Genomic DNA, 55712 nt, shown 5'->3' on the forward strand with positions numbered 1-55712 from the left:
CCAACCCCAACCACCCCAGGGCGCAACACATTTCCGCGCTGCCGCATCGCCCCACCTCGTCGCGACCGAGCCGATCCGTGATCCACGGCCGCCAGAAGATTTACTTCGTCCCGCCGGTGTTTCCGCTGGGCATCGATTCTTCGCCAACCCACCCCATCACGGCAACACCTCAGGCCCCCTGACCTTACGTGGAAGGCGGGTCCGTCGGGGCACTTTCCCGCCACAGGACGGCCAACAGTTCTTCGGAAAGCGACAATCCGGCCAATGCGCCCCGAACCGCGGCCCGATTGCGCATCAACAGGCGCCCGCCGTGCGGCGGAACGAGCAGGCGCGCGCCCGGCGCACCCGAACTACCGGCCGACTCTCCCCCGTCCAGCAACCCGGCGACGGCGGGCTGGAGGTCCAGCGGGGCGACGGCCGCGGGGGCACCCGGGACGCCGTGGCGCAGGACGGTGGTGAGTGCCCGGCTGAACGAGCCCTCGCCGCCCGGCAGTACGGCGTCCCGGCCGCGTCTGCCCGGGGTGAAGCGGCCGATCCGGCCCCACAACGGAACCCGGGAGTAGCTGAGCAGTTCGCCCGCGCTGTCCTCGCCGCCGCGCTCCAGCGCCGTCCAGGTGTCGCGGTCGGCCACCGCGTCGACCAGCAGCAGCGCCTCCTCCTGATCGCCGTGCACCATCGCGCTGACCACCCAGTCCCAGGCCAGGCCGCGCCGGTAGGCGTTGTCGGGGGTGCTGCCTCCGGTGACCAGGGCGAGCCTGCGGCCGCGGGGGTCGGCGACCAGCTGGCCGACCAGGCAGACCACCAGCCAGCGGCCGCGGTGCTGGGCGGCGCCCCGGACGGCGGTGAGCATCGCGTTGGCGTCCGCGTCCGGTGCCGTACGGGTGACGCGACAGCCGGCCGCGCCGGTGTCGAAGCACATCCCGGGCAGCACCTCGGCCAGCAGCCGGGCGCCGTCCGGCGCGAGCGCCGACCCCCCGTACGCCCGGTCCGGCCCCCCGTCCGCCCCGATCACCACCAGATCGACCCCGCCGGCCATCCGTCCGCCCCCTCCTCCACCATTCCTCCACCCGCCGGGCAGGCTACCGCTCCGGGCGGCCGCCGACAGGGCTCACGGCCCGTCCGCCCAGGGACCATGGGCCCTATCGACGCGCGTACCGACCGGAGGACGATCGGACGCATGGAGCGTGAGGACCGTGTGGAGACCCTGAGCGAGGCCGAGTGCCTGCGGCTGCTCAGCACCGTGCCCGTCGGGCGCGTGGTGTACACCGAGCACGCACTGCCGGCCGTCCTGCCGGTCTCATTCGAGGTCCTGGACGGGCGGCTGGTGCTCGCCGTGCGCCGGGGAAGTGCCACCGCGCGCGGGCTTGACGGCACGGTGGTGGCCTTCCAGACCGATCTGCTGGACCCGGTCACCCGCACCGGGTGGAGCGTGCTGGTGCACGGGCGGGCGGACGCGGTAAGAGACCCCGACCAGGTGCGGCGGGTGCTGCGCTCCGGGCTGCGGCCGTGGGTGGGGGATCCGGAGCCGCTGTTCATCGCGCTGGTGCCGGAGCTGGTCAGCGGGCGGCGGCTGTTCCCGACCGGCCAGGGCTCGCCGGGACCGGGCCCGCTGGGGCACGCGGCGCTGCGGCCCTGACCCGCTGCCGCCCTGCCGCCCTGAGCTTCCCTTTTCCCCGTCCGCTCCTGACAGATAGCAAGGGGTAGGCATACGCTTCCGGCGTCCTGGCCCCTCGCCGGGCCCGTCCCCCTCCAGGAGCGCACCGTGACGACCTTCGCCTCCCTCGCCGAGCTGACCGCCGCCGTCGGCACCGAACTGGGCACCAGCGAGTGGCACACCATCGACCAGCGGCAGATCGACCTGTTCGCCGAGGCGACCGGGGACCACCAGTGGATCCACGTGGACCCGGAGCGGGCGAAGGAGAGCCGGTTCGGCTCGACCATCGCGCACGGCTATCTGACCCAGTCGATGATCCCGGTGCTGGCCAAGGAGTGCTACAGCGTCGAGGGCGTGCGGATGGCGCTGAACTACGGCTCGGACAAGGTGCGTTTCCCGGCCCCGGTGCCGGTGGGCACGGCGATCCGGGCCACCGCCGAACTGGTCTCGGCCACCGAGGTGCCGGGCGGGGTCCAGGCGGTGGTCCGGTTCACCGTCACGAGCGAGCAGAGCGCCAAGCCGCACTGCGTCGCGGAGGCGATCACCCGCTTCTACGCGTAGCGCCGACCGGTACGTGTAGCGCCGACTTCCACGCGAAGCGCGGATCCGGGTTCCGACCCGCGCCGGGTACGCCGATTGGACCGTGCCGGACTCTCCACCGAGTCCGGACGGCCCACGGCGAGTAGTCTCCGACGAGATGGTTGTCGTACCACAGGGGCCCATCTGCCCCAAGGGTGCGCGTCCGGGCATGCCCGGTAGCCGTGACCGTCCCTGGAGGAGCCGTGCCCCGCCCCGTCCCGTGGTTCTCCCGTCTCGCCGGTCTGGTCTCACAGCTCGCCCCGCCGTCCGCCGGACCGGCCGCCGACCGCGCAGTCCCCGGACTGGCCGGACTCCCCCGAGCGGCCTGGCACCGGGTCCGGGCCGACGCCTTCGGGGCCGACCCCCGGGGCGAGCGGCTGGCCCGGATCCGCCGCTCGCCCCAGTTCGTCGACGGCGCCTTCCGCAACCCGGTGCCGACCCGCCGCCTGGTGTACGAACGGAGCCCGCTGGAGATCACCCGTGCTCAGCTGGGCGGGGACAAGACCCGCCGATCGCCGGCCGCCGCCGTGCCGGTGCACCGACTGCTGCCGGTCGACCTGGCCGCGCCGCCGGAGTCCGGGCTGCGGCTCACCTGGCTCGGGCACGCCACCGTGCTCGCCGAGATCGGTGGCCGGCGCGTGCTGATCGACCCGGTCTGGGGCGAGCGCTGCTCCCCGTTCGCCTGGACCGGGCCCAAGCGGCTGCACCCGGTACCCCTGCCGCTGTCCGAACTCGGGCCGGTGGACGTGGTGGTGGTCTCGCACGACCACTACGACCACCTGGACATGGCCACCGTTCGGGCCCTGATCGGCGGCGACGCGGTGTTCGCCGTACCGCTCGGGGTCGGGGCGCACCTGGAGCACTGGGGGGTGCCGGTCGGACGGATCGTCGAACTGGACTGGTGGGAGTCCGCCGAGGTCGCCGGGCTGACCCTGACCGCCACGCCCGCCCGGCACTACTGCAGCCGCGGGCCGCGCACCAGCACGCTGTTCCTGTGGTCGTCCTGGGTGGTTGCGGGTGGCGGGCACCGGATCTTCCACAGCGGGGACACCGGGTACTTCCCCGGCTTCGCGGAGATCGGGCGTCGACTCGGACCGTTCGACGCGACGATGATGCAGGTCGGCGCGTACAGCGCGTTCTGGCCCGAGGTGCACATGACTCCCGAGGAGGGCGTCCGGGCACACCTGGACCTGGGCGGCGAGCTGCTGCTGCCGATCCACTGGTGCACCTTCAACCTGGCGGCCCACCCGTGGGAGGAGCCCGCCGAGCGCGTCGTCACCGCCGCCCAGGCGCTCGGCGCCCGCCTCGCGGTCCCCCGCCCCGGCAAGCCCTTCGAGCCCGTCGACCCGCCGGCGCTGCGGCTCTGGTGGCGCGCGGTGACGGCCATGCCGCGCGGCATCGAGCCGCTGGTCGCCGAGACGGCGGTGCGCGAACAGGTAACAGATTTCAGCGAACAGATTTCGAAATCCGTTCGCTGAACACTGTTCGCTGAAATCTGTTCGCTGAACGCTGTCATCTGAACGCTGTCGCCTGAAAGTCGTCAGCCGTGGGCCCCCACCCGGCCCCGCCGCCCGCTCACCCCGCGAGCACGTCCCGCAGCGCCCGGGCCTCCTTCACCACCCGACCCGACCCGCCCCGCTCCGCCATCGCCGTCACCTCGGCCATCGGCCCCCGCGCCCGGGTGCGCCGGGCGCACTCCGTGGCCAGGGCGAGCAAGTCGCCCAGCCCCCGTACGGACGAATCCGCCGCCCCCAGCAGACCCGGCAGCGCCGCCCCGAGCACCGACCACACCGTCCCGCCGACACCGGTCTCCGCCGCCAGGCCGAGCGCCGCCACCAGCCGGGTCGGCTTGACCGTGCCGCGCGCCATCAGCTCACCCAGCTCCCGCCCGAGCAACGCGCCGTCCAGGTCCCCGCGCGCGGCGAGCACCAGCAACGCGTCGACGGCACCGGTCCGGTCCTCGGCGTGCCGGGCGCCCAGGCCGTACGCCACCGCCAGGTGCAGCGCGAGCCCGGCCGGCCCGCCGGACTCGGCGAGCAGCAGTAGGTACCGCCCGGCCCCGCGCTCGTCCCGGTCCGCGCCCATGGCGAAGTGATCGAGCCAGCGCGCGGCCAGCTCCTCCCGGTGCCAGGGCAGCATCGCGATCCAGTGCGGGATCGGCCGCCAGGCCCAGTCGTACACCTTGCGGGCCCGGGACACGCTGGGCTCGGTGCCGTCCATCAGCTCCTGGAACTCGGGGGCGAGCCGCTCGCCGTCCGGCCCCTCCGGCCCGGCGCCGATGCCCGGCTGGGCAACGGCGATCCGCTGGACGTCCTCCCACCACCGGTCCATGTAGACGTGCCCGCGCTTCGAGCCCCGCCCGGGCGCGAACACCACCCGCTCGGACGGCTGCCCGGGCAGGCCGCCGGTGCGCAGCCAGTGGGCCAGCCACCGCCCGGCCCGCGAGGTCAGCCCCTCGGCGGCCCGCAGCACCTCAGGGGCCGCGTCGGGCCCGACCCGCAGCAGGGCCGCGCTCAGGTCGACCCGGCCCGGGGTGATGCCCGCCGCCTCGTACCCGGCGATGCGCTCGACCAGCACGGCCGCCGCGACCGCGCCGGTGGCGTCCGTCGGGGTGGCGAGCAGGTGCGGCGACCGGTTCGCCGTGATCTGCCAGGCGGCCTCCTCCAGTCGGGCGGCGAGCACGGCGCCGTGCACCGTGGTCTGCGCACCGCGCAGTGGCGAGCGGCCCTGCCCGCTGAGGTAGTCCCAGAGCCGGCGCGGCGGCGTTTCCCCCGCCACCGCCGCCACCACGTAGAGCACGTCGTGGGGCCTGCAGTCCCCCCAGTGGCCGGTGCCGCGCCATGGGTTCGTCCGGCGGACCGGCTCCAGCGCCTCCAGCAGTGCCGCCCGGTCCCGGTGGGCCTGTCGGACCAGTCCGTCCAGCGCCCGCTCGAAGACCACGACCCCGGACTCTGGGCCGCAGCGCCCGCCCGGCCGGGACGACCCAGCCCACGGTGCTGCGTCCGCCGCGCGGCAGCGAGCGCAGGAAGCGCACCGCCTCGGCGGCGGGCAGTTCGGCGCGCAGGTCGAATCCGGCGGCGACCACCTGGGTCTCGGCGAAGCCGCGCAGCCAGCGCTCCGGCAGCGGCACCTTCTTCTCCACCAGCGGGCCGTCGAAGCTGGTGACCTCCAGCGCGTCCGGCCCGACCGCGAGGTGCAGCGGGTCCGCCGGGCCGATCCTGGTCAGCGCCTCGCGGAGCGGGTTGTTGACGTCCACGTTGGTGGTGCCGTGCCCGATCTCGTCACCGTCCAGCCCGGCCTGGAGCACGTCGAGCCGGGCGTAGACGCCGCAGCAGCCGGAGAAGGACTCGAAGCGCAGCCGGTCCCCGTTGGCGGTGACGACCGGGTCGAGCGAGGCGCGCAGCCGGGACTGGTAGTAGCGGGCGGCGGCGACGTCCGCGACGGCGAGCAGCGCGGCTGCGGCCGAGGCCGGAGCGGCCAGGAAACCCGCGAAGAAGCGCGGGTTGGCCGCCGCCCCGAGCGGGGTGGCGCCGCCGGAGGTGGCCAGGTCGAGGCTTCGGCCGTCGGTGCCGTCCAGGACGGCCGACGGGCGCAGATAGGCGTACGCGTGTGCGGATTGCGTCATACGGAGCACGCTAGGTGACCGGCCTGACAGTCCATCGGGCCGACATCGAAATGAAACGCGTTCTACAGACGTGAGTGTTACCCAGGACACACCACCGTACGGTTGGCTTCTGCCACTATGGGCCGGTGACCGACCTGACCGAACAGCAGATCCCGGCCGAGCAGGCGCCCCGCCCGGCCGCTCCGTTCGCCGAGTTGCTGGAGATCGAGCAGCTGGACGAGAACACGTTCCGGGGCTACTGCCACGCCGGGGCCCCGATGCGCGCCTTCGGCGGCCATGTCGCCGCCCAGGCCCTCGCCGCCGCCGGACGCACCTGCGAGGCCCTGCGCGCGGTGCACTCGCTGCACAGCTACTTCCTGCTGCCCGGCAACCCCACCCGGCCGATCACCTACGAGGTCGAGCGGCTGCGCGAGGGCGTCACCTACGCCACCCGCCGGGTCCGGGCGGTGCAGGACCGGAACGAGATCTTCAGCCTCACCGCCTCCTTCAAGCGCCCGGAGCCGACCGACGAGCGCCACCGCGGGATGCCGCCGGTGCCCGCCCCGGAGACGCTTGTCGACGCCTTCTCCCACTGGCCCGAGGAGTTGCGCGAGGCGGTCAGGAACTCGGACGGCTTCCGCGACCTCGAACTGCGTTTCGTGCCGCCGGACGCCCCGGGCGTGCCGCCGACCGTCCCGGGTATGCCGCAGCAGTTCGTCTGGCTGCGCACCGCCACCCCGTTCCCGGCCGGCGACCCACTGCTGCACGCCTGCGCGCTCACCTACCTGTCCGACCTCACCCTGGCCTCCACCGCCGGACTGCACGAGCAGCCGAACTTCTTCCAGCGCACCGAGCCGCCTCGGCTGCTGATGGCCTCGCTGGACCACGCGATGTGGTTCCACCGCCCGTTCCGGGCCGACGAATGGCTGCTGTTCGCCCAGCGCAGCCCGTCCGCCTCGGACGGCCGGGGCCTGTCGCTCGGCGAGTTCTACGACCGGGACGGCCGACTGGTGGCCTCGGCCGCCCAGGAGGCGCTGATCCGCAGGCTGCCGTAGCCGGCGGACGGCCCCGATCACCCCGGTGGCCGCCCGGCGAACGGAAGGGGGCCGGTCGGCGTCATACTCCTGAGCGGCCCCGGCCCGTATCATGGTGCGGGTGACCAAGGTTGACCTGTCACCACGGCCGGTGGAGGCGATGTCTCCGCGTCAGCTCGAACGCCGCGAAAGCCTGATCGCGGCCGCGCTCGCCCTGGTGAACGAGATCGGCGTCGAGCGGCTGCAGATGAAGCAGGTCTGCGAGCGGTCCGGAGTCGCCCTGGGGACGGCGTACCGCTACTTCTCCTCCAAGGACCACCTCCTGGCAGCGGCGATCGCCGAGTGGCACCGCCTGTTGCTGGCCGACCTGGTGGCCGAGCTGCGCGGACCGCGCGCCGGGCTGGGGGCCACCGACCGGGCGGTGCGGTACGTCCGGGGCGGGATGCGGGCCTACCAGCGCCAGCCCGAGCTGGCCCGGCTTCGGGTGGCCGTCGCCGCCTCCACCGATCCCTTCGCCAGCGAGGCCCTGCAGGGGATGGCCCGGGCCGACAGCGCCGCCCTGCAGGCGGTGACGGCCGAGGTGCCGGCGGCGGCAAGCGACCTGGTGCGGCACATCGTCGCGCACGCCTGGCAGGGGGAGCTGACCGCCTGGGTGACCGGCCGCACCACCCTCGGGGACGCCCGGCGGCGGCTGGAGGACGTGGTGCGGCTGGTACTGACCCCGTACGAGACCCACTACCCGGCCCCGTACGAGGTCCAGTCCACCGGCTGAGCCCCGGCTTCGTCAGACCACCGCCACCGGGTGCACCACCACGGCGCCGAACAGGTAGCCCTCCCGGTTGAACGGCGCCCGCTCCGACTGGGTGCCACCGAGGCGGTCCGTCGCGCGGGCGCGCAGCTCGTACGGGCCGGGCCGCTCGGGGCGCCAGTCGATGCTCCAACGCGTCCAGTTGTCGGCGAGCGGCTCCTCGCACAGCGCGGCGGGCCGCCAGCTCCGGCCGCCGTCGGTGCTCACCTCGACCCGGCTCACCGGGGCGGTGCCGGACCACGAACGTCCGTGCAGCCGGTGGTCTCGCCCGGCCTCCAGCACCGCGCCCGCGGCCAGCTCGAAGGCGGACTTCACCACCTGGGTGCTGAGCGGGGCACCGCCGCCGGGCGGGTAGTCCGGGCCGAACATCCGGTAGAAGTCGGTGTTCCACGGCGAGCGGAGCGGGTGGTCGGCCACCTCGATGCCGCCGACCCACTTGATCGAGGCGATGCCCACCCAGCCGGGCACCACCAGCCGGGCCGGCGCGCCGTGGTCGGGGGTCAGCGGCTCGTCGTTCATCTCGTACGCGAGCAGCACGTCCTCCAGCGCCTTGGCGACCGGCAGCGGGCGGCGCACCGGGCCGTAGTTGACGCCGCCGACCACGTAGTCCGGGTCCAGGCCGACCGGCAGCAGGTCCACCGCGCCGTCGGTCAGCCCGGCCGCCCGCAGCACCTCGGCCAGCCGGACCCCGCGCCAGCTCGCCGAGCCGATGCCGCCGAGCGTCCACGGGGTGCCGGGCACGGACTGGCGCTGCTGGCTGCGGTAGTAGCTGCGGCCGTTGCCGGCGCACTCGATCACCGCGTCGATCCGGGTGGCCGGCAGGGCCCGCAGGTCCGCCAGGCCGAACTCGACCGCCTGCTCGGCGGTCGGGGCGCCGCGCAGGCCGCTGCCGAACAGCCGCAGCCGCCAGCGGTCCGGGTCGATCAGCGGGGTGCCGGTGTGGTTGCGGACGAAGAACCGTTCCGTCGGCACATGACGGCCGATCGTGGCCTTGCCGTCGGCGTCACGCAGAGCCTCCCAACGCATCTCGGCATTGGTGTCGTGCGGGACGAACCACTCGGCAGGAAGCGGTTTGACGATTCCGGACACGGGCCAGGTCACCTCCTCGGCGGCCGCCCGGCCCGGGGCGAACACCGGCGCGGCCAACGCGGGCACAGTGAGCACCCCGGCGGCGGAGCGCAGCGGCATCCGGACGGCACTGTCCGAATGGCGCTCCATGTCTCAGCGTAGGGGCTCCGGCGCTTCACGTAACCAGGGGCGTCGGCCGGGGTTCCCGCGCGCGCTCCGGCTTGACCTTCTCACCGGTGTGAACACCTAGCGTTCCCGCTGTCGGAACAGTCCCGCGTGAACCCGCGTGAACCCGCGAAATCCCGCCTGTCCGGCCCGTCCGCGCTCGCCCACGTCCGTCCACGCCCGCCCGCCCATCCCCGCCCGCCCCGCCGAGGAGGCCCTCATGCCGTCCACCCCCACCGCGTTCGCCCCGCTCGCCCGGATCGTCCAGGGCTCCGGCCCCGGCCTGCTGCTCGCCCACGGCGCCGCCGGCAGCGCCCGGGACAACTGGGGTCCGCTGCTGCCCGACCTCGCCGCGCACCGCACCGTCGTCGCCCCCGACTACCCGGGCTCCGGTGACAGCCCGTACGAGCCCGGCGAGCCCACCCTCGACGAGCTCGCCGAGCGGCTGGTCGCCGCCGCCGACGAGGAAGGCCTGTCCACCTTCGACCTGGCCGGCTTCTCGCTGGGCGCCGCCGTCGCGGTCCGGATCGCCACCCGCCACCCCGAGCGGGTCCGCTCGCTGCTGCTGCTCGCGGGCGTGGCCGGCGGCTCGGCGCGGCTGAGCATGCTCTCGGAGCTGATGGTCGCCCTCGAGGACCGGCCGGCCGACCTCGCCCGGCTGATGCTCACCGTCGTCCTCGGCCACAGCTGGGTGGACGCGCTGCCCCCCGAGCAGCTCGCCGAGTTGGAGGAGGCGCTCAAGTCCCCGCTGCCGAAGGGCTTCCCGCAGCAGTTCCGGCTCGCCGCCCGGGTCGACGTGCGCGAGGAACTGGCCGCGATCACCGTCCCCACGACGGTCGTCGGCGCAGCCGAGGACATGCTCGTCCAACCGTCCCAGCACCGCCTGCTGGCCGAGGGCATCCCCGGCGCCCGCTTCGTCGAACTCCCCAGCGGTCACCTGCCGATGGTCGAGGCACTGCCCCAACTCCGCGACGTTCTGCTGGAGTTCGTGAAGGCCTGAGCCGACCGGGAACACCTCGATCACGGACCACGTTGCCCGATCATGCGCATCGGAGAACTCGCCCGCCTGACCGGGGTGTCCGCCCGCCTCCTCCGCTATTACGAGGAGCAGGGCCTGCTCCAGCCCGCCCGCACCGCGGCCGGCTACCGGGAGTACGGAGAGGAGGACACCGTGCGGGTCTGGCAGATCCGCAGCCTGCTCGCGGCCGGCCTGCCCACCCGGGTCATCGCCGAACTACTGCCCTGCGCCACCGGCCCGGTCCCCGTGCTGGAGGCCTGCCCGGACCTGGTCGCCACCCTGCGCGGCGAACTCGCCGACCTGGACGCCCGGATCGACGACCTCGCCCGCAGCCGCCGGGCACTCTCCCGCTACCTCGCCGCCGCGCACCGGCCGAGCGGGGAGCGCGCCGCCTGACCCTCCGTCCCCCGTCGGCCCGACGGAACGAAAGTTCCCACCCGCCTCCACCCCGCCCACGGCCTCCGGGCCGCCGTACGAGTCGCCGGCGGCGAGACCCTCGCCGCACGCGGACGCCCCCACTGACCAGCGCATACGCCCCACCCGGCGGCCGGGTGGGGCGTATGCGGCCAACCGACGCCCAACCCCCGTCCGGACTTCACCCGCGCGTACCGACCGTTCACACCGCCCTGGGACCCTCGCTGTCATGAACGCCAGCCCTCAGGCGCCCTACCAGGAACCGCGCTTCCCCCTCCCGCAGCGCCACCGCCGCCTCCTCGCCTGCACCGCCGTCCTCGCCTCCATCGCCCTCGGCACCCTCGGCGTCGGCGCCACCGTCGAAACCGTCCAGCGCGGCCCCCTCGCCACCACCACCGCCAGCAAGTAACCGGCCCCACCCAGCACCGCCGTCCACCCCGGACGCGGTGCTTTCGCGCTCCCTGCGCGGGAGGACGCAGCGCACCTGTGGGCCGTCGTCAGAGCGGACCCATGAGGTCCGGGCGCGGGCGTGGCGACCGCAGCCCGCCGCCTCGCACGGGCCCACGCCCGGTGCTGCCCACGCGGGCGCGAGCGATACCGGTTCCCCTTGCGGGCGGCCGCTCCCGCGGGCGGCGCCGGAATCCCTCCTACGCCCGCCGCCCCTCTCCCGCCGCCGGGGGCGGGACCGCCGGGCGGGAGTGGCGGCCGGTGCTGGGGGTGGGGTGGAGGTCGGGGGCCGGGGCGTAGCGGGCGGCCGGGGGGCGGAGGAGCCAGGTGGTGCGGGGGGTGGGGGCGATGAGGCCGAGGCGGTGGAGGAGGTCGAGGGCGTCTCGGCGCAGGGCGGTGCGGTCGGCGAGGTAGCGCGCGGGGAGGCCGTATTCGTCGGTGATGTCGCCGAGGACGCCGTCTATCAGGGCGTCGGGGATGGGGACGTCGCCGTCGGTGCTCTCGCCGGGCAGCGGGCGGACCTCCTCGACCAGGCGCTCGACCAGCAGCAGGGTGGCCTGGGCGAGGGTGCCGGCGCCGGGGAGGGCGAGGTCGGTGAGCTCGGCGGCCGGGTCGAGCAGGGCGACGCCCTCGGCGCGCAGTTCGGCTTCGAGACCGAGGAACTCGGCGAGCGCGGCCGGGCCGCTGAGCCGGTGCTCGTGCAACCAGGCGCGCCGCTCCTCGGGGAGGTCGGCGGCGAGGACGGCGGGCGTCTCGGCGAGGAGGCGGCGGACGGCGGTGGCGGGCTCGGCCTCGGCGGCGCGGCGGATGAGGTCGGCGGCGTCGTCGGCGAGGGCGGGCGGGCCGGCCGGGACGGCGCGGGCGAGTTCGCGGTCGACGGTGAGCACGAAGTCGGCGTCGGCCGGGTCGGACGGCAGGTCGCCCAGCACCTGCCAGGCGGCGAGCGCGGCGAGCGCCATCGTGAGGTCGGCCGGCTCGGCGGCGAGTTCGGGGGCGGCGGCGCGCATCGCGTCGAGCAGCCGCCCGTACGGGAGTTGCTCGGGGGCGTCGACGAGCAGGGCCAGGGCGAGCGCGAGTTGGGCGTAGCCGGCCGGGGTGAACGGGGCGCTGGTGACGGGGTGTTCGAGGCGGCGGGCGGCGCCGGGGCCGAGGCCCGCCTTGCAGAGCCGGGCGTGCCAGGGGCCGACGACCAGCCGGTAGCCGAGCAGGGTGTCGAAGCGCTCGGTGAGCCAGTCGCGGTGACGGCGGATCAGCGGGAAGCCGTCAGCGTGCGGACCGGAGGCGGTGACCAGCGGGCGGGCGAGCAACAGCCGGGCGGCGATGCGGCGTTCGGCGGCCGGGAGCTCCGCGCCGGATCGATCCTGCGGTTCGGTGGGTGTGCCCGGGAGCGCCCGGACCCGCTCGGGCTTGCGGTGCCTGCCGGGCCCGCCCGGCTTGGCGCCTGACCGGACGACGGGCAGTGCGGCATCGTCGCGCCGGGCCCGGCGCAGGCCGCCGTCGGTGCGGGCGTCGCGGGCGCGCGGGACGGTGACGCCGCCGTGGGCGGTCGGGCCGTGCCACCAACTGACGCCGGGGTCGGCGGGCTCGGCGGGGGCGCCGAGGTGGCGGGCGGGGTAGAGGCCGAAGGAGGCGGTGCACAGGTCGTCCGCGGTGCCGGGGGCGGCGGCGGCGAACCAGTGGGCGAGTCGCAGCAGCCCCGGATCGGGCGAGAGGCCCTCCCCGGTCGCGAGCGGGCCGTCAGCGCCGTCCTCGGGAGCGAGCTCGGCTGCCGCATCAGCACCGGCGGGGTCACGGTCCGGCGGGGAGTCCGACGAGCAGCCCGGGGAGGAGTCGGCTTCGCGTACGGCGAGGACGGCGTCGGCGGCTCCCCGTCCTGCCCCGCCCGTGCGTCCGTCCGGCCTGCCGACGGCCACCCGGGTGGCGCCGACCGCGTACTCCTGCTGCTCCATGTCGGGATCCAGACTAGACGGTGACCGGGTCACCCCGTGGCAGCAACCGCCCTCCTGAGGAACTCTCCGCAAGAGCCCTTGAAGCGGCCGCGCACCCTCCGCTACCCGGCCGTCCCGTCATCCACCGTACCCAACTGGGGTTACGCACGGGTAACCTGCTCTTTCCCCGGCCCCGTCGGCTCCTTCAGGGTCGATGGGACCCCACCCGAGCGACTCGGAGGCACTCGCCGCATGAGCATCAGTACGACCACCCGCGCCGCCGGCCTCGGCAGCCGCCTGCGTTCGGCCACCGGCCTGCTCGGCGGGTTCGCGGCCACCTCGGCGGCGCACCTGGGCTCGATCCTGTCCGGCGCCTCGGTGCTGCAGAACGCCACCAAGCCGGCCCTGATGCCGCTGCTGGCCGCGCACAGCGTGACGGCTGCCACGACGGCCGGTCGGCAGACGCCGAAGCTGCTGGCGCCGGCGCTGCTGGCGAGCGCGGGCGGGGACGTGCTGCTGCAGCTGAAGAACGACCCCGCGTTCCTGGCCGGCATGGGCTCGTTCGCGGCGGCGCACGTCTGCTACGTGACGATGTTCGTCCAGCGCGGGGCGCTCACCGACCGCCGTCGCGCCCTGGTGGTCGCGGCCGCGTACGCGACGGCCTGGGTGGGCCTGGTCAGCCGGCTCTGGCCGGACCTCGGGGACCTGAAGGTCCCGGTGGCGGGCTACAGCCTGCTGCTCACCTCGACGGCCGTCACCTCGGCCGGGCTGGGCTGGCGCACCGGGCTGGGCGGGGCGCTGTTCCTGCTCTCCGACACGCTGATCGCCACCCAGCTGGCGAAGTGGCGCGAGCTGCCGGGGCATCAGTTCTGGATCATGGCGACGTACGTCCTGGCCCAGTACCTGCTGGCCAGCGGCATCCTCCAGCACCAGGAGCGGCAGGAGCGGGCGACCGCCTGACGCACCGTCGCGGGGCCGGGGCCGGAGGGGGGCGGCGGGGCCGGCCCCGGCACCGGGCGGCGCCGGGGCGCCGCCGCGGGGCCGCCGCCCCCCCCGCCGTCGGCGCGCTCGCCCGGCCGTCCCCCGTGGGGGGCGGGGGCCGCGACGCGGGAACGCGAAGGAGGCGAGGGCCGTCAGGCGGCGCGCCTCCGAAGCAGCCAGAAGCCGCCGACACCGCCCGCGACCAGCGCCAGGCCGCTGACCAGCTCCGCCGGGTTGCCCGCGACCGAGCCGCCGAGGCCGGTCGTCACCGCACCGTGCGGGGCCACCTGCTGACTGCCGGCACCGGACTGGCCGAGCGAGCCGGCCCACTCCCCCGCCGCCTTGCCCCAGTCGCCGAGGCCGTTGTCGGGGCCGGCGGCCGTCACGGTGGTGACCGTGACGGTGGTCGAGAAGGCGCCGCCGTCCGGACAGGTGCCGTCGACCTTGCTGTCCCCTGAGTGCTGGGAGGCCAGCCGGGCGGAGCCGGTGTGCTTGCCGTCGGCGCCCAGGGTGAGGGTCGCGGGGCCGCCCTCGAAGGCGGCGGAGTGGGCGGCGATGGTCTTGGCGTCGGGCTTGTCCGACTTCTCGCAGGAGACCGTGACCCTTACGGTCTGGCCCGGTGCGGCCCGAGTCGGGCTGACCGAGGCCGCACCGTCCCTGGCGGATGCGAGGGGGGCCGTCAGACCGGTCAGCACCGTCGCGCCGATCAGGGCGGCGGCGGCCGTACGCATGGGGCGCATGCCGGAACCTCCGGGATTCTCGGGCGCAGTCGGGGACTCCCATGTCCACGTGGTCTTTCAACTGCACCCGGTCATTCACCGACGGTAGGCAGGCGCCTCGCGCCCGGCCACCGCTCAGGGCCGTTCGAGCGACGGCCCATCACTCAGCGTGATTCTCGTGACTCAGAGGTCGAGGTCGACCACGACCGGGGCGTGATCCGAGGTGCCCTTGCCCTTGCGGGCCTCGCGGTCCACGTAGCTGTCGGTGACGGCGTCCACGAAAGGCTTGTTGGCGTAGGTGAGGTCGATCCGCATGCCCCGGTTCTTCGGGAAGGCCAGCTGGCGGTAGTCCCAGTAGGTGTAGGGGCGGTCGTACTTGAGCGGGCGCGGCAGCACGTCGTGCAGGCCGATCCCGCCGAGCGCCTCCAGCGCGGCGCGCTCGGTGGGGGTGACGTGGGTGAGGCCCTCGAAGGCGGCGACGTCGTAGACGTCCTCGTCGGTGGGGGCGATGTTGAAGTCCCCGAGGACGGCGAAGGGGCGCGGGCCGGCCGCGTCCTCGACGGACGCCTTGCGCAGCGCCTCCAGCCACTCCAGCTTGTACCGGTAGTGCGCGTGGCCGACCTCGCGGCCGTTGGGCACGTAGACCGACCAGACCCGGACCGGGCCGCAGGTGGCGGCGATCGCACGCGGCTCGACGTCGGACAGCATGGCGCCGTCGGCGAGGAAGCCGGGCTGGTCGGGCAGGCCGCGCACGACGTCCTCCAGGCCGAGCCGGGAGACGATGGCGACGCCGTTCCACCGGCCGGTGCCGTGCGCGGCCGTCTCGTAGCCGAGCTCGCGGACCTCGTCGTACGGGAAGGCGTCGGCCGCGCACTTGAGCTCCTGGAGGCAGAGCACGTCGGGCTTGGCGCTCTCCAGCCACTCCAGGAGCTTGGGCAGCCGCGCGGTGACGGAGTTGATGTTCCAGGTGGCGATGCGGACGGTCACGGCGGGCGGCCTTCCCGGTGGTTCGGTCGGTACGGACGGGGGTGGGCCCCCGAGGGAGGCCCACCCCGAACATACCGCCCGCCACCGACAGGCCGATCCGGTCAGCCCGCGGGTCGGACCACCGCGGCCGAGCCGCCGCCGCGCCGCACCGGTTCGGCGGCGGCCACCCAGCGGCCGTCCGGCAGCCGCTCCACACCGGTGGCGGCGCCGATCTCGGCCACGGACGTGAACCGGTGCCCGAGGCCCTCCAGCCCGGCCCGCTCGGGCAGCGCCAGGAAGCCGGGCTCGGCCTGGGTGGCGACGGTGTTGCGCTGGCTGGCGCGCGGAGCGGCGATGGCCTGCTCCAGGCTCAGGCCCCGGTCGAGGCGACCGAGCAGCACCTGCAGGGTGGTGGTGATGATGGTCGCGCCGCCGGGGCTGCCGGTGGCCAGCAGCGGCTCGCCGTCGCGCAGCACGATGGTCGGGGACATCGAGGAGCGCGGCCGCTTGCCCGGGCCGGGCAGGTTCGGGTCGGGCACGCCCGCGGTGAGCGGGACGAAGTCGAAGTCGGTCAGCTCGTTGTTGAGCAGGAAGCCCCGGCCGGGGACGGTGATGCCGCTGCCGCCGGTCTGCTCGATGGTGAGGGTGTACGAGACGATGTCGCCCCAACGGTCCGCGACCGTCAGGTGGGTGGTGTTCGGCCCCTCGTACGGCTCGGCGACGGCCTGGCCGGTGTCGGCGCAGTCGGCCGGGTGGCGCGGGTCGCCGGGGGCGAGCGGGCTGGTGAGGGCGCGGTCGGGGCTGATCAGGCAGGCGCGGGAGGCGGCGTAGCGCTCGGAGAGCAGTTGCTTGGTCGGGACGTCGCCGAAGGCCGGGTCGCCGACCCACCGGTTGCGGTCGGCGAAGGCGATCCGGGAGGCGTCCAGGAAGTGGTGGTAGTACTGCGTGCCGCTGTAGGTCGAGAGGTCGCCGTCCTCCAGGATGTGGAGCGCCTCGCCGACGGTGGTGCCGCCGGAGCTGGACGGGGCCATCGAGTAGACGTCGTAGTCGCGGTAGGCGACGTGGGTGGGCGCCTGGCGGCGGACCTGGTAGGCGGCCAGGTCGGCGGTGTCGACCCTCCCGGGACGGGCGTTGCGGCCGGAGGCCGGGTCGACCGGCGGGTGCTGCACGGTGTTGACGATGTCCTTGGCCAACTCGCCCTGGTAGAAAGCCTTCACGCCGTCCTTGGCGAGCAGCCGGTAGGTGGCGGCGAGGTCGGGGTTGCGCAGCACGGTGCCGACCTCGGGGGGCTTGCCGCCGGGCAGGTAGAGCTCGGCGGTGGCCGGGAAGTCCTTGAACCGGTCGTAGTTGTCGGCCGTCTGGCCGCGGAAGGTGTCGTCGACGACGAAGCCGTTCTCGGCGATCCGCTCGGCGGGTTCGAGGTTCTGGGCGAGCGAGCGGGTACCCCACTGGCGCAGCGCGGAGTCCCAGGTGGCGGGGGTGCCGGGGACACCGACGGACAGGCCGCTGGTGACGGCGTCGGCGAAGGCCAGCGGCTTGCCGTCCTCCAGGAACAGCCCGCCGTCGGCCGTGCGGCCGGCCACCTCACGGCCGTCGATGGTGTGCACCCGGCCGGTGGCGTGGTCGTAGTAGACGAAGTACCCGCCACCGCCGATCCCGGACGAGTACGGCTCGGTCACCCCGAGCGCCGCCGCGGCCGCCACCGCCGCGTCCACGGCGTTCCCGCCCTTGCGCAGCACCTCGATCCCGGCCGCGGTCGCGTCGGCGTCCACACTGGCCACCGCCCCGCCCCACCCCACCGCCTCCGGCACCTTCGGCGGCGGCGCCGCGGCCCCGGCCGACCCGGTGGTGGCCCATATCAGAGCGGTGGCGATCAGCAGTGATGGCGCGAGGCGGGTCAGAGCCCTCATCCGAGTCCTCCTGATTCGACGTCAACTCATCAGTTGTTCCACAGGAGGCGTGATCCGACAAGCACACCGCTCAGCTACCAATGGGTAGTTGACGGATCAGCGGGAAGGGCGGGGGCGGAGAACAAAGAACAGCTGACAGATTTCAGCGAACAGAAGACGAAATCCGTTCGCTGAAATCTGTCAGCTGAAATCCGTCAGCTGAAAGCCGCCCGTCGCCGAAGCGCCCGGCAGGCGCCCTGCCCTACAGCGCGCTGCGCTCCACCCGCCGCCGCTTGATGGTGCGGAAGCGGCGGGCGATCTGGCGGGCCAGGTCGGCGGCGCCGACGAGGCCGGCATCGTTGCCCAGGGCGGCGTGGACGATGGTGGCCTCGGGGCGGAAGCCGCGGCCGGTGAGGGTGCGACGGAAGGTGTCGCGGGCAGGGCCGAGGAGGAGGTCCCCGGCCTCGGAGACACCGCCGCCGATGACGAAGCGGCCCGGGTCGAGGGCGGCGGCCAGGTTGGCGATGCCGACGCCGAGCCAGGTGCCGACCTCGTAGAGCAACTCGGTCGCGGTCGGGTCGCCGTCCTGGGCGGCCTCGGTGACCAGCGGACCAGTGATGCCCTCGACCGCGCCACCCGCCCGGGCGAGCAGCGGCTGCACCACCGGGGACTCCTCGGCGACCAGCTCACGGGCGTCCCGTACCAACGCGTTGCCCGAGGAGTACTGCTCCCAGCAGCCGCGGTTGCCGCACGGGCAGCGGTGCCCGCCGGGCACCACCTGCATGTGCCCGAACTCGCCCGCCAGGCCGTACTTGCCCCGGTCGACGTAGCCGTCCCGGACGACCGCGCCGCCGATGCCGGTGCCCAGGGTGAGCATCACCATGTGGTCCTCGCCGCGCCCCGCGCCGAACCGCCACTCGGCCCAGGCGGCCGCGTTGGCGTCGTTCTCCACGATCACCGGGAAGCGCAGCCGCTCGCTGAGCACCTCCTGGAGCGGCTCGTTGCGCCAGTTGAGGTGCGGGGCGAAGAGCACCCGGGAGCGGTCGGCGTCGACCCAGCCGGCCGCGCCGATGCCGACCGCGTGGACGTCGTGCCGGTCGGCGAGACGCAGCACCAGCTCGACGATGACGTCCTCGACGACCTTGGGGCTCTTGCTCTTGTGGGGGGTGTCGGTGCGCAGCTTCTCCAGCACCTTGCCCTCACCGTCGACGACTCCCGCGACGACCTTGGTGCCGCCGATGTCGACGCCGATGGTGGGCAGCCGCAGTATCCCCGCGGGCAGGGCGCGGCGCCGGCGCTCGGCGCGCGGGCCGAGGCCCAGCAGGGTGGGCAGGACGGCCGGCCGGGTGCTGCCTTGGGGGCTGGTCACGGCTGCGGACGCTCCTCACTGGACGTGGTGTCGTTCGGTCGGGCCAGCTCGTGCGAGAGCTCGGCGAGGTCGGAGCCGCCGGCCATCTCGGTGGTGAGCTGCTCCAGGCCGATCTCTGCTCGCGGGTGGCTGCCGGCCATCCGCCCCCGCTTGAGCAGGGTGAAGTGGTCCCCGACCAGGTAGGCGTGGTGCGGGTTGTGGGTGATCAGGACGACCCCGAGCCCGGCGTCGCGGGCCGCGGTGACGTACTTGAGCACCACCCCGGACTGCTTGACGCCGAGCGCCGCGGTCGGCTCGTCCAGGATGAGCACCCCGGCACCGAAGTGCACGGCGCGGGCGATCGCCACGCACTGGCGCTGGCCACCGGAGAGGGTGCCGATCGGCCGGTCGACGTCGTGCAGGTCGATGCCCATCTTCGCGAGCGCCTCGCGGGTGGCGGCCCGCATGCCGTCGGCGTCCAGGCGCAGGCCGCCCCAGCGGCGCATGCCCTGCTCGGAGCCGAGGAAGAAGTTGCGCCAGACAGGCATCAGCGGGACGACCGCGAGGTCCTGGTAGACCGTGGCGATGCCGCGGTCCAGGGCCTGGCGCGGGGAGTCGAAGCGGACCTCCTCGCCGCCGATGGCGTAGCTGCCCTCGTCGTGCTGGTGCAGCCCGGCGATGATCTTGATCAGGGTGGACTTGCCGGCCCCGTTGTCGCCCAGCACGCAGCTGATCTCGCCGGCCCGAAGGGTCAGCGAGACGTCCTGCAGCGCCCGGACCGTCCCGTAGGTCTTGCCGACACCGTCAAGGGACAGAAGCTCGTCACTCATGCGCCCACCTCGCTTCGCTCGGCAGGGGCATTCGCCCACACACGCCTCTCGATGACTCGCTCTCCCCCGGCCTCCGGCCGGGGGTGCCCGCATCGCCCACTCATCGCGGTCCCCGTTCCGCCCGGCGCTTGACGTAGGCGTTGAGCAGCGCGGCCAGCAGCAGCATCGCGCCGAGGAAGAACTTGAACCAGTCCGGGTTCCACTGCGCGTAGATGATCCCCTTGCCGGCCATGCCGAAGATCAGCGCGCCGAGCGCGGAGCCGACCACCGAGCCGTAGCCGCCGGTGATCAGGCAGCCGCCGATGACCGCCGCGACGATGTAGATCAGCTCGTTGCCGACGCCCTCGCCGGACTGCACGGTGTCGAAGGAGAACAGCAGGTGCTGCCCGAGCACCCAGGCGCCGAAGCCGACGCCCAGGTAGAGCACGGTCTTGGTCCGGGCGACCGGCACGCCGACCGCACGGGCGGCGGCCGCGTCGCCGCCGACGGCGAAGATCCAGTTGCCGAAGCGGGTGCGCATCAGCACCCAGCTGCCGACCACCAGCAGACCGAGCCACCACCAGACGGTGGCCTTGATCGCCAGTCCGCCGATGTTCACCTCGGAGGCGAACAGCCGGCGGCAGGACTCGAAGCCCTGCATGTCCGCGATCGACTTGGTGGAGACCGTCCCGGAGATCGCCTTGGTGACGCCCAGGTTGGCGCCGGTCAGCATCAGGAAGGTGCCCAGGGTGACGATGAAACTGGGCAGCTTGGTACGGCCGAGCATCCAGCCGTTGAACCAGCCGATCGCCAGGGTGGTCGCCAGCGAGACCAGGACGCCGACCCAGGTGATCGCGGTGAACTGGTACGAGACCATCGAGGAGGTCAGCGCGGCGGTGGTGACCAGGACGCCGGCCGACAGGTCGAACTCGCCGCCGATCATCAGCAGCGAGACCGGCACGGCCATGATCCCGATGGTGGACGCCGCGTAGAGCACGGTGCCCAGCGAGGAGACCCGCAGAAAGGGTTCGGCGACGGCCGCGAAGACCGCGAACACCGCGACGGCGGCGATCAGCGAGCCGAGCTCCGGGCGGGCGAGCAGCCGCCGCAGGGCCGCCGGGCGGTCCTGGACGAGCAGGTCCGAGGTGCTCGACGTGCTCACCTGGTCCCCCTCGCGACGTACTCGGCGAGCGCGTCGGCGTTGTCCTTGGTCAGGATCTGCGGGCCGGTCGCGACGGGCTTGCCGCCGCCGAGCATGTCCAGGTTGGACTTGTACAGCCAGAGCAGGTCGACGCCCTCGTAGCCCTGGAGGTAGGGCTGCTGGTCGACGGCGAAGCCGACGCTGCCGGACTTGAGGCCGGCCACCACCTGCTGGCCGAGGTCGAAGGTGTCCAACTCGACGTTCCGGTGGGCGTCCTGGACGGCCTGCAGCCCGGTGGCGGCCATCGGGCCGGAGAGGGTGAGCACGGTGTCGATGCCGGGGTCGGCCTGGAGCTTGGCGGAGATCGCGGCGCGGGCGTCAGGCATGTCGACACCGTTGACGTAGAGGACCTGGAAGGCGGCGCCGGACTTGGACTGGGCGCCGGAGCAGCGCTGCTCCTGGCCGACGTTGCCCTGCTCGTGGATCACGCAGAGCACGCTCTTGCGGCCACGGGAGGCCAGCTCCGCGCCGGCCGCCTGGCCGGCCGTGGTCTCGTCCTGGCCGATGTGGGTGAGCGCGCCGAACCTGGCGGAGAACTCCTGGCCGGAGTTGACGGTGATCACCGGGATGCCGGCCGCCTCGGCCTTGCCGAGGACGTCGGCCATGGCGTCGCCCTTGGCGAGGGTGACCAGCAGACCGTCGACCTTCTGGTCGATGGCGGCCTGGACGAGCTGGACCTGGTTCTGGGTCTGCGCGTCGTTGGAGTACAGGAAGGTGATGTTGTCCTTGGCGGCGGCCTGCTCGGCGCCCTTGCGCACGCTGTCCCAGAAGGCGTCGCCGGCACCGGCGTGGGTCACCATGGCGACCTTCCAGCGCGGGGTGGTGACGGCGCTGCCGCCGGCGGCCGCTGCCTTGGCGCGGGCCTCCTCGGCGCGTCTGCCTCCGGTACTGCTGCAACCGGCCGCGGTGACCGCGAGGGCCAGGACGGCGCACACGGGCCAGAAGCGGCGGGACGGGCGAAAGCGGGTTGTGCTCATCCCCATAGTCTCTCTGGCCCGCCCGTGCGGGCTCGCACCGCCTCGCCCAGCACCGCGAACGGCTCGGGTTGTAAGGTGCCGCGGGGGACCTTCCTGGTATTCCGCTGGATATCTGGTCCGGACCACCGCCGTCCGGGTGGCAGACTAGGCGCCGATCCGAAGCGGGGACATCACGGCAACGTGATGTTCCTCTCAGGTTCCGCACAGATTCGGACGGCAACCGATCATCGGTTCTCAGCCGTCTGATGCCATTGACGTGCGTCCGGGCGAGTGGGGCCCGGACGGCGAGCGACCCGGATACGAGAACTCGATGGAACTGACAGGTACGCCATTCTTCATCCTCACCGTCATCCTTGTGCCGGTCTCCATCACAGTGGCGTTGCTGTTCTGGGGGAAGGTGCGCGGCCCCCAGCCGGTGCAGATCCTCTCCCGGCTCGTCATGATCATGTTCTGCCAGGTCACGGCCGTGCTGATGGTCTTCGTGATGGTCAACAACGCCAACCTGATCTACGGCAACTGGGACGACCTGCTCGGCACCGGTGACCACGTCCGCGCGGTGCCCTCGGTGCCTCCGGCGGACCCCGCGGGCACCGCCCAGAACGGCCAGTCCGGCGACGCCGGCAAGCAGCAGCCGAAGGTGCTGCAGAAGTTCGGCGGCGTGAACGACCCGGCGGTGCCCGGCGACGTCCAGAAGACCGAGCTCAAGGGCCAGGTCTCCGGCGTCGACGGTGAGGTGCTGGTCTGGCTGCCCCCGCAGTACAACGACCCCGCGTTCAAGGACAAGAAGTTCCCGGTCGTCGAGCTGATCCCGGGCTACCCGGGCTCGTCCTCCACCTGGTACGGCACCCTCAAGGTGTCCGAGCAGCTCAAGCCGCTGATGCAGCAGGGCAAGGTCGCCCCGTTCATCCTGGTCTCGCCGCGCACCCTGCTCCTGGGCAACCACCAGGACGCGGGCTGCACCGACATCCCCGGCAAGATCAACGCCGACGCCTGGATCACCCGCGACGTCCCGCAGATGGTGATGGACAACTTCCGCGCCGACCCGTCCTCGGACCGCTGGGCAATCGCCGGCTACTCGGCCGGTGCCCACTGCGCGGCCAAGCTCGCGGTGGCCCACCCCAACCGCTACCGGGCCGCCATCGCGATGTCGGGCTACAACGACCCGGCGACCGAGGGCGACTCGCTGGTCGGCAAGGACCCGAAGCTGCGCGAGGCCAACAACCCGGTCAACATCCTCAAGGCCGCCCAGCAGCCGCCGAAGGTCGCCCTGCTGGTCAGCGGCGCCAAGGGGGACGGCTACGAGGACGGCCAGGCGATCGCCGCCGTGGCCAAGGAGCCGACCAAGGTCCAGGTCGAGGAGAGCACCGGCCCGCACACCACCGACATGTGGAAGCGGATGGTCCCGAGCGCCTTCGAGTGGCTGACCACGATCATCCCCGCGCAGTAGTGACCGACCGTCACGATTGAGGGCCCGCCGCGAGTGTTCGCGGCGGGCCCTCGGCCGTTTCCCCGGCAGCCACCGGACGGGACCGGCCGGACCGGACGCCACCTGACGGGACCGGAGACGACGGGGAATGAGGCGACGGGGAACGAGGCGACGGCGGATCAGGCCAGTTCGAGCGCCAGGTAGAAGTCCACCCGGTCCTCCAGCCGGGAGAGGTCCCGCCCGGTCAGCTCCTCGATCCGGCCGATCCGGTAGCGCAGGGTGTTGACGTGGACGTGCAGCTGCCCGGCGCAGCGGGTCCAGGAGCCGTCCGAGCGCAGGAAGGCCTCCAGGGTGCGCACCAGGTCCGCCTGGTGCTCGATGTCGTACGCGATCACCTTGTCCAGCAGCCGGCTGCGGAAGGCCCGGCGGACCTCGTCCGGGACGGCGGCCAGCAGCAGCACGTGCGAGGCCAGCTCCTCGGGGCCGGCCACGCAGACCCGGCCGATCCGGGCGGCGGCGATCCGGCGGGCGTGCCGGGCCTCCTCCAGGGCGCCGCGCAGGCCGCCGGCCCCGGAGGCGGGGGCGGAGACGCCGAGGGTGATCCGGCCCTCCGAGCCGAGCCCGGCCTCCAACGGGGCGAGCAGGTCGCGCAGGGTGTCGGCGGGCACCGGGGTGTCCAGGGCGGGCAGCACCACAACGGCGCCGCTGCCCGACCCGGCGACCAGCGCGCGGTCGGTGGTGCCGCCGAGCGCCTCCTCCAGGACGGCCCGCACCATGCCCTCGGGCAGGCCGGCGCCCTCGGCGCTGAGCACCAGCCAGGAGTCGTCCTGGGCCTGGGACTTGGCCTCGGGGCTCTCGTAGCGGGCGGCCATCGCCGAGGAGGCGTACAGGGTGCGGCTGATCTCGGCCGGGTCGGCGTCGCGGCGCAGCAGGGCGAGCAGTTCGTCGGCCAGGCGGCGGCGCAGCCGGCGGCCCTCGTCCCGGCGGTGACGTTCGGCGGCGACCAGCCGGGCCAGGTTCTCGGCGAGCTGCTGGCGCTTGGTGGTCCACTCGGTGACGTCGCCGGCCACCGCGAGCACCCAGTCGGCCAGCGGACAATCGGCCTGCGGCGCCTCGTGCTCGGCGGAGGCCGCGGCGGGCAGCAGCGAGTAGGCGCCGCCGGCCAGTCGGGCCCGGTGTGGGGGGCGGCGGCGCTGGCGCTGGGCGGCGAGGTGGGCGCGGACCAGCTGGTCGCGGTCCTCGGCGGTGAGCCGGTCGGCCGGGCCGGCGATCACCGCGCCGGTCGGGGTGAGCACCCAGCAGTCCAGGTCGAGGTCGCCGCCGAGCAGGTCCAGCACGGCGTCCAGCCCGCCGCCGCCGGCCGCCGAGACCAGCAGCCGGTGCCGGTCGACCAGGGCGGCGAGGTCGGCGGCGCGGTCGGCGGAGACCTGACGGCCGATGAACTCGGTGACGGTGCCGAAGGCGATGTCGTCGGGGACGGCCAGCAGCGGCATCCGGTGCCGGCGGCAGGCCTCGACCAGATCCTCGGGCACCGGGCCGACCTCGGCCTCGCCGGCCGCCAGGGCGACCGCGCCGCCGGCCGCGATGGTCCGCACGAACCGCTCGGAGTCGGCCGGGCCGCCGCGCCAGAGCATCCCGGTGAGCACCAGCTCGCCGCCGTGCAGGTAGCGGCCGGGGTCGTGCAGGTCCGTGGTCATCACACCGCTGACCTGCCGGTCCAGCTCCTCCTCGGCCGCGAGCAGGCGCAGTCGCGGGGCGCCGGGGGCGAGCAGGTCACGGACACGCATCCGCGGACTCCTAACGGGGGGCTGGAACGGGGGCTGGAACAGGCGGCATACAGGGGGCTGGAACGGGGGGAGGAGGGCCGGACGCCCGGCCCGGGGGTCACAGTGTGCCCGAACATCCGTGCTCGGTGTTACGTACCAGGGGCCGCCGGGTCACGGGGCCGTAGCCCGCCCGTCACGGCCGGATTACGGTCGTAGGTAGCACTCGGTGAACACCTGGGCTGCGGGATTCTCCTCCTTAGAGGAACGTACAGGATGCCGGGCGGGACCACAGCCGGGGCTTCATGCCATCGGTGACTGCCAGTGGCCCCCGTCACAGGGGTTCACTGGGCGACACGCCGCCGGACACCCGGTCGGCGAAGACTTGAGGAGACACCCGCATGGAGTTCCTTCGGCCCGCCACCTGGGACGAGGCTCTCGCGGCGAAGGCTGAGTATCCGACCGCGCTGCCCATCGCGGGCGGCACGGACGTCATGGTCGAGCTGAACTTCGACGTGCACCGGCCATCCGCGATTCTCGACCTGAACCGCGTCACCGAGCTGACCGAATGGACGAACGACGGCAGCGTCGTCCGGCTGGGCGCCTCCGTCCCGTACGCCCGGATCATCGCGGAGCTGTCCGGGCCGCTGCCCGGGCTCGCGCTGGCGGCCCGCACCGTCGGCTCCCCGCAGATCCGCAACCGCGGCGGCGTCGGCGGCAACCTGGGCGCGGCCTCCCCGGCCGGCGACTCCCACCCGGCGCTGCTGGCGGCCGGGCGGGACGTGTACGTCGAGGCGGCCTCGGTGCGCGGCACCCGGATGATCCCGATCGACGACTTCTACGTCGGGGTCAAGCGCAACTGCCTGGAGGCGGACGAGCTGATCCGGGCCGTGCACATCCCGGTCGCGGACGGCCCGCAGCAGTTCTCGAAGATCGGCACCCGCAACGCGATGGTGATCGCGGTCTGCGCGTTCGGCTTCGCCCTGCACCCCGGGAACGGAACCGTCGGCACCGGTATCGGTTCGGCTGCCCCCACGCCGCGCCGCGCCGTCGAGGCCGAGGAGTACTTGCAGGGTGTGCTCGCCGAGCGCGGGCTCTGGGAGTCCGGCGAGCTGCTGGGCACCGAGGTGATCCAGCGCTTCGGCGAGCTGGTGAAGGCCGCCGCCTCCCCGATCGACGACGTCCGGGGCACCGCCGACTACCGGCGGCACGCGCTGGCCGTGATGGCCCGCCGCACCCTCACGTGGTGTTGGAACGACTACAGCAAGCAGATCAGGAGCGCGGCATGAGGGTCACGTTCACCGCCAACGGCAAGCCGGTCGAGGCCGACGACGTGTGGGAGGGCGAGAGCCTGCTCTACGTGCTGCGCGAGCGGGTCGGTCTGCCGGGTTCGAAGAACGCCTGTGAGCAGGGCGAGTGCGGCTCGTGCACCGTCTACCTGGACGGCGTGCCGGTCTGCTCCTGCCTGGTCGCGGCCGGCCAGGTGCAGGACCGCGAGGTGCGCACGGTCGAGGGCCTGGCCGAGGAGAACGGCGAGCTGGGCCTGGTCCAGCAGGCGTTCATCGACGCCGGCGCCGTCCAGTGCGGCTTCTGCACCCCGGGTCTGCTCGTGCAGACCGACGCGCTGCTGGATCGCGAACCGCAGCCGAGCGACAACGACATCCGCGAGGCACTGTCGGGCAACCTGTGCCGGTGCACCGGCTACGAGAAGATCATGGACGCGGTGCGGCTCGCCTCCGCCCGCAAGTGCGCCGGTGAGGGGGCTGGTTCGGAATGACCGCGCGGACCATCCAGGGCCAGAAGAACCTGCAGAACATCAACCAGGCCTCCAGGGACGGCATCGGCGGCTCGCCGCTGCGCCCGGACGGCAACCTGAAGGTCAAGGGCGAGTTCGCGTACTCGTCCGACATGTGGCACGAGGACATGCTCTGGGGTATGGCGCTGCGCTCGCCGCACCCCCGGGCCGACATCCTCTCGGTGGACATCTCCGAGGCGCTCAAGGTGCCCGGCGTCTACGCGGTGCTGACCCACGAGGACATCCCCGGTTCCAAGTACTACGGCCTGGAGATCCAGGACCAGCCGGCCCTGGCGATCGACAAGGTCCGCTACCACGGTGAGGCGATCGCGCTGGTCGCGGCCGACCACCCGGAGACGGCCCGGCGCGCGGTGAAGAAGATCAAGGTCGAGTACGACGTGCGCACCCCGATCGTCACCGAGGAGCAGTGCCTGGACCCGCAGACCCACGGGTACGTGCACGAGCCGCACGAGTACAAGTCGCACGCGTACGGCAACATCTGCCATGAGCAGAGGCTGGTCTCCGGCCTCGGCGTGACCGACGAGGTGCGGGCGATGGCGGACGTCATCGTCAGCGGCGACTACGAGGTCGGCATGCAGGACCAGGCCTTCCTCGGCCCGGAGTCCGGCCTGGCGGTGCCCGCCGAGGACGGCGGTATCGACCTGTACATCGCCACCCAGTGGCTGCACGTGGACCGCGAGCAGATGGCCCCGGTGCTGGACCTGCCCCAGGAGAAGGTCCGGCTCACCCTTGCCGGTGTCGGCGGCGCCTTCGGCGGCCGCGAGGACATCTCCATGCAGATCCACGCCTGCCTGCTGGCCCAGCACACCAACAAGCCGGTCAAGATCGTCTACTCGAGGGACGAGTCCTTCTACGGCCACGTCCACCGCCACCCGGCGCGGATGCACTACGAGCACGGCGCCACCCGGGACGGCAAGCTGGTCTTCGCCGACTGCCGGATCGTGCTGGACGGCGGCGCGTACGCCTCCGCCTCCCCCGCCGTGGTCGGCAACGCGGCCTCGCTCGGGCACGGCCCGTACGTGATCCCGAACGTCAAGATGCACGCCATCGCGCTGTACAGCAACAATCCGTCCTGCGGGGCGATGCGCGGCTTCGGCGCGGTGCAGGCGGCGTTCGGCTACGAGTCGCAGATGGACAAGCTGGCGGCCGAACTCGGCATGGACCCGGTGGAGTTGCGGCAGCTGAACGCGATGTCGGAGGGCGACTTCATGCCCACCGGCCAGCAGATCGACTCGCCCGCGCCGGTGGCCGAACTGCTGCAGCGCGCCAAGGACATGCCGCTGCCGCCGCCGCTGGACACCGAGCACCTGGACGTGCGCGCGCTGCCCGGCGCGTTGTCCAACACCTCGCACGGCGAGGGCATCGTGCGCGGCGTCGGCTACTCGGTCGGCATCAAGAACGTCGGCTTCTCCGAGGGCTTCGACGACTACTCCACCGCCCGGGTGCGCCTGGAGGTGATCGGCGGCGAGCCGGTCGCCATGGTGCACACCGCGATGGCCGAGGTCGGCCAGGGCGGCGTCACCGTGCACGCCCAGATCGCCCGCACCGAGCTGGGCGTCGAGCAGGTCACCATCCACCCGGCCAACACCGAGGTGGGGTCGGCCGGTTCGACCTCCGCCTCGCGCCAGACGTACATGACCGGCGGCGCGGTGAAGCTGGCCGCCGAGGCCGTCCGACGGGAGCTGATCGAGAAGGGTCGGCGCCGTTACGGCTGGACCCACAAGGACATCACGCTCGCCGGCGGCAGGGTGGTCTCGGAGAGCGCCGGTGTGCTGGTCCCCATGGTGGACCTGCTGGGCGACGAGGCCATCGACCTCACCCGCGAGCACCACCACCGGCCCACCCAGGCCTTCGACAAGGAGACCGGCCAGGGCTTCGGCCACGTCCAGTACACCTTCTGCGCCAACCGCGCGGTGGTGGACGTGGACGTGGAGCTGGGCCTGGTCAAGGTGGTCGAGCTGACCGCCGTCCAGGACGTCGGCAAGGCGCTCAACCCGCTCTCCGTGGTCGGCCAGATCCAGGGCGGGTGCACCCAGGCGCTCGGACTCGCGGTGATGGAGGAGATCATCGTCCGGGACGGCAAGGTCCGCAACGCCTCCTTCACCGACTACCTGATCCCCACCATCCTGGACACTCCGCCGATCCCGGTGGACGTCCTCGAACTTCCCGACCCGCACGCCCCGTACGGGCTGCGCGGCGTCGGCGAGGCGCCGACCGTGTCGGCGACGCCATCGATCGTGGCGGCCATCCGCAACGCCACGGGCCTGGCGCTGGGCAGGATCCCGGTCCGGCCCGAGCACCTGACCACCGAACAGCCGGGCTGATCCCGGGAGTTCGACATTCGGGAGTACGGCCTCCGGAAGCTCCGGAAGCACGGACCTCCCCGGGGCGGCGACGCGTCCTCCCCGCCGCCCCGGGGCCTCCCCCACCCGCTGCCCTGCCCACGCCGGGGTTCCGCAGTGGTGCGCACCACCCTCAACTGCACCGCTGGCACTCCCCCGACGAGTGCCCCCCCCACAGTGAGTCGATACCGTCCCCCTGTGCCACCTTCGTTGACTGGCAGTCAGGTCGGCTCGCCCACCCCAACCCCCTTTGACACTTGGGAGTGGACATGACCAGGATCCCCACGGAGCCCGGCACCACCGAAGCAGACAGACCCATCGGGGACGAGGCCCGTCCCTCGTCCCCGGCACCACGCCCGAACGGCGCGCTGGACGCGTACTTCAAGATCTCGGCCCGGGGCTCGACCCTCGCCAACGAACTGCGCGGCGGCCTCACCACGTTCATGGCGATGGCGTACATCATCCTGCTCAACCCGCTGATCCTCAGCGGCGCGGACGTCAACGGCGTCAAGCTCGACCACGCCGCACTGACCACCGCCACCGCGCTCGCGGCCGCCGTCACCACCATCCTGATGGGCCTGGTCGGCAACGTGCCGTTGGCCCTGGCCGCCGGACTCTCGGTCTCCGGTGCGGTCTCCGCGCTCGTCGTCCCCCACACCACCTGGTCGCAGGCCATGGGCCTGTGCGTGATCTACGGCCTGCTGATCGTGCTGCTGGTGGTCTCCGGCCTGCGCGAGAAGATCATGAACGGCATCCCACTGCCGCTCAAGCACGCGATCACCATCGGTATCGGCCTGTTCGTCACGATCATCGGCCTCTACAAGGCCGGATTCATGCACACCGGCGGCCCCACCCCGCTCTCGCTCGGCCCGGCCGGCGAGCTGACCGGCTGGCCGGTGCTGATCTTCTGCATCACCCTGCTGTCCGTCTTCGTGCTGATGGCGCGCGGCATCCGCGGCGCGATCCTGATCGGCATCGCCGGCGGCAGCGTGCTCGCGATGGTCGTCAACCGGGTCGCCGGTGTGCCGGCCTCCGCCTGGAAGAACTCCGTGCCGGTGTGGCCCGGTAGCCCGGTCTCCGCGCCCGACTTCAGCCTGTTCGGCCACGTCGACCTGTTCGGCGCCTTCGGTGGCCACGGCATGGGCGCGATCAGCGCCTCGGTCGCGGTGTTCACCCTGGTGCTGGCCGGCTTCTTCGACGCGATGGCGACCATCATCGGCGTCGGCACCGAGGCCGGGCTGGCGGACAGGCAGGGCCGGATGCCCGGCCTGTCCAAGGCGCTGTTCATCGACGGCGCCGGCGGTGCGGTCGGAGGCCTGGCGGGCGCGTCCGGCCAGACGGTCTTCGTCGAGTCCGCGACCGGTGTCGGCGACGGCGCCCGGACCGGCCTCGCCTCCACCGTCACCGGCGGCCTGTTCGCCCTGATGCTGTTCTTCTCGCCGCTGGCCGGCATCGTCCCGGTCGAGGTCGCCTCCGCGGCCCTGGTGGTGATCGGCTCGATGATGATGAGCCAGGCCCGGCACATCGACTGGTCCGACCGCGAGGTCGCCATCCCGGCCTTCCTCACCTGCGTGCTGATGCCCTTCACGTACAGCATCACCGCGGGCGTCGCCGCGGGCGTGATCTCGTACTCGGTCCTCAAGGCCGGCCAGGGCAAGTGGCGCGAGCCCGGGCTGCTGATGTGGATCCTCACCACGGTCTTCGTGCTGTACTTCGCACTCACTCCGATCAAGTCCTGGCTGGGCGTGCGCTAGGCGCCGTTCCCCGTGCACCACCGCCGCCGTACGGGATCGTTTCCCGTACGGCGGCTCTCCCGCTACTGTCGAAACCGTGTAAGGAGCCTCCGACATGCAGGACATCGCCGAGCAGTTGCAGGCCTGGCACGCGTCCGGGCGCTCCTTCGCCATGGCCACCGTGGTCGGCGTCTCCGGCAGCGCCCCGCGCGACCCGGGAGCGGCACTGGCCGTGGACGCGGCCGGGGAGGCGGTCGGCAGCGTCTCCGGCGGGTGCGTCGAGGGCGCGGTGTACGAGCTGTGCCAGGCCGCGATCGAGAGCGGCGAGCCGGTCCTGGAACGCTTCGGTTACAGCGACGAGGACGCCTTCGCGGTCGGGCTGACCTGCGGCGGGATCCTCGACGTGTTCGTCCAGCCGGTCGTGCCGGGGGCGGACCCCGGAATGGACGCGGGCCTCGCCCACATCGCCGCCGGGACCCCGGTCGCGCTCGCCCGGGTGATCGAGGGCCCGGCCGGACTGCTCGGCGCCACCCTCGCCGTCACCGCCGGCGATGCCTCCGGGGCGCTCTCGGTGGGACCGTCCACGGTCGGCGCGCTGGAGCGGGCGCTCATCGCCGAGGCCCGGGCGATGCTGGACGCCGGGCGGACCGGGCGGATCGTGCTCGGCCTGGACGGGCGGCCCTGCGACGAGCAGGAGCAGGGCACGGTCACCTGCTTCGTCGAGTCCTACGTGCCCGCGCCCCGGATGCTGGTCTTCGGCGCGATCGACTTCGCCGCCGCCGTGGTGCGGATCGGCAAGTTCCTCGGCTACCACGTCACGGTCTGCGACGCCCGGCCGGTCTTCGCCACCGCCCGTCGCTTCCCGGACGCGGACGAGGTGGTGGTCGACTGGCCGCACCGCTACCTGGACTCCCAGCTCGGCCGGATCGACGGGCGCACCGTGCTGTGCGTGCTCACCCACGACGCCAAGTTCGACATCCCCCTGCTGGAACGCGCCCTGCGGCTGCCGGTCGGCTACGTCGGCGCGATGGGTTCGCGCCGCACCCACCGCGACCGGGAGGCCAAGCTGCGCGAGGCCGGACTGACGGACGCCGAGCTCGCCCGGCTGCGCTCCCCCATCGGCCTCGACCTGGGCTCCCGCACCCCCGAGGAGACGGCGGTCTCGGTCGCCGCCGAGATCATCGCCCATCGGCGCGGCGGCAGCTGCCTGCCCCTGAGCGCCGGGGACGGGCCGATCCACCACGACGTGGCCGCTGCGCCTTCGGAGGATGCGGCCGCGAGCAGTCCACCGCACGCCGCGTGACGGCCCCCTGGAGCAGTGTTCAGCGCACCACGCGGTGGGCCTCGAAGATCTGCGGCGGGTCGGCCCGGCTGCCGAGCACGCCCCCCAGGGCCTGCCGCCGCCGGCCCAGCGCGGAGGTGTGCGGGATCAGCCCGGTGTCGAGCCCTGGCGTGAGGGTGAGCAGCCCCACGACGAGGACGAAGGACCACAGAGCGGCTGTCATCTCCATGGGCCTCGATGCTCCCACGGCCCCGACGAGGCTCTCGGTCCGCCGTCCCGGGCGGGACGGACCCACGCGGTCGGCCGGCCGGTGACGGTGGCGATCACGTGACGTTCAGACGGGCGGCCAGGCGGAGGAGGCCGGGGCTGAGCCGGGAGAGCAGGCGGGCGACCTTGGCCTCGGGGGTGACCGGGACGACGGGCTTGCCGGTGCGCACGGCGGTGACGATGGCTCCGGCGACCTTCTCCGGCGGGAAGCCGCGGCGGGCGTAGAGCTTGGCGGCCCGGGCCTGCTTGGCGGCCTGCTCGGCGGCGGTGGTGGCGGAGAAGGTGGAGGTGCGGGTGATGTTGGTGTCGACGATGCCGGGGCAGATGGTGGAGACGCCGATGCCGTGGCCGACGAACTCCGCGCGCAGGCAGTCGGAGAGCATGAACACCGCGGCCTTGCTGGTGGCGTAGGCGGTGAGCGCCTTGGCCGGCAGGTAGGCGGCGGCCGAGGAGACGTTGACGATGTGGCCGCCCTGGCCGCGGTCGGCCATCAGGGTGCCGAAGGCGCGGCAGCCGTGGATCACGCCCCAGAGGTTGACGTCCAGGACCCGTTGCCACTCCTTCTCGGTGGTCTGCAGGAACGTTCCGGAATGGCCGATGCCCGCGTTGTTGACCATCACGTCGGGCACCCCGTGCTCGGCGGCGACGGTCTGCGCGAACTCGTCCATCGCGGCGCCGTCGGAGACGTCCACCCGGTAGGCGTGCGCCTTCGGGCCGATCAGCGAGGCGAGTTCGGCGGTGCGCTCGGCGGCCGCGAGGTCGAGGTCGCAGACCACCACCCGGGCGCCGTCCTCGGCGAAGGCGAGCGCGGTGGCCCGTCCGATGCCGCTGCCGCCGCCGGTGACGACCACCAACCGGCCGTCACCCTCGGCGGTTCGGGGGTCGCCCGCGCTCCCGGTCTCGATGCGGGCGGTGAACTCGCGGACCATGCCGGCCACGGTGGCTCCCTTCTCCAGCAGCGCCGCCCAGTGGCCGGCGTGCAGAGTGCGTCGGGTCAGCTCGGGCACCCAGCGTTCCAGGCCCTCGGAGAGGTAGGTGCCGGCGTAGCGGTCCCGGGTGAGGGTGATCAGCTGGACCGGCACCTCGGTCGACCGCTCACGCGGACTGCCCATGGTGGGGCGGAAGTTGGCGCGGTACAGCTCGATGCCGCGGACCGCGTCGCGGCGCAGGCTCGGCTTCGGGTGGTCCGCGCGCGGGGAGACGTGCTCCAGGTCGCGCAGCACCCGCGGCCAGGCCCGGGCCAGGCCGAGGCGCCAGACGGCGGGGGCGAGGAAGGGCAGGTGGAAAGCGGTGATGTACCAGGAGTGCAGGCCCTGGTGGAGCAGCTGCCCGAGGTGGCGCGGGGTGGGACGGCGCAGCCGGTGGCGCAGCCAGTAGCCCATGTGGTCCAGGCAGGGGCCGGACATGGTGGTGTACGAGGCGATCCGGCGCTCGGCGCCGGGGGCGGTGACGGCCTCCCAGGACTGGATCGAGCCCCAGTCGTGGGCGACGACGTGGACCGGGCGCTCCGGGCTGACGGCGTCGGCGACGGCGAACAGGTCGTCGGCGAGCTGCTCCAAACGGTAGCCGTCCCGGTTCGCGGGGACGCCCGACTCCCCGGCGCCGCGCACGTCGTAGCGGACCACGTGGTGGTCGCGGGCGAGGTCGGCGGCGATGTCGTCCCAGACGGCGTGGGTGTCCGGGTAGCCGTGCACCAGCAGGACGGTGGGGGCGTCCGGGTCGCCCTGCTCGAAGACGGCGAGCGGGAGGCCGCCGGAGTGAACGGTCCGGCGGCGGATCGGGGTCGTCATCGGGTGGCCTCCAGGGCGGTCGGCTCGTCATCGGTCGGCTCGTCATCGGTCGGCTGGGCGTCGACCCGGTCAGTGTCGGCCGACTCGTCGGTGGCGGTCCAGCGGCGGACGTGCGGGAGGTCGTCGTCGAGCCAGTAGGCGTCGTCCTCGGTGACCACCAGCAGTTCCTCGAACTTGATGCCCACGCCGCGGAATCCGATGTGCGGCTCGACCGCCCACAGGCCCGGGGTGGGAGCGTGCCGGGAGGAGCGGCCGTCCGCCCACAGTGGCGAACGGCCGTGCAGGCGCTCGGAGATGAGTTCGCGGCCGAGGGTCTGCAGGGTGCGCACGCCGAAGCCGAAGACGTTCACCCCGGCCGGGCCGCGCACGGTGGTGCGGGTGACCTGGTGGCCGATCACCCGGCCCGGGTAGACCTGGTGGCGGTTGTCGTAGCCGTGCGCGGCGATCTGCGCGTCCACGGCCGCGTACACCTCGTTGAGCGGCTTGCGGGCGCGCACCTCGGCGAGGATCAGCTCGCGGTAGACCTTGAGGTCGGCGGCCAGGCGGTCCCAGACCTTGTTCTCGCCCACCTTGCCGCCGTAGCCGATGTCGGCGGTGTAGCCGTCCACGACGGGCGCGCAGTCCAGCACGTACGGCATGCCCTCCTCCAGCTTGCGGTTGCCGGCGAAGAACTGCAGCGGGGTGCGGAAGTGCCGGAAGGCCGTCCGGTCGCCGAACCAGGCGAAGGGGACGTGGAAGAAGTCCTGCACCCCGGCGGCGACCAGGCGGCGGCGCAGCTCGGCGGTGGCCTGCCGCTCGGTGACGCCCGGTTCGATCCAGGCGGCGACCTGTTCGGCGCAGTGGTAGGCGAGTTGCTGGGTCTCGCGGAAGCGGGCGAGGTCGCGCTCGGTGTAGGAGAACGTCGGCATCGCATTCGCCATCGGGGGCATCGGGAGGCTCCTTCTCGGGACGCTGCGGCTGGGCGGCGGTCAGACGTCGAGCACGAGGGTCTCGCCCTCGGCGGCCCGGGAGACGCAGGGCAGCAGGGCGCCGGCCACACGCTGCTCGGGGGTGAGGCGGCGGTCCCGGTGGTCTGGCGTACCGGACAGCAGACGGACCTCGCAGGTACCGCAGAAGCCCTGGTGGCATGAGTACGGGAGGTCCGGGCGGGCCTCGCGCAGCACGTCCAGGGCGGAGCGGTCGGCAGGGACGTCCAGGGTCGGGCCGTCGGTGCCGAGCCGGACGGCGAAGCGCTCGCCGTCGGTGATCGGGGCCGCGCCGAAGCGCTCGAAGTGCAGGGCGGAGGCCGGGGACCCGTCCAGTGCCCGTTGGACGGCGGCGAGCATCGGGGCCGGGCCGCAGCAGTAGACGGCCGCGCCGCGCGGGGCGTGGGCGAGCAGTTCGGCGCCGGTGGGGACGCCGCCGTGCTCGTCGTCGGTGCGCAGCACCACGCGGTGCGGGTCGAGGGAGCGCAGCTCCTCCGCGTACGGGAGGGTGTCGACGCTGCGGCCGACGTGGACCAGGCGCCAGTCCAGGCCGTGCCGCTGGGCCTCGTGGACCATCGGCAGCAGCGGGGTGATGCCGATGCCGCCGGCCAGCAGCAGGACGGCGGGCTCGGCGCAGAAGGCGAAGCCGTTGCGCGGGCGGCGGGCGGCGAGGCGGGCGCCGGGGTGCAGGGTGTCGTGGATCTCGACGGAACCGCCGCCGCCCCCGGGCAGCTTGCGGACGGCGATCCGGTAGCCGCGCCGCTCGGCCGGGTCGCCGCTGAGCGAGTAGTGGCGCTCGCGGCCGGAGGGCAGGGCGAGGCGCAGGTGGGCGCCGGGCTGCCAGGGCGGCAGCCGGCCGCCGGAGGGGTCGGCGAGGCTCAACTCGATGATGTCGGCGGCGAGTTCCCGGCGGGCGGTGACGACCAGCTGCAGCTGCGGGGTGGGGCGACTGAGCGGGCGGCGGGGGTTGCGGCGCAGCAGGGGACTGCCCAGGGCCGGGGAGTAGCGGTCGCCGAAGGCGGTGAGGAAGCGGATGAAGGCGTCGACGCGGGGGCGGCCGTAGAGGTCTGGGGGCGGGGTGAGCAGGTCCATCCGGGCGGGTCCTTGGCGTGGGAGAGGGGCGGGCGACAGCTGACGGGTTTCAGATTTCAGACTTCAGATTTCAGCGAACAGATGACGTCCTCTGTTTGCTGAAATCCGTCAGTTGTCAGTTGTCAGTTGTTCGCGGCGGCGGCGCGGGCGGCCGGGGAGGTGGCGAGGTAGCCCAGCGCCTGGCTGGAGGACCCCTCCTGGGTCGGGTGGTATCCCGGCCGCAGGTAGCGCAGCCCGGAGCGGACCGACCGGAGCGGGTCCGGCAGCAGTCCGCGCTTGGCGATCCGCCCCGCCTCCCGCCAGGTGGGCTTGAGCCGCCCCTCCAGCGTCGGGTCGGCGGCCAGCAGGAAGCGGGCCCCGCGCACCCAGAGGTGGACCAGCAGCGGCCCGGACACCGCCATCCCGCGCACCCGGCGCAGGTAGCCCGGGTCCAGGTGGACCATCAGGTCGTAGGCGACGCTGCGGTGCTCGACCTCTTCGGCGCCGTGCCAGCGCAGCAGGTCGAGCATCGTCGGATCGGCCTTGGCCCGGTCCAGGCCCGGCGAGTTGAGCGCCCAGTCGCCGAGGAAGGCGGTGAAGTGCTCGATCGCCGCGATGAAGGCGACCCGCTCGATGATGTTCTCCCGCCGCCGGGCCGGTGTCAGGCCCGGCTTGCCGCCCAGGATGCGCTGGAACAGCCAGGCGATCTGCCGCACGTACGGGCGCGGGTCGAGCCCCTGGTCGAGGAGGTGGTCGAGCACCTCCTGGTGCGCCTCGGCGTGGATGGCCTCCTGCCCGATGAACCCGAGCACCTCCTCGCGCAGCTGCTCGTCCCGGATGAGCGGCAGCGCCTCCTTGAACACCTTGACGAACCAGCGCTCGCCCTCGGGCAGCAGTAGGTGCAGCACGTTGATGACGTGGGTGGCCATCGGCTCGTCCGGGATCCAGTGCAGCGGCAGCTGCGCCCAGTCGAAGCGGACGTCCCGGGGCTCCAGGACGAGGCTGTCGTGCACGCGCGCGGCGGGGGCGGCGAGGGCGGGGACGGGGGTGGATCGGGGCATGGCAGGCCCTCCTGACCTGGGAGCGGCGGCTCGGCTCAGGGAAACGTACTCGCCGGTAGCGGCGCCGACAAGGGTTTCGGCGACTCTTATCGACATCGAGTCTAATAAGTGATGTGCGCCGGGAGGCGACCTCGGAATCACTCCGTCGGAAACCCGGAAACACTCCGTCGGAAAACAGGCGGGCCCCGCCGGACGCGACACGTCCGACGGGGCCCGTCGAGCAGGGCCGGGCAGCGCGCGGCGGCGCCGCTCAGACCGCCATCGCCAGCATCAGCGGCGCCGCCCGGGCCGCCAGCAGTTCCGCGGCGGCCTTCAGCTTGTGGATGTTGTCCACCGGCATCGAGGTGGCCAGGCAGCCGACCGTGCTGCCCGCCGTGATCGGCACCGCGGCGCACACCGTACCGAGGGCGTACTCCTGGATGTCCAGCACCGGCACGGTGGCCGGCTGCCGCTCCAGCCGGTGCATCAGCTGGTCGGCGTCGGTGACGGTGCGGGAGGTGAGCCGGGCTACCGGGTGCCGGGAGAGGTGGTCGCGCCGGCCGTCCACGTCCAGCTGACTGAGCAGGCACTTGCCGATCGCGCTGGCGTGCGCGGTGGCGCGGAAGTCCACCCACTCCTGGACGGCCGGCGCGAAGTCGGAAGCAGAGACCGCCTCGACCGACAACTCCCCGTCGTGGTACCGGCTGAAGTACACCGCGGCGCCCAACTCGTCCCGGAGTTCGGCGAGTTTGCGATTCAGTCGGGCCTTGACGAGCTGCTCCCGGTTGTGCTGTCCGAGCAGGGCGAAGGTGCCGCCGAGCACCCAACCGCCGTCCTGGCACTGGAGGTAGCCCTCGATCTCGAGGAGCTCGGCGAGCCGCCGGACGGTCGGCAGGCCGAGCGAGGTCTCCCTCGCGAGGGCGACCAGGGTGGCACCGTCGGGGTGCCGGTCGACGGCCTCCAGCAGTCTGAGGGCGTACTGCAGGGAGGTGAACGGGCCCGTCAGACCCTGGTCCAGCGCGGCGTGACGACCCGGGGCTGGTGTCGACATGTCGTCCCCTTCCGATGTCCCCCCACGGAGCGACCGCGGGCGGCCTCCAGCCTATCCACCCGGCGGCCCCGGCAACTGGCGTCCGTGAATATCCGTGAACATTCCGTGGAGCAGCTGCCGGTCGGCTGGTAAAAGGGGCCCCTCGAGACGACTCCGGCCGCACGACGCCCAACGGGCCCCCCACTGCCCTGGGGGGAGGAGCCCGTCATGCGGCCGCCTGGGTGCGGGCCCCGGCGGCCGGTGAGGGGGTGCGGAAGGAGCGGTCGATCAGTCGACCCCCGGCCCCTGAGTCAGGGTCAGCCCTCGTCGCCGTCGCGCAGCTTGGCGACAGCGGCCTCGACCCGGGCGCCGTACTCCTCGTCGGCGGCGTGGAGGTGGGCCAGGTTCTTCTCCACCACGTCGTCCCGCGTCACCTGCGCCAGGGAGCCCGCGATGTTGTCGACCAGGCGGGTCTTCTCGCCCTCCGACATCAGCCGGTACAGCTCGCCGGCCTGGAAGAAGTCGTCGTCCTTGGTGTGGGCCGGCGTGGCGTAGGCGCCGGTGCGGCCGTCCACCTTGACCGGCGCGGCGAGCGCGCTGTCGCTCTGGGTCGGGCCGTCGTACGAGTTGGGCTCGTAGTTCTTGCCGCGGCCGGCGCTGTTGACGGCCATGAACCCGTCCCGGCCGTAGTTGGCGGCCTCGGTGGCGCGCGGGGCGTTCACCGGCAGCAGGGTGTGGTTGACGCCGAGGCGGTACCGCTGGGCGTCCGCGTAGGCGAACAGCCGGCCCTGGAGCATCTTGTCCGGGGACGGGCCGATGCCGGGCACGAAGTTGTTCGGCGAGAACGCGGACTGCTCGACCTCGGCGAAGACGTTCTCCGGGTTCTTGTTGAGCACCAGGCGGCCGACCTTGACCAGCGGGTAGTCGGCGTGCGGCCACACCTTGGTGAGGTCGAAGGGGTTGAAGCGGTAGTCCGCCGCCTCGGCGACCGGCATCAGCTGGACGTAGAGGGTCCAGGACGGGAACACCCCGCGCTCGATGGCCTGGTGCAGGTCGCGCTGGTGCGAGTCGGCGTCGGCGCCGACCACCTCGGCGGCCTGGCCGCCGTCCAGGGAGCGGATGCCCTGGTTGGTCTTGAAGTGGTACTTCACCCAGTAGGCCTCACCCTCGGCGTTGACCCACTGGTAGGTGTGCGAGCCGTAGCCGTTCATGTGGCGGTACGAGGCCGGGATGCCGCGGTCGCCGAACAGCCAGGTGATCTGGTGGGTCGAGGCCGGCGAGTGGGCCCAGAAGTCCCAGACGTTGTCCGCCTCCTGCACGCCGGTGTACGGGTCGCGCTTCTGCGAGTGGATGAAGTCGGGGAACTTGATCGGGTCCTTGATGAAGAACACCGGGGTGTTGTTGCCGACGAGGTCGTAGTTGCCGTCCTCGGTGTAGAACTTCAGCGCGAAGCCGCGCGGGTCGCGCACCGCGTCGCTGGCGCCCAGGTTGCCGGCCACGGTGGAGAAGCGCAGGAAGACCTCGGTGCGCTTGCCGACCTCGGACAGGAACGCCGCCCGGGTGTACCGCGACACCTCGTCGGTGACCTCGAAGTAGCCGTACGCGCCGGAGCCGCGGGCGTGCACGACGCGCTCCGGGATGCGCTCGCGGTTGAACCGGGCCAGCTTCTCCAGCAGGTGCTGGTCCTGGATCAGCAGCGGGCCGTACTCGCCGGCCGAGGCCGAGTTCTGGTTGTCGGCGACCGGGGCGCCGGACTCCGTGGTCAGGATCTTGGACATGGAGGGTCCTTCAGGTGTCGAAAAGGCGGTGCGTGGAGAGGTGGGCGAGCGCCGCGGCTCAGATGCCGAGCAGGCGCCAGAGCGCCGAGCGGCGGCGGGCGGAGTGCTCGCCGTCGGGGCCGTCGGACGGCTGGAGGCCGGCCACCGCGGCGGTGGCCGCGGCCGGGTCCGCCAGCGGACGGGCGGCGGTCAGCGCGGCGGCCTCCTCGCCGGCCAGGCCGGCGGCGGTGAGCGCGGCCGCGGCCTCGGCGGCCGGGGCGGCGTTGAACCAGCGCAGCGCGAGGGCCGCGCGGCCGGCCTCGGTGAGGCGGCCGGTGAGCCGGAGGCGGGCGAGCCCGCCGTCCGGGTACACGTTGATCCGCACGTGGGTCACCGAGCGGCCCACGTCGAGCCGGAAGCGGTGCCGGGTGTCGGGCTGCAGACGGGTGCGGGGCAGGATCTCGAACCACTCGCCGCCGGCCGGGTCCTGTCCGGTCGAGGCGTCGAAGCCGATCAGGTCGGCCCAGCCGGGGGCGTTGGCGACGAAGTGGGTGGTGTCCACCTCGGCGGCCAGGACCTCACCGCCCCCGGCCAGGGCGATCTGTACCCAGTCGTTGGCCTTGTCGCGCCGGCGCCGGGTCTCCCAACCCTCGCCCATGACGGAGGCGCGACCGGGAGCGTTCAGGTTGTGCGGGGAGGAGAAGTAGCGGTCGGAGGCCGCCTCGGCCACGCCGCCGTACTCCTGGGCGGCCAGGTCGAAGGTGAGGCCGTCCAGTTCGCGCGGGTCCGGCAGCACCTCGCCGTGCACCCGGAGCCGGGCGACGCCGCCGTCCGGGAAGATGTTCAGCCGCACGTGGGTGTAGCGGGTGTCGTCCTGGACGGCGAACTCGTGGACGGTGTCGCCCTGGAGCGGGGTGCGCGCCAGGATGACGGTCCACTCGGCGTCCTGCAGTTCCTCGGGCGAGGGGTGCCCGGGGACGGAGGCGGCCTCGACCGAGGCGCTCTCCGGGTAGTTGCCGGTGAAGTGGGCGGTGTCGACGATGAGGCCGCGGATCACGCCGCCGACGCCGAGCCGGACGATCGCCCAGTCGTGGTCCCGGTCGGTGGGGTGCGGCTGGTCGGCGGAGACGCCGCGCCGGCGCTTGGACTCCCAGCCGTCCATGATCTGGCCCTTGTGGCCGAAGGTGTGCGGGCGGAACTCGGCGGGCTTGGCGACCAGCAGGTTCTCCGCGTCCGCGAAGGTGTCCTCATTGGTGGCGACGACGCCCGCGCCGAGCAGCCGGGAGGCCAGGTCGACCAGCTCGGTGAAGGGAGCGCTCGGGGTGTCGGCAGTGGTCACTGACTCTCCTCAGAAGACGGTGTCGGTTCAGGCCGCGCTGGATCAGGAAGTGCTGTCGGAAAGGGGGTTGGAGGGCCGGGTGAGCTGGCGTCCGAACGGCTCGGCTCCGGTGTCCACCGCGCGGCCGCGCAGCCAGGTGGTGCGGACGGCGCCGGTCAAGGTCCGACCCGCATACGGGGTGACCGGGTTTCGGTGATGCAACTCGCCCGCGTGGACGGCGAATTCGCCGTCGGGGTCGAACGCGACCAGGTCGGCGTCGCAGCCCGCCGCGATGGCGCCCTTGATACCGCTGAGGCCGACCAGCTCGGCCGGTCCGGCGGACATCCAGCGCACCACGTCGGCCAGGGTGTGGCCGCGCCGACGGGCCTCGGTCCAGACGGCCGGCAGGCCCAACTGCAGCGAGGCGATGCCACCCCAGGCGGCCGCGAAGTCGCCGCTGCCGCCGTATTCGGGCAGCGACTTGAGGTCGGGAGTGGACGGGGAGTGGTCGGAGACGACGGCGATGAACTCGCCGTTCGCCAGGGCCTCCCAGAGCGCGTCCCGGTTGGCCTCGTCGCGGATCGGCGGGCAGCACTTGAAGGCGGTGTCGCCGTCCGGCACCTGCTCGGCCGCCAGCGTCAGGTAGTGCGGGCAGGTCTCGGCGGTCACCTGGACGCCGTCCTCGCGGGCCCGGCGCAGCAGCGGCAGCACGGCCGCCGAGGAGACGTGCAGGATGTGCACCCGGGCGCCGGTCCGACGGGAGCCGGTCTTGTCGAGCGCCGCCAGCAGGTGGGCGACGGCCGCGGTCTCCGCGTCGGCGGGGCGGGAGGCGAGGAAGTCCCGGTAGTGGACGCCGGGTCGGTGCGGCGCGGCGGCCAGCACGGCCGGATCCTCGGCATGGATGATCGCCAGCGCCCCGATCCGGACCTGCTCGGCCAGCGCGGCCTCCAGGTCGGCGCCCTCGACGTGCGGGAACTCGTCCACGCCGGAGGGGGCGAGGAAGCTCTTGAAGCCGAACACGCCCTCCCGGTAAAGGGGTTCGATGTCCGGCACGTTGCCGGGGACGGCGCCGCCCCAGAAGCCGAGGTCGACCCAGGCCTGGCCCTCGGCGGTCTTCCGTTTGGCGGCCAGCCCCGCCACCGTGGTGGTGGGCGGGATCGAGTTGAGCGGCATGTCGATGATCGTGGTGACGCCGCCCGCCGCGGCCGCCCGGGTGGCGGTGGCGAAGCCCTCCCACTCGGTGCGGCCGGGCTCGTTGACGTGCACGTGGGTGTCGACCAGGCCGGGCAGCAGGGCGGTGTCGCCGAGGTCGACGAGCTCGGCGTCGCCGACCGTGAGCGAGCCGTGCGCGGCGACCTGCTCGATCTTCCCGTCCCGGATCAGCACGTCCGCGGGGCGCTCGCCCTCGGGCAGCACCACCCGACGGGAGCGGATCACCGCTGGCTGGCCGACAGGCATGGGGGACCTCCGAAACCTGGGAGTCGGGGATGGTGGAACACGGGTGGAGGCGAAGGATTGCCGGGAGCCTAGGCCCGCCTTCAACAAAACGTCAATGGAGGAACGTACGAGGGATCAGGCCGGCAGCAGCTCTTCGGCCAACCGCTCCCCCGCGACCTCGGCCAGCTCACCGGCCTTGGTCAGGCTGTCCCCCGGCCGCTCGGCCAGATCGGTGAGGGCGATCGCGAGGGTGAACCCGGCCGCGCGCCACTCGGGCTCGGAGAGCTCCAACCGGCCCGCCACAGCGGCCACCCGAACCCCCGCCCGGGCAGCCGCCGCGGCGACTCCGGCGGGGGCCTTGCCGTGGAGCGTCTGCGCGTCCAGGCAGCCCTCGCCGGTGACGACGAGGCGTGCCCCACGCACGGCCTCGTCGAAACCCAGCAGTTCGAGCAGCAGCTCGATACCGGGTCGCATGGTGGCGCCGAGCAGGGCGAGCGCGGCGAAGCCCACCCCGCCAGCGGCCCCGGCACCGGGGGCCTGCCGTACGTCGCGGCCGGTGACCGCGGCGACCTGGTCGGCGAAGCGGGTCAGGCCCTCCTCCAGGACCACCAGGTCGGCCCCGTCGGCGCCCTTCTGCGGGCCGTAGACGGCGGCGGCGCCGCGCGGGCCGAGCAGCGGGTTGTCCACGTCGCAGGCGACCACGATCTCGACACCGGTCAGCAGCTCGGCCAGCCGGCCGGGCTCGATCCGGTCGAGCCTGCGCAACGCGGCCCCGCCGGGGGGCAGTTCGGTGCCGTCGGCGTCCAGGAGGCCGACCCCGAGCGCCTGCACCATGCCGGCACCGCCGTCGGTGCCGGCGCTGCCGCCGAGGCCCAGCACGATCCGCTTGGCGCCCAGCGAGAGCGCCCGACCGATCAGCTGGCCGACCCCGTAGGAGCCGGCCGCGAGCGGCGCGGTCCGGCCGCCGGGGAGCCGGGCGAGGCCGGAGGCCTGGGCCAGCTCGACCACGGCGGTGTCGCCACGGACGGCCAGCGCGGCGTCCACCGGCAGGCCGGTCGGGCCGGCCACCTTGGCCGGGACGCGGGTGAAGCCGGCCGCGAGCGCGGCGGCCAGGGTGCCCTCGCCGCCGTCGGCGACGGGCAGTTCGCGCACCTCGGTACCGGGCGCGGCGCGCCGGATGCCGGCGGCGATCCGGGCGGCGACCTCGGCGCCCTCCAGGGTGCCCTTGAACTTGTCCGGAGCTACGACCACATGGCCCTGGTGGGGGGTGGGGGGCATGGCGTGGTCCTCACTTCCGTAGGGGCATGACGGTGGTTCGACAAGCATGTGTCCGGCGGCCTCGGGGATGCGACCCCCCGCCCGGGTGGTGCACGCCCGCACGGGCGGTGCGACCCGCACGGGCGGTGCGACCCCCTCCCCGCCGTTCCCCTCGTCCCGCTTCCGACGTACGAGGGGCTCCCCTCGGCGGGGAGGGGGCCAGGCGATGCGCACTGGGCACGACCGAAGTACCCCCCGGGGAGGGTGCGCGCATCACCGGCTGGATCGACCGGCGGGCGGGCGGATGAGCCCCGGCCCGCACGCCGGTCGGGTCCGGCCTCCTGGCGGCGCGGGCACGACCGGATCAGGTACACGCCACCAGGAGGAGCTCAGGGCCGGGGGCTCCGCTCAGGAGCCCCCGGGGGTGTTACTCGACCTCGCGGCCGGAGAGCCGCTCGACGCCGCGCAGCAGCGCCGAGTGGTCCAGCGAGCCGTCGCCGTTGGCCCGGGCGGAGGCGACCAGCTGGGCCACCACGGCGCCGACCGGCAGCGCGGCGCCCACGGCACGGGCGGCGTCGGTGACGATGCCCATGTCCTTGTGGTGCAGGTCGATCCGGAAGCCGGGGGCGAACTCGCGGCCCAGCATGTTCGCCTTCTTGCGGTTGAGCACGGTCGAGCCGGCCAGGCCGCCGCCGAGCACGTCCAGCGCGGCGGCGAGGTCGACGCCGGCGTTCTCCAGGAACACCACGGCCTCGGCGAGCACCTGGATGTTGACCGCGACGATCAGCTGGTTGGCGGCCTTGACGGTCTGGCCGGCGCCGGCCGGGCCGACGTGCACGACCGTGGTGCCCAGCGCGTCGAACAGCGGCTCGGCCTCGGCGAAGTCCTCCGCCGCACCGCCGACCATGATCGAAAGGACCGCCTCGACCGCACCGGCCTCGCCGCCGGAGACCGGGGCGTCCAGGGCGCGCACGCCCTTCTCCCGGGCGGCCTTACCGACCTTGATGGAGGTCTGCGGGGTGATCGAGGACATGTCGATCACCAGGGTGCCGGCCTTGACGTTCTCCAGGACACCACCCTCGCCGAGGACGACCGCCTCGACGTGCGGGTCGGCCGGGACCATGGTGATGACGACCTCGGCGTCCTTCACCGCGTCCGCGATGCTGGCGGCACCCCGGCCGCCGGCCGCGACGACGGCGTCGATCGAGGCCTGGGAGAGGTCGAAGCCGGTCACCTGGTGGCCGGCCTTGACCAGGTTGACGGCCATGGGCTTGCCCATGATGCCGAGGCCGACGAAGGCGATCTTGCGGGAGGCGCTCATCGCGTCGAGTTCCTTACGTGTGCGGGGTGGGTGGTGGCTTGCCGGGCGGGCGGTGGGTGCGCCGCACTGCCGGGCCGCGCGATCGGGCCGCGCTACCGGGCCGCGCGCAGCTCGCGCGGCAGCCAGCCGAAGCTGTCGGCGCTGACGCCGGTGGAGGGGCGGTACTCCAGGCCGATCGGGCCGCGGTAGCCGGCGGCATCGAGCCGGGCGAACAGGTCCTCGAAGTCCAGCTCGCCGGTGCCGGGCTCGTTGCGGCCCGGATTGTCGGCGATCTGCACGTGGCCGATCCGGTCGGCGTAGGTGTCGATGACCGCCGCCAGGTCCTCGCCGTTCTTGGCCAGGTGGTACAGGTCGCAGAGGAACTTGGCGTTCCCCAGGCCGGTGGCGGCGTTGACCTTGTCGACCACCTCGACCGCGGCGGCCGCGGAGACCAGCGGGTAGTCCGGCGACTCGGCCTTGTTGAGGGCCTCGATCAGCAGGATCGCGCCGATCCCGTGCGCGGCCCGGGCGGCGAGCGCCAGGTTCTCCAGCGCCAGCGCGTCCTGCTCGGCCGGCTCGACGCCCTCGACCCGGTTGCCGTACAGCGCGTTGAGCGCGGTGGCACCGAGCGAGGCGGCGAGCTCCGCCGCGACCGGGACGTTGGCGCGGAACCGCTCCTTCTCGGACGGGACCGAGGCGGTGCCCCGGACGCCCCGGCTCAGGTCGTCCAGGTAGTTGAGGCCGGTGAGCCGGACCCCCGCGTCGCTGAACGCCATGCGGAGCGCGTCCAGTTCGGCCCGGGACGGGTTGTGCTCCGCACCGAAGGGCCACCAGAGTTCGGCGGCCGTGAAGCCGGCCGCGACAGCCGCCGCGGGGCGCTCCAGCAGCGGGAGTTCGCTGAACAGGATCGACAGGTTGACCGTGAAGCCGTGCTTGGCGGCCGCCGTCACGTCCATCACCTCTCACTCTCCTCCTTCATCCGCAACTTCCACGATACGGAAGAGGGATTCTGTGTGGTGGAAGCATCTCCGGCCCGCCGAGTGGGTGTCAAGGGTGTCGCAACATTTTGTTGAAGCCGCCCGGAGCCCCCTCCGGACCGCCCGGGACCTGCGGACGGGTCCCCGGCCCCTGCCCGCCGCCACCCCCGCTCGATACAGTGAGCACGTGCGATTGATGGTGGAGTTCACGACAGAACCGTTCGAGCTGGACACGTTCCCCGAGCACGCCGCGGCGGCCCGCAAGGTCGTCGACGAGGCCGGCCTGGATGTGTCGGTCGGCCCCTTCGGGACCGGCGCCGAGGGCGAGGCCGACCAGGTCCTCACCGCGGTGACCAGGCTGCTCCGGGAGACCCTGGACGCCGGCGCGACCCGGATCTCCGTCCAGGTCAGCGTGCTGGGCGAGGAGGGCGGCACGCCGTGACCGAGCACGCGCAACACCCGCTCGCCGCGGCGGTCAAGCCGCTGCTGGACGCGGTCGGCGCGACGCCCGTCCCGCTGGACGAGGCGAAGGCCGAGGACGTCGTCCTGGAGTGGGAGGGCGTCCCGGCTCTGGCCGTCCGGCTGCCGCACCTGAGCAGCGCACTGGACCGGCTACTGGCCGAGATGGCCCGCCAGTTCGACGGCCGGCCGTTGGCCGAGCTCGACCGCGGGGAGAAGCAGCGGGTCGTCGCACTCCTGGAGGAGCGCGGCGCCTTCACCGTCCGCCACGGGGTCGAGACGGTCGCCTCGGCGCTCGGCGTCAGCCGCTTCACCGTGTACAACTACCTCAACCGCCAGGACGGCGCGAAGTCCTCCTGAGGCCCGAGCCCCCTCCCGGGCGAGCCCGGAGAGCGGCCCGCCGAACGAGTGACCCCGCCGCTGTGGACAGTCTGGATCGACCCACGGCGGGGCACACTTGGCGAATCGCACACGAAAGGGCCCGGCATCGCGGGCCGGTTCAAAACGTAACCACCAACCGTTCAACAAACTGTTGACGACAGGGTGGGGTCGATCTAGCTTTTCCGGGTGGCACCACTCTTCAGGAGGTCCACCCGTGACCAACCACCCCCACGCCCTTGACGCCCTGGCCGCGGCCGATGCCGCGGAGCTGGAAGAGCTCCTGCTGGAGGTATGCTCCAGCCCCCGTTGGGCCGCCGCCGTCGCGCAGGCCAAGCCCTGGTCGAGCCGGGAGGCCCTGCTCGCCGCCAACGCGGCGGCGATGGCCGTGCTGACCGCCGCGGACCTGCGCGACGCGATGGCCGGCCACGCCCGGATCGGCCGACCCAAGGCGGGCGACGCCACCTCCGAGCGCGAGCAGGCCGGCATCCAGGGCGTGGACCAAGCCGTCCTCGACGAACTGCACCGGGCCAACGCCGCCTACGAGGCCAAGTTCGGCCATGTGTTCCTGATCTGCGCGACCGGCCGCACCGCGGTCGCCATGCTCGCCGCCCTGCGCGAGCGCTACCCCAACGACCCCGCCACCGAGGCGGAGATCGTCCGGGGCGAGCTGCGCAAGATCAACGACATCCGGCTCAGCCGCCTCCTCGACGCAATCTGACATATCGTCAAGAATGCTCCACGGGGCCGCGCGCACCGCCCGAATGTCGCATCCCGTCAATATCTGGCGCATCATCACCTCTGCCATCAGTAAGGTCACCTCACCCATGACTGGCATCTCCACCCACGTGCTCGACACCAGCCTCGGCCGCCCGGCCGAGGGCGTCCCGGTCGAGCTCGCACTGCACACCGAGGGTGGCTGGCAGGTGCTCGGCACCTCCGCCACGGACTCCGACGGCCGGGTCAAGGACCTGCCGGCCGTGGAGGCGGGCTCGGTCGTCCGGCTGCTCTTCGACACCGGCGCCCACTACGCGCGCAAGTCCACGGAGCCGCCGTTCTTCCCCGAGGTCTCGATCGTCTTCACGGTCGCGCCCGCGCAGCAGCACTACCACGTGCCGCTGCTGCTGAACCCGTTCGGATACTCGGTCTACCGCGGAAGCCAGTAGACCGACCTGGAAGCTTAGGAGCCTGTCATGGCCCACGTGCTCGGTCAGAACCAGTACGGCAAGGCGGAGAACCGCATCGTCCGGGTCTACCGTGACTCCACCCGCCACGAGATCAAGGACCTGAACGTCTCGGTCTCCCTCCAAGGCGAGTTCGAGGACGTCCACCTCACCGGGTCGAACGCCAACTGCCTTCCCACCGACACCACCAAGAACACCGTCTACGCCTTCGCCAAGGAGTACGGGATCGAGTCGGCCGAGGCCTTCGGCATCATCCTGGCCCGACACTTCGTCGAGGACACCGAGCGCGGAGTCGTGCACAGCGCCCGGATCCGGATCGAGGAGTACGCCTGGGACCGGATCAAGACGCCGGACAGCTCGGCCCGCTTCATCGGCTCGGAGGAGATCGGCCACTCCTTCGTCCGCAACGGCCAGGAGACCCGCACCACCGAGGTCGTCTACGACGGTGAGAAGGTCCAGGTCATCTCCGGCCTCAAGGACCTCATCGTCATGAACTCCACCAACTCGGAGTTCTGGGGCTACATCAAGGACAAGTACACCACCCTGCAGGAGGCGTACGACCGCATCCTCGCCACCCAGGTCACCGCCCGCTGGAAGTACGGCTACAGCGGCCGGGACGGCGAGGCCCAGCCCAACTGGAACCGCTCCTACACCCACGTGAAGCGGCACATGCTGGAGGCGTTCGCCGAGACCTACTCCTACTCGCTGCAGCAGACCCTGCACGCGATGGGAACCCGGGTCCTCAACAACCGCGCCGAGGTGGACGAGGTACGCCTCGAACTGCCCAACAAGCACCACTTCCTCGTCGACCTCGCGCCCTTCGGCCTCAAGAACGAGAACGAGGTCTACTACGCCGCGGACCGCATGTACGGCCTGATCGAGGGCACCGTGCACCGCGAGGGCGTCGTCCCGGTCATCCCGGTCGCCTGACCTCCCCCGCCCCGACCGCATGGACTCCGCCCGGAGTCGCCGCACCCTCCGGCCCGCGCCGGCCGGTCGGGTCCGGGCGGACCGCACCACCCGCACCATCCGCACCACCTGTTTCTCCACCCCCACCAACCGGAGTTCGTGCCCGCCTCGCGGCGGCCGGCCCGGGGCACTGGAGAAGCGCCCCGAGGGATCCTTACTCCGCCGTCCCGCCCTCGGGGGGTCTCCAGCGCCACGGGCGCGCCGGGAGCCACGGGCACAAGAGGGGCTCGACATGGCACCCAGCAACACCAGCAGTTCAGACGGCGGTTCCACCCCGGCAAGAACCCCCGGCCCGGACGGCACGTCACACCGCCTCCCCGGCAAGCCGTCCGGGTCCGGTACCCACCCCGTGGACGAGGTGCTACCCCCGATGAAGCTGTTCTCCACCGGGCTCCAGCACGTCGCCGCGATGTACGCGGGGGTCGTCGCACCCCCGCTCATCGTCGGCGCCGGCGTCGGGCTCTCCGCCGCCGACCTCGCCCTGCTCATCTCGGCCAGCCTGTTCACCGCCGGACTGGCCACCCTGCTCCAGACCCTCGGCGTCTGGAGGATCGGCGCGCGGCTGCCGTTCGTGAACGGCGTCTCGTTCGCGGGCGTCGCGCCCATGATCGCGATAGCGAACGAACACGGCCCGAAGACCGCCCTCCCGGTGATCTTCGGAGCGGTGATCGTCGCGGGGGGCCTGTGCTTCCTCGCGGCGCCGTACTTCTGCAAGCTCATCCGGTTCTTCCCCCCGGTCGTCCAGGGCACCGTGATCACCCTCATCGGGGTGTCCCTGCTCCCGGTGGCGGTGAACTGGGCGCGCGGCGGTTCGCCGAGCGCCCCCGGGTTCGGCTCCATGCGGGCCATCGGCCTCGCCGCGATCACCCTCGCCGCGGTGGTGCTCTGCAACCGGCTGCTGCGCGGCTTCTGGCAGCAGCTGTCCCTGCTCGTCGGTCTGGCGTTCGGCACCCTGATCGCCTTCCCGCTGGGGCTGGCCGACTTCGGCGCGGTCAGGGAGGCGAAGGTCTTCGCCCTCCCGTCCCCGTTCCACTTCGGCACGCCGATGTTCGACGCTGCCGCGATCGTCTCGCTCTGCATCGTCATGCTGGTCTCGATGACCGAGTCCACCGCCGACATGCTCGCGCTCGGCAAGATCGTGGAGCGCGAGGCCGACGAACCCACGCTCGCCGCCGGTCTACGGGCCGACGGACTGGCCACCGCGCTCAGTCCCGTCTTCAACGGCTTCGCCGCCAGCGCCTTCGCCCAGAACATCGGGCTGGTGGCGCTGACGAGGATCCGCAGCCGCTTCGTGGTCGCGGCCGGTGGCGGCATCCTGATCCTGCTGGGGCTCTTCCCCGTGCTCGGTTCGGTCGTCTCCCTGGTGCCGCAGCCCGTACTCGGCGGCGCCGGGATCGTGCTCTTCGGCACGGTCGCGGCGAGCGGGATCCGCACCCTCGCGGAGGCCGGTATGGAGTCCGGCTCCAACACCATCCTGGTGTCGGTCTCGCTCGGGGTCGGGATCATCCCGATCGCCGTGCCGACCTTCTACGACTCCTTCCCTGAGGCCGTCCGGACCCTGATGCACTCGGGGATCTCGGCCGGCTGCGTGATGGCCGTCCTGCTCAACCTGCTCTTCCACCACGTCGGAGCCGCCCGCCGGACCGAATCCGGCCAGACCTCCGACGCGACGGTGCCGACGGCGACACCGTCCTGACCGGTCCGGGCAGCGGCGCGCACCAGCCGGTGCGCGCCCCTCCCGGCCCTCCCCCATAGGAGTGACACCATGGCAGTCCAGCCCCCGCCCGCCGACCAGCGGATCGTGATCGAGAACGTCGCGATCGCCACCGTCGACGCCGCCGACACCGAGTACGCCCGAGGCCACGTGGTCATCCTCGGCAACAAGATCGAATCCGTCGGCGACGGCCCCGCCCCGGCGTGGCTGGACAACGTGGTGCGCCGGATCAACGGCGAGGGCCACCTGCTCACCCCGGGCTTGGTCAACACCCACCACCACTTCTACCAGTGGATCACCCGCGGCCTCGCCCAGGACGACATCCTGTTCGACTGGCTGGTCGCCCTCTACCCGACCTGGGCGCGGATCGACGAGAAGCTCGTGCACGCCGCCAGCCAGGGCTCGGCCGCCGCCCTGCTCAAGTCCGGCTGCACCACCGCCTCGGACCACCACTACGTCTTCCCCGAGGACGGCGGCGACGTCCTCGGCGCCTCCATCGAAGCCGTCCAGGAGCTCGGCCTGCGCTTCACCGCGCTGCGCGGCTCGATGGACCGCGGCAAGAAGGACGGCGGGCTGCCGCCGGACCACGCGGTCGAGGAGCTCGACGACATCCTGGCCGCCTCCGAAGCCGCCGTGGACCGGTACCACGACTCCTCCTTCGGCTCGATGCTGCACGTCGCGCTGGCGCCCTGCTCGCCGTTCTCGGTCTCCACCGACCTGCTGCGCCAGTCCGCCGAACTCGCCCGCCGCAAGGGCGTACGGCTGCACACCCACGGCTCGGAGACGGCCGAGGAGGAGCAGTTCTGCAAGGAGCTGTTCGGCATGGGGCCGACCGACTACTTCGAGTCGGTGGGCTGGCTCGGCGAGGACGTCTGGATGGCGCACTGCGTCCACATGAACGACTCCGACATCGCCAAGTTCGCCGAGACCGGCACCGGCGTCGCACACTGCCCGTCCTCCAACGCCCGGCTGGCCGCCGGAATCGCCCGGGTGCCCGACATGCTCAAGGCCGGCGTGCCGGTCGGGCTCGGCGTGGACGGCACCGCCTCCAACGAGTCCGGCGAGCTGGGGACGGAGCTGCGCAACGCGCTGCTGATCAACCGGCTGCACGGCTACCCGACCGCCCTCACCGGGCGCCAGGCGCTGCGGCTGGGCACCATGGGCGGCGCCCGGGTGCTCGGGCGGCAGGCCGAGATCGGCTCGATCGAGGTCGGCAAGCTCGCCGACCTGGCGCTGTGGAAGATCGACGGGGTCATGCACTCCTCGATCGCCGACCCGGTCGCGGCCCTCACCTTCGGCGCGCTGCCGCCGCTGGCGGTGCTGTTCGTCAACGGCAACGCCGTGGTCGAGAAGGGCGAGCTGACCACCGTCAACGAGGACCGGATCGCCCGCGCCTGCGCCCGAGCGGCCAAGGAGCTGGCCTCCCGGCCGGTCTGACGCTCCAGTGGCTCCGGGGCGCCCAGGGACGGTGCGTGACCCGGACTCCGTACGCCCGGCCGGGTGTGCGGATCGTAGCCCCGAACCCACGGCGAGGGTTCGGGGCTACGGCGTTTTCGGGGGCGGGCGGCTGACGGCGGACAGAGTTCAGCGAACAGATAACAGATGACAGATGACAGATGACAGCGAACAGATGACGAAAGCTGTCATCCGCCACCTGTTCGCTGTTGTGCGTTCAGGCGGTGCGGCCGAGCGTGGCCAGGTAGGCGCGCCAGCCGCCGTGGTGGGTGATCTCGCGGTGCACGCCGCGCTCGACCTCGCCACGTGCGAGCAGCATGGACAGGCACGCGGAGCCGTCCTCCAGCTTGATCACGCCGAGCTCCAACTCCCGCGGCTCGCCGGGCAGGATGACGTCCCTCAGGTGCTCCAGGGTGATCTCGTACAGCTCGCCCTCGATCGCGGCGTCCACGGTGGCGTCGCACAGGAGCCCGGGGCAGACGTCGTCGATGGAGAAGAAGCGGTAACCAGGGGCGGTACGGGCCGGGCCGATCAGCGAGTCGGCGACCTTGGCATGGAACGGGCCGCCGACCATGGCCTGCCCGTCGAAGAAGACACGGACCATACGTGGACTCCTCATGGAAAAGCCGTTCCGCACGGCGACGAGAGGACTGGTGGATGTCGTCGCCGTACGGAACGGAGTAAAGGGGTGGCGGAACTGCTACAGCCCGGCAGGCGGCAGCGGCGGCGGCGGCGGACAGATTGGCGCTCAGCCCAGCAGGGGAAGCGCGGGGAGGGTCAGGAAGTCCGCGAACTCCTCGGCCAGGGCGACCTGTTCGAAGAGCTGGGCCGCCTCGCGCCAGCGACCGGCGGCGTAGGCCTCGGCGCCCAGCTCGGCGCGGAGTTCGGCCAGCTCCGCGGCGACCAGGGCGCGGACCAGCTCGGCGGTGGTCTTCTCGCCGGTGTCGGACAGCACGACCCCGTTGTGGATCCACTGCCAGATCTGCGAGCGGGAGATCTCGGCGGTGGCGGCGTCCTCCATCATGTTGAAGATGCCGACCGCGCCGAGGCCGCGCAGCCACGCCTCGATGTAGCGGATGCCGACCTGGACGGCGTTGTGCAGCCCGACGTGGGTGCAGGTGCCCCCGGCGCCCGCGATGTCGAGCAGTTCGGCCGCGGTGACCGGCTCGGACGGGCCCGGGTTGTCCTTCTGGTTGGGGCGCTCGCCGAGTACCGCGTCGAAGGAGGCGCGGGCGACCGGCACCAGGTCCGGGTGGGCGACCCAGGAGCCGTCGAATCCGTTGCCGGCCTCGCGGTCCTTGTCCGCCCTGACCTTCTCCAACGCGGCGGCGTTGACCTCCGGGTCCTTGCGGCTGGGGATGAACGCGGCCATGCCGCCGATCGCGTGGGCGCCGCGCTTGTGGCAGGTCCGCACCAGCAGCCGGGTGTACGCGGCCATGAACGGCGAGGCCATGGTGACGCTGTTGCGGTCCGGCAGGATGTAGTGCTCGCCGACGTCGCGGAAGTTCTTGACGATCGAGAACAGGTAGTCCCAGCGCCCGGCGTTGAGGCCGGCCGCGTGGTCGCGCAGCTCGTAGAGGATCTCGTCCATCTCGAAGGCCGCGGTGATGGTCTCGATCAGCACGGTGGCGCGGACGGTGCCGTGCGGGATGCCGAGTTCGGCCTGGGCGTGGGTGAAGACGTCGTTCCACAGCCGGGCTTCGAGGTGGCTCTCGGTCTTCGGCAGGTAGAAGTACGGCCCGGAGTTCGGGTCCTCGGCGCCCTTGGCGAGCAGCCGGGCGGCGTTGTGGAAGAAGTACAGGCCGAAGTCGACGAACGCGCCGGCCACCGGGACGCCGTCGACCAGCAGGTGGTTCTCGTCCAGGTGCCAGCCGCGCGGGCGGACCACGACGGTGGCGAGTTCGGCGGCGGGCTTGAGGGTGTAGGCCTTGCCGGCCGCGCTGGTGAAGTCGATCCGACCCTCGAACGCGTCGATCAGGTTGACCTGGCCGCCGACCACGTTCTCCCAGGTCGGGGAGGTGGCGTCCTCGAAGTCCGCGAGCCAGATCCTCGCCCCGGAGTTGAGCGCGTTGATGACCATCTTGCGGTCGGTGGGACCGGTGATCTCGACCCGGCGGTCCTGGAGGGCGCGCGGCGCCTCGGCGACCGTCCAGTCGCCGGCCCGGACGTCGGCGGTCTCCGGGAGGAAGTCCAGCGTGCCGGTGCGGGCGATCTCGGCCCGGCGGGTCCTCCGCCTGGCCAGGAGCTCCTGCCGGCGGCCCTCGAACGCGCGATGGAGGCCGACCACGAAGGCGACCGCCTCCGGAGTGAGCACCTCCTCCGCCCGGTGGACGCGCGGACCGGCGACAGTGACGACCGGAGCGGCGGGGGAGGCGCCGACGGGCCCCTGATCTGCAGCCATGAGCAGGACACTCCTAAGACGGTTGAGCCTGGCGAAGGGAGCTCCGGTGGGAACCCCCTTGGGAACTTCCTCGATCGGAACCCGCTTGTCGGCGAGTTCGATTCTGTAAGGTGGAGACTAGTTTCCGCGATACAGAATTTCAACGGTTTGTTGAGAAGGTCGCCGGGACTCCACTCCTCCCCGACAGCGAAGGGAACGCCGGTGGTTGCGACCCCCGACACAGCATCGACGACAGGCGCCGACCGCGCGAGCGGCGGCGTGCAGTCCGTCGAGCGCGCCTTCCAACTCCTGGAGGCGCTGGCCGACTCCGGCGGCGTGGCCACGCTCAGCGAGCTCTCCACCAGTTCCGGCCTCCCGATGCCGACCATCCACCGACTGGTTCGTACCCTCGTCCAGCAGGGCTATGTCCGCCAGGACACCGCGCGCCGCTACACCCTCGGCCCCAGGCTGATCCGCCTCGGCGAGACCGCTGGCCGCCTGCTCGGCAGCTGGGCCCGCCCGTACCTGGCCGAGCTGATGGAGGCCACCGGCGAGACCGCCAACCTGGCGGTGCTGGAGGGTGGCGAGGTGGTGTACGTCGGGCAGGTGCAGTCGCGGCGCTCGATGCGGATGTTCACCGAGGTCGGACGGCGGGTGCAGCCGCACTGCACCGGCGTCGGCAAGGCGCTGCTCGCCCAGCTCCCGGAGGACGAGGCGCGCGTGGTCCTGGGCCCCAACCCACTGCCCGCGCACACCGAGTACACGGTCACCGACCCGCAGGAGCTGATGGGTCAGCTCGCCGAGGCGCGCGAGCGCGGCTACGTGGTGGACGACCAGGAGCAGGAGATCGGCGTCCGCTGCATCGCGCTGGCCGTCCCGGGCGCGCCGACGCCCACCGCGCTCTCGGTGTCCGGCCCGGAGGCCCGCATCCGGGCACTGGAGGAGCAGGCAGGCGCCTCCGCGCTGGTACCGGTGATGCGCCGGATCGCGACC

Annotated in this window: 50 protein-coding genes and 1 pseudogene (2 of these 51 cut by a window edge); 23 read left to right on the forward strand and 28 right to left on the reverse strand. The window is 72.9% G+C overall.

The annotated features are described in order from the left end of the window. On the reverse strand, window positions 1-47 hold the beginning of the coding sequence (locus tag ABZW30_RS10445) for a hypothetical protein (RefSeq protein WP_355670637.1). 577 nt of this gene lie to the left of the window's left edge; only the first 47 of its 624 coding nucleotides appear in the window; its start codon is at window positions 45-47; its stop codon lies beyond the left edge, outside the window. 137 nt (window positions 48-184) lie between these two features. Continuing rightward, window positions 185-1036 carry a hypothetical protein gene (locus tag ABZW30_RS10450; RefSeq protein ID WP_355670638.1) on the reverse strand — a complete coding sequence of 284 codons (852 nt, stop codon included), beginning with the start codon at window positions 1034-1036 and terminating at the stop codon, window positions 185-187. Between the two features lie 141 nt (window positions 1037-1177). Between ABZW30_RS10450 and ABZW30_RS10455 the strand changes: the two genes are divergently transcribed. The 3 genes from ABZW30_RS10455 (at window position 1178) to ABZW30_RS10465 (ending at window position 3711) form a co-directional block, all read left to right on the forward strand. Then, on the forward strand, window positions 1178-1636 hold the full coding sequence (locus tag ABZW30_RS10455; RefSeq protein ID WP_355670639.1) for a pyridoxamine 5'-phosphate oxidase family protein: 459 nt from the start codon (window positions 1178-1180) through the stop codon (window positions 1634-1636). A 126-nt stretch (window positions 1637-1762) separates the two neighbouring features. After that, window positions 1763-2215, forward strand: coding sequence for a MaoC family dehydratase (locus tag ABZW30_RS10460; RefSeq protein ID WP_355670640.1), 453 nt, complete (start codon window positions 1763-1765; stop codon window positions 2213-2215). A 320-nt stretch (window positions 2216-2535) separates the two neighbouring features. Then, the gene (locus tag ABZW30_RS10465; RefSeq protein ID WP_355670720.1) at window positions 2536-3711 is read left to right on the forward strand and encodes an MBL fold metallo-hydrolase; all 1176 of its coding nucleotides are present in this window, start codon (window positions 2536-2538) and stop codon (window positions 3709-3711) included. A 97-nt stretch (window positions 3712-3808) separates the two neighbouring features. On the opposite strand, the gene ABZW30_RS10470 is transcribed toward ABZW30_RS10465, so the two are convergent. Further along, on the reverse strand, window positions 3809-5173 hold the full coding sequence (locus tag ABZW30_RS10470) for a DUF6493 family protein (RefSeq protein ID WP_355670641.1): 1365 nt from the start codon (window positions 5171-5173) through the stop codon (window positions 3809-3811). 13 nt (window positions 5174-5186) lie between these two features. Then, window positions 5187-5858, reverse strand: a pseudogene (locus tag ABZW30_RS10475) (SWIM zinc finger family protein); the annotation flags it as partial. Window positions 5859-5983: 125 nt separating this feature from the next. On the opposite strand from ABZW30_RS10475, the gene ABZW30_RS10480 reads away from it, so the two are divergent. Together ABZW30_RS10480 and ABZW30_RS10485 are read left to right on the forward strand one after the other, a co-directional pair. Continuing rightward, window positions 5984-6892, forward strand: coding sequence for an acyl-CoA thioesterase domain-containing protein (locus ABZW30_RS10480; RefSeq protein WP_355670642.1), 909 nt, complete (start codon window positions 5984-5986; stop codon window positions 6890-6892). A 100-nt stretch (window positions 6893-6992) separates the two neighbouring features. After that, complete coding sequence (locus ABZW30_RS10485; RefSeq protein WP_355670643.1) at window positions 6993-7643, forward strand: TetR/AcrR family transcriptional regulator; 651 nt, start codon at window positions 6993-6995, stop codon at window positions 7641-7643. 12 nt (window positions 7644-7655) lie between these two features. On the opposite strand, the gene ABZW30_RS10490 is transcribed toward ABZW30_RS10485, so the two are convergent. Continuing rightward, window positions 7656-8897: a sulfite oxidase gene (locus ABZW30_RS10490; protein WP_355670644.1), complete on the reverse strand. Its 1242-nt coding sequence runs from the start codon at window positions 8895-8897 to the stop codon at window positions 7656-7658. 235 nt (window positions 8898-9132) lie between these two features. Here ABZW30_RS10490 and ABZW30_RS10495 point away from each other — a divergent pair, with 235 nt between their 5' ends. From ABZW30_RS10495 to ABZW30_RS10505, 3 genes are all read left to right on the forward strand, one after another. Continuing rightward, window positions 9133-9912, forward strand: a complete 780-nt coding sequence (locus ABZW30_RS10495; RefSeq protein WP_355670645.1) for an alpha/beta fold hydrolase — start codon at window positions 9133-9135, stop codon at window positions 9910-9912. Between the two features lie 42 nt (window positions 9913-9954). Next, window positions 9955-10326 carry a MerR family transcriptional regulator gene (locus ABZW30_RS10500; protein WP_355670646.1) on the forward strand — a complete coding sequence of 124 codons (372 nt, stop codon included), beginning with the start codon at window positions 9955-9957 and terminating at the stop codon, window positions 10324-10326. A gap of 247 nt (window positions 10327-10573) precedes the next feature. After that, window positions 10574-10753, forward strand: coding sequence for a hypothetical protein (locus ABZW30_RS10505; RefSeq protein WP_355670647.1), 180 nt, complete (start codon window positions 10574-10576; stop codon window positions 10751-10753). Window positions 10754-10991: 238 nt separating this feature from the next. Here the strand turns inward: ABZW30_RS10505 and ABZW30_RS10510 are convergent, their stop codons facing one another. Beyond that, the gene (locus tag ABZW30_RS10510) at window positions 10992-12740 is read right to left on the reverse strand and encodes a DUF2398 family protein (protein WP_355670648.1); all 1749 of its coding nucleotides are present in this window, start codon (window positions 12738-12740) and stop codon (window positions 10992-10994) included. Between the two features lie 231 nt (window positions 12741-12971). On the opposite strand from ABZW30_RS10510, the gene ABZW30_RS10515 reads away from it, so the two are divergent. Continuing rightward, entirely contained in the window at window positions 12972-13679 is a 708-nt protein-coding gene (locus ABZW30_RS10515) for a lysoplasmalogenase (protein WP_355670649.1), read from the forward strand. Between the two features lie 173 nt (window positions 13680-13852). Here the strand turns inward: ABZW30_RS10515 and ABZW30_RS10520 are convergent, their stop codons facing one another. The 7 genes from ABZW30_RS10520 to ABZW30_RS10550 all read right to left on the reverse strand — a co-directional run bounded on the left by ABZW30_RS10520 (window position 13853) and on the right by ABZW30_RS10550 (window position 21609). Then, complete coding sequence (locus tag ABZW30_RS10520) at window positions 13853-14440, reverse strand: hypothetical protein (RefSeq protein WP_355670650.1); 588 nt, start codon at window positions 14438-14440, stop codon at window positions 13853-13855. A 162-nt stretch (window positions 14441-14602) separates the two neighbouring features. Then, the gene (locus ABZW30_RS10525; RefSeq protein WP_355670651.1) at window positions 14603-15406 is read right to left on the reverse strand and encodes an exodeoxyribonuclease III; all 804 of its coding nucleotides are present in this window, start codon (window positions 15404-15406) and stop codon (window positions 14603-14605) included. A gap of 101 nt (window positions 15407-15507) precedes the next feature. Beyond that, complete coding sequence (gene ggt, locus ABZW30_RS10530; RefSeq protein WP_355670652.1) at window positions 15508-17295, reverse strand: gamma-glutamyltransferase; 1788 nt, start codon at window positions 17293-17295, stop codon at window positions 15508-15510. Between the two features lie 241 nt (window positions 17296-17536). After that, on the reverse strand, window positions 17537-18598 hold the full coding sequence (locus ABZW30_RS10535) for an ROK family glucokinase (protein ID WP_355670721.1): 1062 nt from the start codon (window positions 18596-18598) through the stop codon (window positions 17537-17539). Between the two features lie 41 nt (window positions 18599-18639). Continuing rightward, on the reverse strand, window positions 18640-19452 hold the full coding sequence (locus ABZW30_RS10540) for an ATP-binding cassette domain-containing protein (RefSeq protein ID WP_355670653.1): 813 nt from the start codon (window positions 19450-19452) through the stop codon (window positions 18640-18642). 100 nt (window positions 19453-19552) lie between these two features. Beyond that, entirely contained in the window at window positions 19553-20593 is a 1041-nt protein-coding gene (locus ABZW30_RS10545) for an ABC transporter permease (RefSeq protein WP_355670654.1), read from the reverse strand. Next, on the reverse strand, window positions 20590-21609 hold the full coding sequence (locus ABZW30_RS10550) for a substrate-binding domain-containing protein (protein ID WP_355670655.1): 1020 nt from the start codon (window positions 21607-21609) through the stop codon (window positions 20590-20592). The genes ABZW30_RS10545 and ABZW30_RS10550 overlap by 4 nt, the downstream gene beginning before the upstream one ends. 310 nt (window positions 21610-21919) lie before the next feature. Here ABZW30_RS10550 and ABZW30_RS10555 point away from each other — a divergent pair, with 310 nt between their 5' ends. Next, a complete protein-coding gene (locus ABZW30_RS10555) occupies window positions 21920-23056 on the forward strand; it encodes an alpha/beta hydrolase-fold protein (protein ID WP_355670656.1) in 1137 nt (378 codons plus the stop codon). Window positions 23057-23214: 158 nt separating this feature from the next. Here ABZW30_RS10555 and ABZW30_RS10560 read toward each other — a convergent pair whose 3' ends face one another. Continuing rightward, window positions 23215-24822, reverse strand: a complete 1608-nt coding sequence (locus ABZW30_RS10560) for a helix-turn-helix domain-containing protein (RefSeq protein ID WP_355670657.1) — start codon at window positions 24820-24822, stop codon at window positions 23215-23217. A 377-nt stretch (window positions 24823-25199) separates the two neighbouring features. On the opposite strand from ABZW30_RS10560, the gene ABZW30_RS10565 reads away from it, so the two are divergent. From ABZW30_RS10565 to ABZW30_RS10585, 5 genes are all read left to right on the forward strand, one after another. Beyond that, window positions 25200-26087 carry an FAD binding domain-containing protein gene (locus ABZW30_RS10565; protein ID WP_355670658.1) on the forward strand — a complete coding sequence of 296 codons (888 nt, stop codon included), beginning with the start codon at window positions 25200-25202 and terminating at the stop codon, window positions 26085-26087. After that, the gene (locus ABZW30_RS10570) at window positions 26084-26575 is read left to right on the forward strand and encodes a (2Fe-2S)-binding protein (protein ID WP_355670659.1); all 492 of its coding nucleotides are present in this window, start codon (window positions 26084-26086) and stop codon (window positions 26573-26575) included. The genes ABZW30_RS10565 and ABZW30_RS10570 overlap by 4 nt, the downstream gene beginning before the upstream one ends. Continuing rightward, window positions 26572-28938 carry a xanthine dehydrogenase subunit D gene (gene pucD / locus ABZW30_RS10575; RefSeq protein ID WP_355670660.1) on the forward strand — a complete coding sequence of 789 codons (2367 nt, stop codon included), beginning with the start codon at window positions 26572-26574 and terminating at the stop codon, window positions 28936-28938. The genes ABZW30_RS10570 and pucD overlap by 4 nt, the downstream gene beginning before the upstream one ends. 287 nt (window positions 28939-29225) lie before the next feature. Further along, window positions 29226-30710: an NCS2 family permease gene (locus ABZW30_RS10580; RefSeq protein WP_355670661.1), complete on the forward strand. Its 1485-nt coding sequence runs from the start codon at window positions 29226-29228 to the stop codon at window positions 30708-30710. 94 nt (window positions 30711-30804) lie between these two features. After that, the gene (locus ABZW30_RS10585) at window positions 30805-31992 is read left to right on the forward strand and encodes an XdhC/CoxI family protein (RefSeq protein ID WP_355670662.1); all 1188 of its coding nucleotides are present in this window, start codon (window positions 30805-30807) and stop codon (window positions 31990-31992) included. Window positions 31993-32011: 19 nt separating this feature from the next. Here ABZW30_RS10585 and ABZW30_RS10590 read toward each other — a convergent pair whose 3' ends face one another. From ABZW30_RS10590 to ABZW30_RS10645, 12 genes are all read right to left on the reverse strand, one after another. Beyond that, on the reverse strand, window positions 32012-32200 hold the full coding sequence (locus ABZW30_RS10590; protein WP_355670663.1) for a hypothetical protein: 189 nt from the start codon (window positions 32198-32200) through the stop codon (window positions 32012-32014). Between the two features lie 94 nt (window positions 32201-32294). Then, a complete protein-coding gene (locus ABZW30_RS10595) occupies window positions 32295-34028 on the reverse strand; it encodes an SDR family oxidoreductase (protein WP_355670664.1) in 1734 nt (577 codons plus the stop codon). After that, window positions 34025-34957 (reverse strand): M24 family metallopeptidase, encoded by a 933-nt coding sequence (locus tag ABZW30_RS10600; RefSeq protein ID WP_355670665.1) that lies wholly within the window; start codon window positions 34955-34957, stop codon window positions 34025-34027. The genes ABZW30_RS10595 and ABZW30_RS10600 overlap by 4 nt, the downstream gene beginning before the upstream one ends. A 39-nt stretch (window positions 34958-34996) precedes the next feature. Next, complete coding sequence (locus tag ABZW30_RS10605; RefSeq protein ID WP_355670666.1) at window positions 34997-36085, reverse strand: PDR/VanB family oxidoreductase; 1089 nt, start codon at window positions 36083-36085, stop codon at window positions 34997-34999. Between the two features lie 122 nt (window positions 36086-36207). Beyond that, entirely contained in the window at window positions 36208-37125 is a 918-nt protein-coding gene (locus ABZW30_RS10610; protein WP_355670667.1) for a metal-dependent hydrolase, read from the reverse strand. A 250-nt stretch (window positions 37126-37375) separates the two neighbouring features. Beyond that, window positions 37376-38155: an IclR family transcriptional regulator C-terminal domain-containing protein gene (locus ABZW30_RS10615; protein WP_355670668.1), complete on the reverse strand. Its 780-nt coding sequence runs from the start codon at window positions 38153-38155 to the stop codon at window positions 37376-37378. 296 nt (window positions 38156-38451) lie between these two features. Beyond that, a complete protein-coding gene (locus ABZW30_RS10620; RefSeq protein WP_355670669.1) occupies window positions 38452-39912 on the reverse strand; it encodes a catalase in 1461 nt (486 codons plus the stop codon). A 58-nt stretch (window positions 39913-39970) separates the two neighbouring features. After that, window positions 39971-41230: an allantoicase gene (alc, locus tag ABZW30_RS10625; RefSeq protein ID WP_355670670.1), complete on the reverse strand. Its 1260-nt coding sequence runs from the start codon at window positions 41228-41230 to the stop codon at window positions 39971-39973. Window positions 41231-41272: 42 nt separating this feature from the next. Beyond that, the gene (gene allB / locus ABZW30_RS10630) at window positions 41273-42667 is read right to left on the reverse strand and encodes an allantoinase AllB (protein ID WP_355670671.1); all 1395 of its coding nucleotides are present in this window, start codon (window positions 42665-42667) and stop codon (window positions 41273-41275) included. Between the two features lie 114 nt (window positions 42668-42781). Then, on the reverse strand, window positions 42782-43924 hold the full coding sequence (locus tag ABZW30_RS10635; protein ID WP_355670672.1) for a glycerate kinase: 1143 nt from the start codon (window positions 43922-43924) through the stop codon (window positions 42782-42784). 406 nt (window positions 43925-44330) lie between these two features. Next, window positions 44331-45224: a 2-hydroxy-3-oxopropionate reductase gene (locus tag ABZW30_RS10640; RefSeq protein WP_355670673.1), complete on the reverse strand. Its 894-nt coding sequence runs from the start codon at window positions 45222-45224 to the stop codon at window positions 44331-44333. Window positions 45225-45316: 92 nt separating this feature from the next. Further along, window positions 45317-46159: a TIM barrel protein gene (locus ABZW30_RS10645; RefSeq protein WP_355670722.1), complete on the reverse strand. Its 843-nt coding sequence runs from the start codon at window positions 46157-46159 to the stop codon at window positions 45317-45319. Between the two features lie 208 nt (window positions 46160-46367). Between ABZW30_RS10645 and ABZW30_RS10650 the strand changes: the two genes are divergently transcribed. The 7 genes from ABZW30_RS10650 to ABZW30_RS10680 all read left to right on the forward strand — a co-directional run bounded on the left by ABZW30_RS10650 (window position 46368) and on the right by ABZW30_RS10680 (window position 52321). Continuing rightward, window positions 46368-46622: a thiamine-binding protein gene (locus tag ABZW30_RS10650; protein WP_355670674.1), complete on the forward strand. Its 255-nt coding sequence runs from the start codon at window positions 46368-46370 to the stop codon at window positions 46620-46622. Further along, complete coding sequence (locus ABZW30_RS10655; protein WP_355670675.1) at window positions 46619-46999, forward strand: helix-turn-helix domain-containing protein; 381 nt, start codon at window positions 46619-46621, stop codon at window positions 46997-46999. Before ABZW30_RS10650 ends, ABZW30_RS10655 begins: the two co-directional genes overlap by 4 nt. A gap of 235 nt (window positions 47000-47234) precedes the next feature. Continuing rightward, window positions 47235-47738 carry a 2-oxo-4-hydroxy-4-carboxy-5-ureidoimidazoline decarboxylase gene (gene uraD, locus ABZW30_RS10660; RefSeq protein WP_355670676.1) on the forward strand — a complete coding sequence of 168 codons (504 nt, stop codon included), beginning with the start codon at window positions 47235-47237 and terminating at the stop codon, window positions 47736-47738. A gap of 106 nt (window positions 47739-47844) precedes the next feature. Beyond that, on the forward strand, window positions 47845-48183 hold the full coding sequence (gene uraH, locus ABZW30_RS10665) for a hydroxyisourate hydrolase (RefSeq protein ID WP_355670677.1): 339 nt from the start codon (window positions 47845-47847) through the stop codon (window positions 48181-48183). A gap of 27 nt (window positions 48184-48210) precedes the next feature. Beyond that, complete coding sequence (pucL, locus tag ABZW30_RS10670; RefSeq protein ID WP_355670678.1) at window positions 48211-49131, forward strand: factor-independent urate hydroxylase; 921 nt, start codon at window positions 48211-48213, stop codon at window positions 49129-49131. Between the two features lie 409 nt (window positions 49132-49540). Beyond that, entirely contained in the window at window positions 49541-50866 is a 1326-nt protein-coding gene (locus ABZW30_RS10675) for a nucleobase:cation symporter-2 family protein (protein WP_355670723.1), read from the forward strand. Between the two features lie 69 nt (window positions 50867-50935). Next, window positions 50936-52321: an 8-oxoguanine deaminase gene (locus tag ABZW30_RS10680; RefSeq protein WP_355670679.1), complete on the forward strand. Its 1386-nt coding sequence runs from the start codon at window positions 50936-50938 to the stop codon at window positions 52319-52321. A 235-nt stretch (window positions 52322-52556) separates the two neighbouring features. On the opposite strand, the gene ABZW30_RS10685 is transcribed toward ABZW30_RS10680, so the two are convergent. Both ABZW30_RS10685 and aceB read right to left on the reverse strand, forming a co-directional pair. Beyond that, window positions 52557-52943: a gamma-glutamylcyclotransferase gene (locus ABZW30_RS10685; protein WP_355670680.1), complete on the reverse strand. Its 387-nt coding sequence runs from the start codon at window positions 52941-52943 to the stop codon at window positions 52557-52559. A gap of 144 nt (window positions 52944-53087) precedes the next feature. Next, window positions 53088-54740 carry a malate synthase A gene (aceB, locus tag ABZW30_RS10690; RefSeq protein WP_355670681.1) on the reverse strand — a complete coding sequence of 551 codons (1653 nt, stop codon included), beginning with the start codon at window positions 54738-54740 and terminating at the stop codon, window positions 53088-53090. A 201-nt stretch (window positions 54741-54941) separates the two neighbouring features. On the opposite strand from aceB, the gene ABZW30_RS10695 reads away from it, so the two are divergent. Continuing rightward, window positions 54942-55712 carry the 5' portion of an IclR family transcriptional regulator gene (locus tag ABZW30_RS10695; RefSeq protein ID WP_355670682.1) on the forward strand. 27 nt of this gene lie beyond the right edge of the window, so only the first 771 of its 798 coding nucleotides appear in the window; its start codon is at window positions 54942-54944; its stop codon lies beyond the right edge, outside the window.

Origin of the sequence: Kitasatospora sp. NPDC004669 (assembly GCF_040609455.1) — a bacterium.
In the GTDB taxonomy this organism is placed as follows: Bacteria; Actinomycetota; Actinomycetes; order Streptomycetales; family Streptomycetaceae; genus Kitasatospora.

Excerpts from the sequence above, each read along its gene's own strand:
- ABZW30_RS10540 (WP_355670653.1), bottom strand. The coding sequence starts at position 19,452 with ATGAGTGACGAGCTTCTGTCCCTTGACGGTGTCGGCAAGACCTACGGG.
- ABZW30_RS10515 (WP_355670649.1), top strand. The coding sequence starts at position 12,972 with ATGAGCATCAGTACGACCACCCGCGCCGCCGGCCTCGGCAGCCGCCTG.
- pucL (WP_355670678.1), top strand. The coding sequence starts at position 48,211 with ATGGCCCACGTGCTCGGTCAGAACCAGTACGGCAAGGCGGAGAACCGC.
- ABZW30_RS10615 (WP_355670668.1), bottom strand. The coding sequence starts at position 38,155 with ATGTCGACACCAGCCCCGGGTCGTCACGCCGCGCTGGACCAGGGTCTG.
- allB (WP_355670671.1), bottom strand. The coding sequence starts at position 42,667 with ATGCCTGTCGGCCAGCCAGCGGTGATCCGCTCCCGTCGGGTGGTGCTG.
- ABZW30_RS10590 (WP_355670663.1), bottom strand. The coding sequence starts at position 32,200 with ATGGAGATGACAGCCGCTCTGTGGTCCTTCGTCCTCGTCGTGGGGCTG.
- ABZW30_RS10450 (WP_355670638.1), bottom strand. The coding sequence starts at position 1,036 with ATGGCCGGCGGGGTCGATCTGGTGGTGATCGGGGCGGACGGGGGGCCG.
- ABZW30_RS10585 (WP_355670662.1), top strand. The coding sequence starts at position 30,805 with ATGCAGGACATCGCCGAGCAGTTGCAGGCCTGGCACGCGTCCGGGCGC.
- ABZW30_RS10560 (WP_355670657.1), bottom strand. The coding sequence starts at position 24,822 with ATGCGTGTCCGTGACCTGCTCGCCCCCGGCGCCCCGCGACTGCGCCTG.
- ABZW30_RS10570 (WP_355670659.1), top strand. The coding sequence starts at position 26,084 with ATGAGGGTCACGTTCACCGCCAACGGCAAGCCGGTCGAGGCCGACGAC.
- ABZW30_RS10610 (WP_355670667.1), bottom strand. The coding sequence starts at position 37,125 with ATGCCCCGATCCACCCCCGTCCCCGCCCTCGCCGCCCCCGCCGCGCGC.
- ABZW30_RS10565 (WP_355670658.1), top strand. The coding sequence starts at position 25,200 with ATGGAGTTCCTTCGGCCCGCCACCTGGGACGAGGCTCTCGCGGCGAAG.
- ABZW30_RS10685 (WP_355670680.1), bottom strand. The coding sequence starts at position 52,943 with ATGGTCCGTGTCTTCTTCGACGGGCAGGCCATGGTCGGCGGCCCGTTC.
- ABZW30_RS10500 (WP_355670646.1), top strand. The coding sequence starts at position 9,955 with ATGCGCATCGGAGAACTCGCCCGCCTGACCGGGGTGTCCGCCCGCCTC.
- ABZW30_RS10620 (WP_355670669.1), bottom strand. The coding sequence starts at position 39,912 with ATGTCCAAGATCCTGACCACGGAGTCCGGCGCCCCGGTCGCCGACAAC.
- ABZW30_RS10555 (WP_355670656.1), top strand. The coding sequence starts at position 21,920 with ATGGAACTGACAGGTACGCCATTCTTCATCCTCACCGTCATCCTTGTG.
- ABZW30_RS10675 (WP_355670723.1), top strand. The coding sequence starts at position 49,541 with ATGAAGCTGTTCTCCACCGGGCTCCAGCACGTCGCCGCGATGTACGCG.
- pucD (WP_355670660.1), top strand. The coding sequence starts at position 26,572 with ATGACCGCGCGGACCATCCAGGGCCAGAAGAACCTGCAGAACATCAAC.
- aceB (WP_355670681.1), bottom strand. The coding sequence starts at position 54,740 with ATGGCTGCAGATCAGGGGCCCGTCGGCGCCTCCCCCGCCGCTCCGGTC.
- ABZW30_RS10510 (WP_355670648.1), bottom strand. The coding sequence starts at position 12,740 with ATGGAGCAGCAGGAGTACGCGGTCGGCGCCACCCGGGTGGCCGTCGGC.
- ABZW30_RS10505 (WP_355670647.1), top strand. The coding sequence starts at position 10,574 with ATGAACGCCAGCCCTCAGGCGCCCTACCAGGAACCGCGCTTCCCCCTC.
- ABZW30_RS10550 (WP_355670655.1), bottom strand. The coding sequence starts at position 21,609 with ATGAGCACAACCCGCTTTCGCCCGTCCCGCCGCTTCTGGCCCGTGTGC.
- uraH (WP_355670677.1), top strand. The coding sequence starts at position 47,845 with ATGACTGGCATCTCCACCCACGTGCTCGACACCAGCCTCGGCCGCCCG.
- ABZW30_RS10580 (WP_355670661.1), top strand. The coding sequence starts at position 29,226 with ATGACCAGGATCCCCACGGAGCCCGGCACCACCGAAGCAGACAGACCC.
- ABZW30_RS10600 (WP_355670665.1), bottom strand. The coding sequence starts at position 34,957 with ATGCCCCCGATGGCGAATGCGATGCCGACGTTCTCCTACACCGAGCGC.
- ggt (WP_355670652.1), bottom strand. The coding sequence starts at position 17,295 with ATGAGGGCTCTGACCCGCCTCGCGCCATCACTGCTGATCGCCACCGCT.
- ABZW30_RS10455 (WP_355670639.1), top strand. The coding sequence starts at position 1,178 with ATGGAGCGTGAGGACCGTGTGGAGACCCTGAGCGAGGCCGAGTGCCTG.
- ABZW30_RS10605 (WP_355670666.1), bottom strand. The coding sequence starts at position 36,085 with ATGGACCTGCTCACCCCGCCCCCAGACCTCTACGGCCGCCCCCGCGTC.
- ABZW30_RS10635 (WP_355670672.1), bottom strand. The coding sequence starts at position 43,924 with ATGCCCCCCACCCCCCACCAGGGCCATGTGGTCGTAGCTCCGGACAAG.
- ABZW30_RS10640 (WP_355670673.1), bottom strand. The coding sequence starts at position 45,224 with ATGAGCGCCTCCCGCAAGATCGCCTTCGTCGGCCTCGGCATCATGGGC.
- ABZW30_RS10595 (WP_355670664.1), bottom strand. The coding sequence starts at position 34,028 with ATGACGACCCCGATCCGCCGCCGGACCGTTCACTCCGGCGGCCTCCCG.
- ABZW30_RS10645 (WP_355670722.1), bottom strand. The coding sequence starts at position 46,159 with ATGGACGTGACGGCGGCCGCCAAGCACGGCTTCACGGTCAACCTGTCG.
- ABZW30_RS10490 (WP_355670644.1), bottom strand. The coding sequence starts at position 8,897 with ATGGAGCGCCATTCGGACAGTGCCGTCCGGATGCCGCTGCGCTCCGCC.
- ABZW30_RS10520 (WP_355670650.1), bottom strand. The coding sequence starts at position 14,440 with ATGCGCCCCATGCGTACGGCCGCCGCCGCCCTGATCGGCGCGACGGTG.
- ABZW30_RS10495 (WP_355670645.1), top strand. The coding sequence starts at position 9,133 with ATGCCGTCCACCCCCACCGCGTTCGCCCCGCTCGCCCGGATCGTCCAG.
- ABZW30_RS10680 (WP_355670679.1), top strand. The coding sequence starts at position 50,936 with ATGGCAGTCCAGCCCCCGCCCGCCGACCAGCGGATCGTGATCGAGAAC.